This is a genomic window from Massilia mucilaginosa (assembly GCF_011682145.1).
In the GTDB taxonomy this organism is placed as follows: Bacteria; Pseudomonadota; Gammaproteobacteria; order Burkholderiales; family Burkholderiaceae_D; genus Telluria_A; species Telluria_A mucilaginosa.
Genome location: NZ_WHJH01000015.1, coordinates 1 through 55,523, shown reverse-complemented (window position 1 = coordinate 55,523; position 55,523 = coordinate 1). Strand labels below are relative to the sequence as shown.

54 protein-coding genes and 2 tRNA genes (1 of these 56 running past the window's edge) are annotated in these 55,523 nt (G+C 63.8%); 22 read left to right on the top strand and 34 right to left on the bottom strand.

Annotated features, from left to right (window positions below; translation table 11 throughout):
• Positions 1-1,771, top strand: partial view of a DNA helicase RecQ gene (gene recQ / locus F2P45_RS14645; protein WP_370663257.1) — the 3' portion only. It extends 56 nt beyond the left edge of the window; 1,771 of the gene's 1,827 nt are visible here — the last part of the coding sequence; the start codon falls outside the window, past its left edge; it ends in the stop codon at positions 1,769-1,771.
• Between the two features lie 162 nt (positions 1,772-1,933).
• Here recQ and F2P45_RS14640 read toward each other — a convergent pair whose 3' ends face one another.
• Positions 1,934-2,833, bottom strand: coding sequence for a helix-turn-helix domain-containing protein (locus F2P45_RS14640; protein ID WP_166876218.1), 900 nt, complete (start codon positions 2,831-2,833; stop codon positions 1,934-1,936).
• A gap of 101 nt (positions 2,834-2,934) precedes the next feature.
• Between F2P45_RS14640 and F2P45_RS14635 the strand changes: the two genes are divergently transcribed.
• Entirely contained in the window at positions 2,935-3,864 is a 930-nt protein-coding gene (locus tag F2P45_RS14635; RefSeq protein ID WP_166876215.1) for a DMT family transporter, read from the top strand.
• Here F2P45_RS14635 and F2P45_RS14630 read toward each other — a convergent pair.
• The 4 genes from F2P45_RS14630 to F2P45_RS14615 all read right to left on the bottom strand — a co-directional run bounded on the left by F2P45_RS14630 (position 3,788) and on the right by F2P45_RS14615 (position 6,699).
• The gene (locus F2P45_RS14630) at positions 3,788-4,963 is read right to left on the bottom strand and encodes a DUF418 domain-containing protein (RefSeq protein ID WP_166876212.1); all 1,176 of its coding nucleotides are present in this window, start codon (positions 4,961-4,963) and stop codon (positions 3,788-3,790) included. The genes F2P45_RS14635 and F2P45_RS14630 overlap by 77 nt on opposite strands.
• Positions 4,964-5,092: 129 nt before the next feature.
• Positions 5,093-5,773: a tRNA (guanosine(46)-N7)-methyltransferase TrmB gene (gene trmB / locus F2P45_RS14625; RefSeq protein WP_166876393.1), complete on the bottom strand. Its 681-nt coding sequence runs from the start codon at positions 5,771-5,773 to the stop codon at positions 5,093-5,095.
• A gap of 104 nt (positions 5,774-5,877) precedes the next feature.
• Positions 5,878-6,300 carry a phage holin family protein gene (locus tag F2P45_RS14620; RefSeq protein ID WP_166876209.1) on the bottom strand — a complete coding sequence of 141 codons (423 nt, stop codon included), beginning with the start codon at positions 6,298-6,300 and terminating at the stop codon, positions 5,878-5,880.
• A gap of 192 nt (positions 6,301-6,492) precedes the next feature.
• Positions 6,493-6,699 carry a helix-turn-helix domain-containing protein gene (locus F2P45_RS14615; RefSeq protein WP_166876207.1) on the bottom strand — a complete coding sequence of 69 codons (207 nt, stop codon included), beginning with the start codon at positions 6,697-6,699 and terminating at the stop codon, positions 6,493-6,495.
• An 89-nt stretch (positions 6,700-6,788) separates the two neighbouring features.
• Between F2P45_RS14615 and F2P45_RS14610 the strand changes: the two genes are divergently transcribed.
• From F2P45_RS14610 to F2P45_RS14590, 5 genes are all read left to right on the top strand, one after another.
• Positions 6,789-7,496 (top strand): LexA family transcriptional regulator, encoded by a 708-nt coding sequence (locus tag F2P45_RS14610; RefSeq protein WP_166876205.1) that lies wholly within the window; start codon positions 6,789-6,791, stop codon positions 7,494-7,496.
• Positions 7,497-7,553: 57 nt separating this feature from the next.
• Positions 7,554-8,285: a hypothetical protein gene (locus F2P45_RS14605; protein ID WP_166876202.1), complete on the top strand. Its 732-nt coding sequence runs from the start codon at positions 7,554-7,556 to the stop codon at positions 8,283-8,285.
• Positions 8,282-8,821: a PIN domain-containing protein gene (locus tag F2P45_RS14600; RefSeq protein WP_166876199.1), complete on the top strand. Its 540-nt coding sequence runs from the start codon at positions 8,282-8,284 to the stop codon at positions 8,819-8,821. Before F2P45_RS14605 ends, F2P45_RS14600 begins: the two co-directional genes overlap by 4 nt.
• Positions 8,818-9,099 carry a hypothetical protein gene (locus F2P45_RS14595; RefSeq protein WP_166876196.1) on the top strand — a complete coding sequence of 94 codons (282 nt, stop codon included), beginning with the start codon at positions 8,818-8,820 and terminating at the stop codon, positions 9,097-9,099. The genes F2P45_RS14600 and F2P45_RS14595 overlap by 4 nt, the downstream gene beginning before the upstream one ends.
• 171 nt (positions 9,100-9,270) lie before the next feature.
• Positions 9,271-9,915, top strand: a complete 645-nt coding sequence (locus F2P45_RS14590; protein ID WP_166876193.1) for a hypothetical protein — start codon at positions 9,271-9,273, stop codon at positions 9,913-9,915.
• 45 nt (positions 9,916-9,960) lie between these two features.
• Here F2P45_RS14590 and F2P45_RS14585 read toward each other — a convergent pair.
• Positions 9,961-10,034 (bottom strand) — tRNA-Gly (locus F2P45_RS14585).
• Between the two features lie 89 nt (positions 10,035-10,123).
• Positions 10,124-10,199, bottom strand: a tRNA-Arg gene (locus F2P45_RS14580).
• A gap of 286 nt (positions 10,200-10,485) precedes the next feature.
• On the opposite strand from F2P45_RS14580, the gene F2P45_RS14575 reads away from it, so the two are divergent.
• Positions 10,486-11,613, top strand: coding sequence for a hypothetical protein (locus F2P45_RS14575; protein ID WP_166876191.1), 1,128 nt, complete (start codon positions 10,486-10,488; stop codon positions 11,611-11,613).
• A gap of 25 nt (positions 11,614-11,638) precedes the next feature.
• Here F2P45_RS14575 and F2P45_RS14570 read toward each other — a convergent pair whose 3' ends face one another.
• The 13 genes from F2P45_RS14570 to leuS form a co-directional block, all read right to left on the bottom strand.
• Positions 11,639-13,120, bottom strand: a complete 1,482-nt coding sequence (locus F2P45_RS14570; RefSeq protein WP_166876188.1) for a UdgX family uracil-DNA binding protein — start codon at positions 13,118-13,120, stop codon at positions 11,639-11,641.
• On the bottom strand, positions 13,096-14,328 hold the full coding sequence (locus F2P45_RS14565; protein WP_166876185.1) for a putative DNA modification/repair radical SAM protein: 1,233 nt from the start codon (positions 14,326-14,328) through the stop codon (positions 13,096-13,098). Before F2P45_RS14565 ends, F2P45_RS14570 begins: the two co-directional genes overlap by 25 nt.
• Before the next feature lie 90 nt (positions 14,329-14,418).
• Positions 14,419-16,653 (bottom strand): putative bifunctional diguanylate cyclase/phosphodiesterase, encoded by a 2,235-nt coding sequence (locus F2P45_RS14560; protein WP_166876182.1) that lies wholly within the window; start codon positions 16,651-16,653, stop codon positions 14,419-14,421.
• Positions 16,654-16,983: 330 nt separating this feature from the next.
• On the bottom strand, positions 16,984-18,264 hold the full coding sequence (locus F2P45_RS14555) for a multidrug effflux MFS transporter (RefSeq protein WP_166876179.1): 1,281 nt from the start codon (positions 18,262-18,264) through the stop codon (positions 16,984-16,986).
• Positions 18,265-18,266: 2 nt separating this feature from the next.
• Complete coding sequence (locus F2P45_RS14550) at positions 18,267-19,469, bottom strand: THUMP domain-containing class I SAM-dependent RNA methyltransferase (RefSeq protein ID WP_441295247.1); 1,203 nt, start codon at positions 19,467-19,469, stop codon at positions 18,267-18,269.
• A gap of 73 nt (positions 19,470-19,542) precedes the next feature.
• A complete protein-coding gene (locus tag F2P45_RS14545; RefSeq protein WP_166876176.1) occupies positions 19,543-20,142 on the bottom strand; it encodes a 2-hydroxychromene-2-carboxylate isomerase in 600 nt (199 codons plus the stop codon).
• Between the two features lie 10 nt (positions 20,143-20,152).
• A complete protein-coding gene (locus F2P45_RS14540) occupies positions 20,153-20,563 on the bottom strand; it encodes a CopD family protein (protein WP_166876173.1) in 411 nt (136 codons plus the stop codon).
• Positions 20,550-21,182 (bottom strand): hypothetical protein, encoded by a 633-nt coding sequence (locus tag F2P45_RS14535; RefSeq protein ID WP_166876170.1) that lies wholly within the window; start codon positions 21,180-21,182, stop codon positions 20,550-20,552. Before F2P45_RS14535 ends, F2P45_RS14540 begins: the two co-directional genes overlap by 14 nt.
• Positions 21,183-21,185: 3 nt before the next feature.
• A complete protein-coding gene (locus tag F2P45_RS14530) occupies positions 21,186-22,592 on the bottom strand; it encodes an AAA family ATPase (RefSeq protein WP_166876168.1) in 1,407 nt (468 codons plus the stop codon).
• Between the two features lie 16 nt (positions 22,593-22,608).
• On the bottom strand, positions 22,609-23,874 hold the full coding sequence (locus tag F2P45_RS14525) for a glutamate-5-semialdehyde dehydrogenase (protein ID WP_166876165.1): 1,266 nt from the start codon (positions 23,872-23,874) through the stop codon (positions 22,609-22,611).
• Between the two features lie 64 nt (positions 23,875-23,938).
• Positions 23,939-24,955, bottom strand: a complete 1,017-nt coding sequence (gene holA / locus F2P45_RS14520; protein ID WP_166876163.1) for a DNA polymerase III subunit delta — start codon at positions 24,953-24,955, stop codon at positions 23,939-23,941.
• 7 nt (positions 24,956-24,962) lie between these two features.
• Complete coding sequence (locus tag F2P45_RS14515; RefSeq protein WP_166876160.1) at positions 24,963-25,481, bottom strand: LPS-assembly lipoprotein LptE; 519 nt, start codon at positions 25,479-25,481, stop codon at positions 24,963-24,965.
• A gap of 3 nt (positions 25,482-25,484) precedes the next feature.
• On the bottom strand, positions 25,485-28,139 hold the full coding sequence (gene leuS, locus F2P45_RS14510) for a leucine--tRNA ligase (protein ID WP_166876158.1): 2,655 nt from the start codon (positions 28,137-28,139) through the stop codon (positions 25,485-25,487).
• A gap of 244 nt (positions 28,140-28,383) precedes the next feature.
• Between leuS and F2P45_RS14505 the strand changes: the two genes are divergently transcribed.
• The 3 genes from F2P45_RS14505 to F2P45_RS14495 all read left to right on the top strand — a co-directional run bounded on the left by F2P45_RS14505 (position 28,384) and on the right by F2P45_RS14495 (position 30,269).
• The gene (locus F2P45_RS14505) at positions 28,384-29,004 is read left to right on the top strand and encodes a CCDC90 family protein (RefSeq protein WP_166876155.1); all 621 of its coding nucleotides are present in this window, start codon (positions 28,384-28,386) and stop codon (positions 29,002-29,004) included.
• Between the two features lie 64 nt (positions 29,005-29,068).
• Positions 29,069-29,833 (top strand): DUF6597 domain-containing transcriptional factor, encoded by a 765-nt coding sequence (locus F2P45_RS14500; protein ID WP_166876153.1) that lies wholly within the window; start codon positions 29,069-29,071, stop codon positions 29,831-29,833.
• Positions 29,834-29,906: 73 nt separating this feature from the next.
• Positions 29,907-30,269 carry a VOC family protein gene (locus F2P45_RS14495; protein WP_166876150.1) on the top strand — a complete coding sequence of 121 codons (363 nt, stop codon included), beginning with the start codon at positions 29,907-29,909 and terminating at the stop codon, positions 30,267-30,269.
• 66 nt (positions 30,270-30,335) lie between these two features.
• On the opposite strand, the gene F2P45_RS14490 is transcribed toward F2P45_RS14495, so the two are convergent.
• Genes F2P45_RS14490 through F2P45_RS14470 form a run of 5 tightly spaced genes read right to left on the bottom strand, consistent with a single transcriptional unit; the run spans position 30,336 to position 33,156 of the window.
• On the bottom strand, positions 30,336-30,662 hold the full coding sequence (locus F2P45_RS14490; protein ID WP_166876147.1) for a barstar family protein: 327 nt from the start codon (positions 30,660-30,662) through the stop codon (positions 30,336-30,338).
• A gap of 1 nt (position 30,663) precedes the next feature.
• Positions 30,664-31,086, bottom strand: a complete 423-nt coding sequence (locus F2P45_RS14485; RefSeq protein WP_166876145.1) for an ExbD/TolR family protein — start codon at positions 31,084-31,086, stop codon at positions 30,664-30,666.
• Positions 31,087-31,096: 10 nt separating this feature from the next.
• Positions 31,097-31,753, bottom strand: a complete 657-nt coding sequence (locus tag F2P45_RS14480) for a MotA/TolQ/ExbB proton channel family protein (RefSeq protein ID WP_166876142.1) — start codon at positions 31,751-31,753, stop codon at positions 31,097-31,099.
• Positions 31,754-31,761: 8 nt separating this feature from the next.
• Positions 31,762-32,559: a 4-hydroxy-tetrahydrodipicolinate reductase gene (dapB, locus tag F2P45_RS14475; protein WP_166876140.1), complete on the bottom strand. Its 798-nt coding sequence runs from the start codon at positions 32,557-32,559 to the stop codon at positions 31,762-31,764.
• A gap of 36 nt (positions 32,560-32,595) precedes the next feature.
• Positions 32,596-33,156, bottom strand: a complete 561-nt coding sequence (locus F2P45_RS14470; RefSeq protein WP_166876138.1) for an outer membrane protein assembly factor BamE — start codon at positions 33,154-33,156, stop codon at positions 32,596-32,598.
• A gap of 90 nt (positions 33,157-33,246) precedes the next feature.
• Here F2P45_RS14470 and fur point away from each other — a divergent pair, with 90 nt between their 5' ends.
• Positions 33,247-33,675 carry a ferric iron uptake transcriptional regulator gene (gene fur, locus F2P45_RS14465; RefSeq protein ID WP_126073843.1) on the top strand — a complete coding sequence of 143 codons (429 nt, stop codon included), beginning with the start codon at positions 33,247-33,249 and terminating at the stop codon, positions 33,673-33,675.
• 19 nt (positions 33,676-33,694) lie between these two features.
• Here the strand turns inward: fur and hrcA are convergent, their stop codons facing one another.
• Both hrcA and F2P45_RS14455 read right to left on the bottom strand, forming a co-directional pair.
• A complete protein-coding gene (gene hrcA / locus F2P45_RS14460; protein WP_166876135.1) occupies positions 33,695-34,711 on the bottom strand; it encodes a heat-inducible transcriptional repressor HrcA in 1,017 nt (338 codons plus the stop codon).
• A gap of 128 nt (positions 34,712-34,839) precedes the next feature.
• Complete coding sequence (locus F2P45_RS14455) at positions 34,840-35,556, bottom strand: HAD family hydrolase (RefSeq protein ID WP_166876133.1); 717 nt, start codon at positions 35,554-35,556, stop codon at positions 34,840-34,842.
• Between the two features lie 208 nt (positions 35,557-35,764).
• Here F2P45_RS14455 and F2P45_RS14450 point away from each other — a divergent pair, with 208 nt between their 5' ends.
• On the top strand, positions 35,765-36,373 hold the full coding sequence (locus F2P45_RS14450) for a hypothetical protein (protein ID WP_166876131.1): 609 nt from the start codon (positions 35,765-35,767) through the stop codon (positions 36,371-36,373).
• 49 nt (positions 36,374-36,422) lie between these two features.
• Entirely contained in the window at positions 36,423-37,037 is a 615-nt protein-coding gene (locus F2P45_RS14445; RefSeq protein ID WP_166876129.1) for a hypothetical protein, read from the top strand.
• A 181-nt stretch (positions 37,038-37,218) separates the two neighbouring features.
• Here F2P45_RS14445 and F2P45_RS14440 read toward each other — a convergent pair whose 3' ends face one another.
• A complete protein-coding gene (locus F2P45_RS14440; RefSeq protein ID WP_166876126.1) occupies positions 37,219-38,334 on the bottom strand; it encodes a serine hydrolase domain-containing protein in 1,116 nt (371 codons plus the stop codon).
• 220 nt (positions 38,335-38,554) lie between these two features.
• On the opposite strand from F2P45_RS14440, the gene F2P45_RS14435 reads away from it, so the two are divergent.
• Complete coding sequence (locus F2P45_RS14435) at positions 38,555-40,807, top strand: PhoX family protein (protein ID WP_166876124.1); 2,253 nt, start codon at positions 38,555-38,557, stop codon at positions 40,805-40,807.
• A gap of 136 nt (positions 40,808-40,943) precedes the next feature.
• On the opposite strand, the gene F2P45_RS14430 is transcribed toward F2P45_RS14435, so the two are convergent.
• The 5 genes from F2P45_RS14430 to F2P45_RS14410 all read right to left on the bottom strand — a co-directional run bounded on the left by F2P45_RS14430 (position 40,944) and on the right by F2P45_RS14410 (position 46,886).
• On the bottom strand, positions 40,944-41,300 hold the full coding sequence (locus F2P45_RS14430; protein WP_166876121.1) for a DUF5710 domain-containing protein: 357 nt from the start codon (positions 41,298-41,300) through the stop codon (positions 40,944-40,946).
• Positions 41,301-41,322: 22 nt separating this feature from the next.
• Positions 41,323-42,108, bottom strand: coding sequence for a 16S rRNA (adenine(1518)-N(6)/adenine(1519)-N(6))-dimethyltransferase RsmA (rsmA, locus tag F2P45_RS14425; RefSeq protein ID WP_166876120.1), 786 nt, complete (start codon positions 42,106-42,108; stop codon positions 41,323-41,325).
• A gap of 47 nt (positions 42,109-42,155) precedes the next feature.
• Entirely contained in the window at positions 42,156-43,214 is a 1,059-nt protein-coding gene (gene pdxA, locus F2P45_RS14420; RefSeq protein ID WP_166876117.1) for a 4-hydroxythreonine-4-phosphate dehydrogenase PdxA, read from the bottom strand.
• 2 nt (positions 43,215-43,216) lie between these two features.
• Positions 43,217-44,575 carry a peptidylprolyl isomerase gene (locus F2P45_RS14415; RefSeq protein WP_370663254.1) on the bottom strand — a complete coding sequence of 453 codons (1,359 nt, stop codon included), beginning with the start codon at positions 44,573-44,575 and terminating at the stop codon, positions 43,217-43,219.
• A 76-nt stretch (positions 44,576-44,651) separates the two neighbouring features.
• Positions 44,652-46,886: an LPS-assembly protein LptD gene (locus F2P45_RS14410; protein WP_166876113.1), complete on the bottom strand. Its 2,235-nt coding sequence runs from the start codon at positions 46,884-46,886 to the stop codon at positions 44,652-44,654.
• A gap of 97 nt (positions 46,887-46,983) precedes the next feature.
• Between F2P45_RS14410 and F2P45_RS14405 the strand changes: the two genes are divergently transcribed.
• From F2P45_RS14405 to F2P45_RS14390, 4 genes are read left to right on the top strand one after another with little or no spacing between them, the layout of a single operon-like run.
• Positions 46,984-48,039 (top strand): aminoglycoside phosphotransferase family protein, encoded by a 1,056-nt coding sequence (locus tag F2P45_RS14405; protein WP_166876110.1) that lies wholly within the window; start codon positions 46,984-46,986, stop codon positions 48,037-48,039.
• A 14-nt stretch (positions 48,040-48,053) separates the two neighbouring features.
• Entirely contained in the window at positions 48,054-48,776 is a 723-nt protein-coding gene (gene murU, locus F2P45_RS14400; RefSeq protein ID WP_166876107.1) for an N-acetylmuramate alpha-1-phosphate uridylyltransferase MurU, read from the top strand.
• Positions 48,773-50,125, top strand: a complete 1,353-nt coding sequence (pepP, locus tag F2P45_RS14395) for a Xaa-Pro aminopeptidase (protein WP_166876104.1) — start codon at positions 48,773-48,775, stop codon at positions 50,123-50,125. The genes murU and pepP overlap by 4 nt, the downstream gene beginning before the upstream one ends.
• The gene (locus F2P45_RS14390) at positions 50,125-51,279 is read left to right on the top strand and encodes an FAD-dependent monooxygenase (RefSeq protein ID WP_166876101.1); all 1,155 of its coding nucleotides are present in this window, start codon (positions 50,125-50,127) and stop codon (positions 51,277-51,279) included. Before pepP ends, F2P45_RS14390 begins: the two co-directional genes overlap by 1 nt.
• A gap of 102 nt (positions 51,280-51,381) precedes the next feature.
• Here F2P45_RS14390 and F2P45_RS36990 read toward each other — a convergent pair whose 3' ends face one another.
• Complete coding sequence (locus F2P45_RS36990; RefSeq protein ID WP_166876098.1) at positions 51,382-53,055, bottom strand: methyl-accepting chemotaxis protein; 1,674 nt, start codon at positions 53,053-53,055, stop codon at positions 51,382-51,384.
• Positions 53,056-53,344: 289 nt separating this feature from the next.
• Here F2P45_RS36990 and F2P45_RS14380 point away from each other — a divergent pair, with 289 nt between their 5' ends.
• The 3 genes from F2P45_RS14380 to tnpA all read left to right on the top strand — a co-directional run bounded on the left by F2P45_RS14380 (position 53,345) and on the right by tnpA (position 55,483).
• Positions 53,345-54,262: a sensor domain-containing diguanylate cyclase gene (locus F2P45_RS14380; protein ID WP_166876095.1), complete on the top strand. Its 918-nt coding sequence runs from the start codon at positions 53,345-53,347 to the stop codon at positions 54,260-54,262.
• Between the two features lie 205 nt (positions 54,263-54,467).
• Positions 54,468-55,022, top strand: coding sequence for a hypothetical protein (locus tag F2P45_RS14375; protein ID WP_166876092.1), 555 nt, complete (start codon positions 54,468-54,470; stop codon positions 55,020-55,022).
• A gap of 167 nt (positions 55,023-55,189) precedes the next feature.
• Positions 55,190-55,483 (top strand): IS66 family insertion sequence element accessory protein TnpA, encoded by a 294-nt coding sequence (tnpA, locus tag F2P45_RS14370; RefSeq protein WP_166876089.1) that lies wholly within the window; start codon positions 55,190-55,192, stop codon positions 55,481-55,483.
• The last annotated feature ends 40 nt before the right edge of the window (positions 55,484-55,523 follow it).

Below are 55,523 nucleotides of genomic sequence, written 5' to 3'. Positions count from 1 at the left end.
CTACCCGGCATTTCGCGGGCAGCAGAAGGAGATTGTCGAACACGTCGCCAGCGGCGGCGACGCGCTGGTGCTCATGCCCACCGGCGGCGGCAAGTCGCTGTGCTACCAGATTCCGGCGCTGCTGCGCGACGGCGTCGGCGTGGTGGTCTCGCCCCTGATCGCCCTGATGCAGGACCAGGTCGACGCCCTGGCCGAAGTCGGCGTGCGCGCCGCCTTTCTCAATTCGACGCAGACCTACGAAGAATCGATGCGCATCGAACGCCTGGTGCGCACCGGCGAGATCGACCTGGTCTACGTGGCGCCCGAGCGCCTGATGACGCAGCGCTGCCTGGACCTGTTCCAGGCCTCGAAGATCGCGCTGTTCGCGATCGACGAAGCGCATTGCGTGTCGCAGTGGGGGCATGACTTCCGGCCCGAATACATCAAGCTGTCGATCCTGCACGAGCAGTTCCCGGACGTGCCGCGCATTGCGCTCACCGCCACCGCCGACCAGCAGACCCGCGCCGAAATCGCGCTGCGCCTGCAACTGGGCGATGCGCGCCAGTTCGTGTCGTCGTTCGACCGCCCGAACATCCGCTACCAGATCGTCGAAAAGGCCAACGGACGCAAGCAGCTGCTCGACTTCATCACCACCGAGCATGGCAGCGACGCCGGCATCGTGTACTGCCTGTCGCGCAAAAAAGTCGAAGAAACCGCCGACTTCCTGAACGAAAACGGCATCCGCGCCCTGCCCTACCATGCCGGCATGGACTACCCCAAGCGCAGCGCCAACCAGGCCCGCTTCCTGCGCGAAGAGAGCATCGTGATGGTCGCCACCATCGCCTTCGGCATGGGGATCGACAAGCCGGACGTGCGCTTCGTCTGCCACCTCGATCTGCCGAAAAGCATCGAGGGCTACTACCAGGAGACCGGACGCGCGGGCCGCGACGGCATACCGGCCAGCGCCTGGATGGCCTACGGCCTGCAGGATGTGGTGCTGCAGCGGCGCATGATCGACGAGTCGGAAGCCGACGAAACCTTCAAGCGCGTGCTGTCGATGAAGCTCGACGCCATGCTGGGGTTGTGCGAGACCCTGAGCTGCCGGCGCGTGCGCCTGCTCGAATACTTCGGCGAGCAGTCGACCCCGTGCGGCAATTGCGATACCTGCCTGATTCCGCCGGTCTCGTTCGACGGCACGGTACCGGTGCAAAAACTGCTGTCGGCCATTTACCGGGTCGACCAGCGCTTCGCGGCCGGCCATGTGATCGACGTGCTGCGCGGGGTCGAAACGGACCGCATCAAGCAGTGGCACCACGATTCGCTGTCGGTGTACGGCATCGGCAGCGAACGCACCGAAGCGGAGTGGCGCGCCATCCTGCGCCAGGCGATTGCGCTCGGGCTGATCACGGTCGACCATGAAGTATATAGCTCTCTCAAGCTGACCGACGCCGCGCGCCCGGTGCTCAAGGGCGGGCAAAAAGTCCAGCTGCGCCAGTATCAAAAACCGGTCAAGCAGAAGCGCGCGCCGGGCGCGGCGTCCAAGCCGCATGTCGAGATGGAGCTGTCCAAGTCCGAACAGGCGATTTTCGAGAAGCTGCGCTGGTGGCGCATGGAGACCGCGCGCGCCCACAACGTGCCGGCCTACGTCATCTTTGTCGACGCCACCCTGCGCGAAATCGCCAAGGCCAAGCCAGGCTCGCTGCAGGAACTGCGCGGCGTGACCGGCGTGGGCGAGAAGAAGCTGGTCTCCTACGGCGACGAGATCGTCGCCATCATCATGGAAATGAGCTAAGTAAGTGTGCAGAAATTATTGTGATTTATAGCGAACAGAAGCGGATGCCTTGCAAGGCGCACGCCGCGACGCAGTGCGAGCACTGCTAGCGGTGGGCAACGCAGCAAGGCGCCGCTTATGGAAGCTAGAAATGACAAGAATTTATGCGCACTTACTTAAGGCTTATCCGGCCAGCGCCTGGCGGAAGCGTCCCGGCGGGGCGCCGACCGCCTTGCTGAAGCGGTGGCTGAAGTGACTCAGGTCGGCGTAGCCGCAGGCGGCGGCAATCTGCTGCAAGGGCAGCTTGCCGGCCTTGAGCAAGGCGCGCGCGCGTTCGATGCGGCGCTGCGCCACCCAGCTCGACGGCGGCATGCCGAACGAGACGCGGAACATGCGCGCCAGGTGGAACTCCGACATGCAGGCCAGGTGCGCCAGTTGGCCCAGGGTGATCGATTGGGCCAGGTGCTGCTCGATGTAGTCGGCCAGGCGGCGCCGCACCAGCGGCGCCAGGCCGCCGCGCAGGCGCAGGTCGCGCCGCACGATGGCTTGCGAACGAAGCAGTTCGCTCAGGGTGTCGTGGCTGATCTCGTTGGCGCGCAACAGGCCGTCGGGTTCTTCCCACGATTGGGTGAGCAGCGTTTCGCACAGCTGCACGATGCGCGGGCTTTCAAAGTAGGTGCGGTCGGCCAGGGTCAGCTCGCGCGGTTCGCGGTCCAGTTCCACCACGGCGCGCCGGGTGAAGTGCTCGGGCATGAAGTAGACATGCAGCAGGCGCAGATGATCGCGCACCACCCATTGCGACTCGTGCCAGTCGGGCATGGAACACAGGCGCTGCGGCGCGCCGTAGCGCCCCGGCACGCCGGCGCGCTCGGTGCGGTAGCCCCCACCCAGGTAGCACGACAGGGTGTGGTGACCCGGCTGGACGTAGCTGGTGATGGCTTCGCGGGTGTCGCGCCGCCAGATCGCGGCGGCCATGCCGTCGCCCAGCCAGGCGAAGCGTTCGAGCGTGGCATCGGTGCCTGACATGGTGTTGAAAACCGCGTGCGCGATAAGCGGTGATCGGGGCAGTGGGCGTGAGTGCATGCTGAAAAGTCTAGCATGGCATGCGCGCCGCCGTTGGCTGCCACGCCAAAATGCGCAAGATCAGACAAGTTGCGCCGGCCCTGCGCGGGCAAGATGGCGGCATGAATATCTTCCTCTACTTTCTCACGGTCCTGATCTGGGGCACCACCTGGATCGCCATCACCTGGCAACTCGGCGTGGTGCCGGCGCCGGTGTCGATCGCCTACCGCTTCTGGATCGCCAGCGCGGTGCTGATGCTGTTCCTGATCGCCACCGGTAAACCTGTCTGGCCGCCGCGCAGCGCCTGGCGCTATCTGCTGGCGCAGGGCCTGGCGCTGTTCTGCTGTAATTTCCTCTGCTTCTACTACGCCAGCCAGTCGGTGCCGAGCGGGCTGGTGGCGGTGGTGTTTTCGACGGCGCCGATCTGGAACGCCATCAATGGGCGCATCTTCATGGGGCGCCCGATCCGGCGCCAGGTGCTCGGCGGCGCGCTGCTGGGCCTGGGCGGCATCGCCCTGCTGTTCCTGCCGCAAATGCGCGGACACTGGAACGACAGCGGCATGCTGTTCGGCCTGGGCCTGGCGCTGCTGGGCACCTTGTGCTTCTCGACCGGGAACCTGCTGTCGTCGCGCATGCAGTCGCTTGGCCTGACGCCGTGGCTGACCAATACCTGGGCCATGCTGATCGGCGCCACCATTCTCGGTTGCGGCGCGTGGCTGCTCAAGATGCCGTTCGTGGTCGAACCGGGAATGCGCTACGCGGCCTCGCTCCTGTACCTGGCCATTCCCGGCTCGGTGGTCGGTTTTACCGCCTACCTGCTGCTGGTCGGGCGCATCGGCCCTGACCGCGCGGCCTATTCGACAGTGCTGTTTCCGGTGGTGGCGCTGAGCGTATCGACCGTGCTGGAAGGCTACCAGTGGAGCGCGCTGGCCGTCGGCGGCGTGCTGCTGGTCCTGGGCGGGAACCTGATGGCCTTCATGCAGCCTGTCGCGCGCCCATCCAGGTCGCCCGGTGCCACAAGCGTTCCAGCGGCCCCTGCGCGTGGCGCCTGAGCCACCAGGCGCAGAAGGCGCACTGCAGCGCCGCCAGCAGCGCGCCGATCACGAGGCACACGGTGGCGCCGGTGACCTTGTACAGGCCCAGGCCGAAGCCGTAGTAGATGAAGGAACCGGCGATCGACTGCGTGAAGTAGGCGGTCAGGCTCATTCGTCCCAAGGGGGCCAGCAGGCGCAGCGCGCGGGTGAGCGCACCGCCCTGGTACAGCATGACCAGGCACGCCACCAGCACCAGCATGAAGGCAAAGTTGGACCACGAGGCGGCCATGGTGGCCAGCGGGCGCCGCACGGCACTGCTGGCGACCGAGTCGGGCAGCAAGGTGCGGATGGTGTACAGCGGCAGGAACAGCAAGGTGGCGGCAAGCAGGGTGCGGCGCCAGAAGCGCATGGCGTGCGCGCTGGCCTCGAACAGGCCGCGCCGCCCGGCCAGCATGCCGAGCATGAACAGCGACAGGATCTGGAAGACGCGGCCGTTTTCCCAGCTCCAGTGGATTACCGCCAGCTTGCCGTTGGTGAGGTTGCCGGCCCAGGCGCGCAGTACCGAGTCGCCCGTCAGGTAGTCGTTGATGCGGCCGAAATACTGCCACGAGAGCGGATCGCCGATAGCCGCATGCGGATGGCGCAGCGCGTCGGCCAGCACCAGCCATTCGTAAGGCTGCAGCATGAGGATGACGGCCAGCGCGAACAGGGCCCAATCACGCAGGCGCGCCAGCGGCAGCAGGCACAGGCCGATGACGGCATAGATGGTGAGGATATCGCCGTGGAAGAACATCGAGTTGAGCATGCCGAAGCCGAACAGCAGCAGCAGGCGCCAGCCGTAGCGGACCCGGAAATCCTCGCCGCGCTCCCTGCGCGCCTGCGACTGCAGATGAAAGGTCAGGCCGAACAGCAGCGCGAAGATGGCGTACGATTTGCCGCCGAAGAGGAAGAAGGCGACCTCCCAGACGGCTTTGTCGAGGGCCGCCAGCCAGGGCGGCGAGCCGGAGACGACGTAGTACAGGTCGAAGTGCTCGATGTTATGGAGCAGCATGATCGATACGATGGCGAAGCCACGCAATGCGTCGACCACGTCCAGCCGGGGTGCTTGTGAACCCATCGTATTGACTCCTCGTGAAGAAGCGTACCAAGCATGCGTATTCTATTTGGAAACGCTACCACTCTGGAGAAAAATTATCGGCGCTGCCGCCTGCATGGCCGCAGCGCCGATTGTCTGTTCACGAGCGGCTTACTTTTTTGTGAAGACCAGGTCCCAGACGCCGTGACCGAGCTTGATGCCGCGGTTTTCGAACTTGGTCAGGGGACGGTAGGCCGGCTGCGGCGCGTAGCCGTCGGCCGTGTTTTGCAGCAGCGGCTCGGCGCCCAGCACTTCAAGCATCTGGACCGCGTAGTCTTCCCAGTCGGTGGCGCAGTGCAGGTAGCCGCCCGGCGCGAGGCGCTCGGCCAGCAGCTTGACGAACGGCGGCTGCAGCAGGCGGCGCTTGTTGTGGCGCGCCTTGTGCCACGGGTCGGGGAAGAACACGTGCACGCCGGCCAGCGAGCCGGCCGGGATCATCTGGTTGAGCACTTCGACCGCGTCGTGCTGGACCAGGCGCAGATTGGTCAGGCCCTGTTCGCCGATCTGCTTGAGCAGGCTGCCCACGCCGGGCGTGTGCACTTCGACGCCGATGAAGTCCTTCTCCGGCATGCCCTTGGCGATGTGCGAGGTGGTATCGCCCATGCCGAAGCCGATTTCGAGGATCACCGGCGCCTTGCGGCCGAAGGCTTGCTCGAAGTCGAGCGGCGCTTTTGCGTATTCGACCAGGAACTTCGGTCCCAGTTCTTCGAGCGCGCGCGCCTGTGCGATCGACAGGCGGCCGGCGCGCGTGACGAAGCTGCGGATGCGATGTTCGGTCGGGTCGTACAACATCGGGCGGTTCGGGGTATCTGCGGACATGGGGATGGAGGTAGAAGAAAAAGGCCGGACGACATTATATCGTACCGGCCTTCCCGACAGGCGGCGGGCGCGAGGGCTTACAGGGGTTTGTCGGATTTGCCGTTCAGGTGCTCCATGCGCGAGATGCCGGCCGACAGGTAGCGCTCGAGCACGCGCGAGCCGCCGTACGCGGCAATCGTGATGCAGCCCGGTTGCAGCAGGAGCGGAATTTCCTGCCACGCGCACAGCGAGTACGTGACCAGGCCGGCCACCAGGGACACCAGGATATCCTTGGCGATTTCGAGCGGCAGCGACTTGATCACCACGTTCGGACTGGCGATCTTTTGCAAGGTGCCGGCGGCGCCGCCGACCAGCGACAGGGTGACGGCGACGGCCACGCCGTCGAGCGGGATGCTCGACAGGTCGCTGGCGAAGCTGGTGGCGGCCGATGCGCTGGCGTCCCACGGGGCGAGCAGCCAGGTGGGGGCAAGCCCTTGTTTCAGATTGAGTAAAGTGCGCATGGGACCTCCTTGAAGCGCTGGTGGGAATGAAGGAGCGTCAGTGCCATCCGGGCTGCGGCGTTCCAGTACATGGGTGATCGGTGCGCGCGCCGCGCGCCGGGCAAGGTGCGGACGTGACTGTCCCGCTGCGGCGGGAAAGCCGCCGGCCATCTTGGTGGTGCTCATAGGTGCCTCGGGTCAGCTCAGGTCAACTCACGGTTCCGCTTGCGGGGCAAACGGGCATTTCAGCGCGTGCAGGGCGCAGATGGCGTGGAAGGTGGCGATTTTGCAATCCGCCTGGCCATTCAGGATGCGGCTGACGGTCGGCTGGGTGGTGCCCAGCGCCCTCGCGATTCGCATCTCAGTCCACCCGGTTGCATCCTTTATTTCCCGTAACAGGGTGGAGATTTCTTTGTCCATGTACACAGTCTATACGTGCTCGGATAGATTTTCAACAAGAGCACGCTACGGTTCTGAAAATATCTATTCGTACGTGTATAATTGGCGGCATGACTATCTCTGACCGCCTTACACACGCGATGGAAGAAGCCGGTTTCCAGTCGCAGAGCGCCTTGTCGCGCGCCTCCGGCGTACCGCAGCCGACCATTAACCGCATCCTCAACCGCAGCGGCACGCGCGGACCCGAGGCGGCCACCCTGGCGGCGCTGGCGGCTGCCTGCAAGGTGGCCTTCGAGTGGCTGCACGAAGGCACGGGGCCAATGGCGCGCCGCGCGGCCGGCGCGGACGGCTTGCCGGCAGAGATGGCGCCGGTGATCGTGGCCGAAGATGGCGATCCGCGCTTCGTGCAGATCGAGATGGTGACCTTGCGGCTGTCGGCCGGCATCAGCGGTTTCCAGACCGATCCGGGGCACGATATCGGCGCCACTTTGCCGCTCGACGCGGCCTGGGTGGGGCGGCACAATTTCATCCCGGAGCGGCTGGTGGCCACGCGCGTCAAGGGCCAGAGCATGGAGCCGACCTTGTACGAGGGCGATATCATCGTGATCAACACGGCCGACAACCGGCCGGCCGATGGCGTGGTGTTCGCGGTCAATTACGAGGGCGAAGCGGTGGTCAAGCGGCTCTCGCGCGATGCGGGGGAATGGTGGCTCGAGTCCGACAATTCCGACAAGCGCAAGTACCATCGCAAGGTATGCCGGGGCGGCGATTGCATCATCGTCGGGCGCGTGGTGCGCAAGGAGAGTGACCGGATCTGATGATTCGCGAGCGTTGCGTGAAGAGTATGGCTATACTCGATGTAGGCGAGGAACTCCGTGGAAACTAAAGAAAAGATCACTTTCAGCATTGACAGCCGGACACCGGACACACTTCCGATGGCGCGGCTGGCGGAGTATTTATCCGCGCTGTCGGCCTTGTATGGAAGTGAAGACCACGTTCACTTTGATATGGTCGAAACAGGCAGCGCACTCCTGCAAGCGTGGGTGGATGAACCAGCCATGACAACGGTAATGAAGCAACTGTCGTCCGTCGACTCAGGCACGGCCACGGCCGCCATCGACAAGGCTTATTACAAGCTCGATTCCCTGCTGCGCGACGACAACGCGGTTGGGGCGGTGCATGTGCAGGGCGGCATCGTTCTTTCCTTTCCGGGGCGGAATCGAAAAATCGCGGAAGTCGTTTCGATCACCAAGGCGACGACTGTTGATGGCACGGTGATCAAGATTGGTGGTCGCGACGCGTCCATTCCGGTCACGCTGCAAGACCTCGAAGGTCAACTACTGCGATGCCAGATCCATGGCATCAGCAAAGCAAAAAATCTGTCGCGGCATTATCTGGAAGCACCAATCCGCGTTCATGGCAATGGTCGATGGACGCGCGCACAAGATGGAAAATGGAACTTGGAGCTGCTCGATATCGATAGCTGGGAAATACTCGATCCCAGCTCCCCTCAAGACGTGCTTGCTGTTCTTGCGTCCCCGGACAACGGTTGGGCTAAAATGGCTCATCCCCAAGCCGAATGGCGCAAACTGCGAGGACTCGATTGATCCTGTTCGATGCCAATGTCCTTGTTGAACTATCCCGACTGGAAACTTCGGAAACGAAGGAAGGGATTCAGGGTCTTGTCTCTGAACTGAGGCTGAGCAAAACAGTGATTGGCATCCCTGCCCCGGCGTGGGCCGAGTACCTGTGCGGCAGCGATGCCTCGGCCAGCATCTTGTCCACTGCATTTCGTTCGCGCAGCTATGTGCGGATTCTCCCCTTTGACGATATCGGTGCCTATGAGGCAGCGCTGATCCATCAGGAAATCGTCAGTGCGACAGGGAACAAGAAAGGCAGGTCTACCCATCCGTGGCAACAGGTAAAGATCGATCGGCAGATACTGGCGATCGCGCGTCAGTACCGCGTCAGCGCGATTTATACGAACGACGACAATATGATTGCCGACGCTGACGTCCTGAAGATCCCCTGCCTGCGCCCGCAAGACGTGCAACTCAAAGCAGTGCAATGGACGCTCGACCTGGAGGCCGCCGCCGACACTGCACAAGTACGCAACGAACCGGACCAGTCGGGTGGTCGATGAAGTCAGCCTGCATCAACGTGGGCGGATCGATGCTGGCGATCGTGCTGGTCGATTCGGCCGATACGCTGCCCGAGCGCGGACCGGCGCTGCTGGTGCGGCTGCAGCCGCATTTCCCGGCCTTGCCGATCATGCTGGTGTCGATCGAAGACAATGGTTTTCGCGCCTTCGCCACGTTCCAGACCAGCGAACTGCTGGCGCTGGTGCAGCTTGAACACGTGGCATTTGTCGAGATCGATATCGACGCGGCATCGTCGGATGCCGGTGAGTTGCCGTTTTAGCGCGCCGGGAATGGGGGGCCGGCAGGTGCGCGTACCGCCTCCAGCCGCGCGCCACCGTCACCGTCACCGTCACCGTCACCGTCACGATTGTTACTTTTTGGCATGATATCATGCTTAAATTGAGCAATATCTTTACATAAGCCCCTTACCAGCACTGCGCTCGTCCCACCCATGATGTTCAATCTCGAAGCAGCCGTCGTGCTCGGAATAATCGCCGCCTTGTTTTACGGTTTCTGCGCGCTTTTCCCGGCATTTTCTTACGTTGGCACGCCCTTCGTCCTGGCCGCCCTCACGCTCGGCATTGGCGGCGCGGCCGAGTTCTTTTTAGGAATGCAGCCAAGAGTCGGACTGGTCATGCCGGTCTGGGGCCTGGGCGTGGGTTTGTTTGCGCTCAATATCATGATTTCCTGGGGCCCGCTCCCCTTTTACGCGCTGCTGATCACCATCGCGCTGCTGTTTTACTGGCGCCGCGTGTCGGTTGAGAAAATGGCGTGGCGCGCAGCCCAGCGCGCGCTGCGCGACTACGAAGCCGACGACAAGCTCCCCTTGCAGGAGCGCGGCCAACTGATACGCAGCGCGCTCTTCTGCACCACCTGGACCAGGACCCGGCCGGAACATATCCTGCACAATCAAAACGCGATGATCTATTTACTCAGGGATCTGGGAGCGTGGCTCACGCCAGGCGAACGTTCGAGCATCGACGCGATGCTGGCCGCATTGGCGTCGCGCTATCGGCAGCGATACGTCAGGCAGGTGAAGGACTTCCTGGAACAAAAAGCCGAAAGCCATGGCATCGGGCAATTTCGCGCGAGCTGAGCAGGCAGGCTGATATGGGGACAGGTGCGCCAGGTGGTCATTTCCTGGAGCGGGTGAAGGGAATCGAACCCTCGTCGTAAGCTTGGGAAGCTTCTGCTCTACCATTGAGCTACACCCGCGTGCAACGCATTCTACGCTTGAATGACTGCTACCGACAAGTTTACCCCGCCGCAAAATGAAGAGGGCGGGAAACGCTGATTTTTCTTGCTGGTGCGGCTGGCGGGGATCGAACCCACAACCCTTGGCTTCGGAGGCCAATACTCTATCCATTGAGCTACAGCCGCATTCCTGGTCCGCTTCGGACGCTTGAACTACCTGAACGGTCGCAGGCATTATAAGCTCCCCGCCGCCCCGCGCCCAAGGGTTTTCGATCCATTCGCCATCTTGCCGCCCGATTCCCGGCCCGTGCGGCCGTCCGGCCCGGCGCCGGGCGGGTTTCGACGCCGGCAGCGCGTCACGCCAAAGAGCCGGTGAAGGCCTGCGACTTTGTCCGGCCACAAACTAGCGCCGATCACATGCATAGACAATGGGCCGCCGGGCTGCCGTCCGGCCCTTGCGAAGGAGCGCGACATGAACAGACGCTTTGCAACATTTCTCGACATGTCGCTGTGGATCAGCGCCCTGATGGCGCTCGTGTATCACGTGCGTTTCCTCATGTTCGTCGACTACGACGCGCTGCAGGCGCATTCCGGCATCGACCAGGTATTCTATTTCCTCACCGGACTCGGGCACGAATCCTTTGCCGTGTTTTTCGTAATCAACGGCATCTTTGTCGGCCTGTTCTTGCGCCACATGCCGGCGGCCCAGGGCGAGCGCGCCCTGCTCGCGCGCTGGTGGCGCTCGCACCTGGCGCTGTTGCCGGTGCTGGCACTGGGCGGCCTGCTCGACCTGGCCGGCGTGCATTTCCTCAACGGCTCGGGCCTGTACTCGGACTTTCCCGCCTTTAGCAGCGTCACCCTGAGCTGGACCACCTTTTACGCCAACCTGTTCATGCTGCAACCCGCCCTGGCGCCGACCTTCGGCAGCAACGGCATGCTGTATCTGTACGCCTACCTGTGGTGGTCATGCTGCCTGCTGGTCCTGCTGCGGCGCGCATGGCGCAGCCACGCGCCACGGCGGGTGGCTGCGGGCGCCGCGCTGCTGCTGGGCCTGGCGGTGTGGATGCCGCCGGCGTTCTGGCCCTGGCTGACGGTCTGGCTGCTGGGCGTGGCGGTCGGCCTGGGCGGACCGTGGCCGCGGCCCCTGCTCCATCCGCTGGCGGCCTGGGCCTTGCTGGCGGCGGCGATCCTGTTTTCGCGCCTGGCCGGCGCCCGCACCGACCTGCTGCCGGCGCCCTGGGGAGAGCTGCTGCTGCTGTGGAAGTACGTGATCGTCGGCATGGGATTTGCCGCCGTCGCCAGCGTGCTCTACCGTAGCCCGATGTCGGCAGCGGCGGCGCCTGGCGCGGCGCCTTCCTTCTTCGCCAGGCTCAATCGCCATCTGGCCGACAGCGCCAGCGTGGCCTTCCTGTTTCATTTTCCCTTGATGATGCTGCTCACCGCGATCGGCGCCGACCTGTTCGGCCACCGCCTGATGCAGCAGCCGGGGCCACTATGTTACGCGCTGGTGGGCACCATCGTCATGCTGTGTTATGCGGCAAGCCATGTGCTGGTACGCTGCATCGGCACCCGCGCCGGCGGCTTGCGGCCGACCGTATGAGGCCCATGAGCAAGCGCGCGCGGCGTCAGGCCAGCGCCACCGGCCCCGCCAGTGCGCGCGCCTGGCGCAAGCCGTCGACCAGCACGCCGAAGGCTTGCGCCTTCATGTCCTCGCCCGGCACGCGCAGGATGTAGGACGGGTGGTAGACCACCACCACCCAGCGCCCCTCGTGCATGAAGGGTTTGCCCAGCACCTCCTTGAGCGTGGCGTTCGGATTGCCCGTGACCGCCTTGAGCGCGGTGCTGCCGAGGGCGACGACGACCTCGGGCCGGACCTGCTCCAGCTCGCTACTGAGCCAGTAAGCGCAGGCGTCGACCTCGCGCTGGGCCGGGGTCTTGTGCATGCGGCGCTTGCCGCGCGGTTCCCACTTGAAATGTTTGACCGCATTGGTGAGGTAGATCGTGCGCCGGTCCAGCTCGGCCTTGGCCATGGCGCGGTCGAGCAGTTGGCCGGCCGGGCCCACAAACGGCAGCCCGGCCAGGTCTTCCTGGTCGCCCGGCTGCTCGCCCACCAGCATGATGCGCGCTTCCAGCGGGCCGGCCCCGCCCACGGCCTGGGTCGCGTGCTGCCACAGTTCGCAGCGGCGGCACTGGTCGAGCGTGCTGGGCGCGTCGCGCTGCGGCTGGGCCTTGTCGGCGCTGATGGGAATGACGGTGCCGCCGCGCTGCCCCACGCTGTGGGTTTGCCCCACCCTGCGCGCGCCGGCCGCCGCCTGCGACACCATCTCGGGCACGACCGCGCCTTCGGGCAGGTTCTTCCAGAAACGCGTGGGGATGTGTCCGTGCATCAGGTCGGCGTTAAGCCGGGCCGGATTGAAGATGCTGCGGTAGTAGGTAAGCCACAGGGCTTCGCCGGCGTCGTCGATGTCTTCGGGGCCGCGCATCAGCGGGCCGGTGCTGTGCAGGGTGGCGCCGTCCCACAGCACGCTGGCCTCGGGCATGGCGATCATCCAGCTGACCTTACCCATGCGGCTGGTGAAGTGGCGCGCCACCTGCGGCAGCACGTCGTGGGCCGGCTCGAACCAGGCCACGAAACGGGGCGGACCGGCGTCTTCGCGGCGCTCGCGGAAACGGATGTAGGCGTGCATGTCATGCTCCTCGCGGTGCACCGCCTTGACCATGGCGTGCAGGCGGGCGCCGTCTTCGTCGGCGGCCGAGAGCACGTCTTTTTCGCCCTGCTGCCAGCGCCACAGCACCAGGTACAGGAAGGCCCAGCGGTTCGGCACGCGGCAGCATGCCGCGCTTTGCAGCATGTCCATCAGCTGGCGCGGAATGCGCATGGTGGACTTGCTGTCTGCTTGGACCGCGCTTGCGGCCGGCGCTTGCGCGCCCTGCGAAAACAAATCGCCGTCGTCCTTGTGCGAAATCCATTGCACCGCATGGGGCGGTACTTTGTGCGCCAGCAGGTCGCGCGCGGCGTGGCGCCACTGTTCAAAAGAGTGGACCAGTACCGGACGCCCGGCCGCGGCCGACGCGGCCGCGCTTACGCCGCCTGCAATTGCGCCCATAGCTCCAGCTGCCGTGGTGAGTGCTCGGCCATCGAGCGGCGCAGGACCTCGGACGCGGTGGTGTCCGAGGCCGGGCGGTAGTCGGCCGTGACGATGAACGGGGCAATCTTTTTCATGCTGCAGCGCAGGCGCGTCAGGTCGGCGTAGCGGATGCGGCGCAGGCGGCGCAGATCCACCAGCCGCTTGGCGTTGCGCAGGCCGATGCCGGGCACGCGCGCGATCATCGCTTCTTCGGCCATGTTCAGGTCCATCGGGAAATGCTCGCGGTGCGCCAGCGCCCAGGCCAGCTTGGGATCGATGTCGAGCGCCAGGTTGCCGGCCGCCGGCAGCAGTTCGGCCGCATTGAAGCCGTAGCCGCGCATGAGAAAGTCGGCCTGGTACAGCCGGTGCTCGCGCTGCATGGGCGGCGGCGCCAGCGGCACGCTGTCGGGGCTTTGCGGGATCGGGCTGAAGGCCGAATAGTAGACGCGCTTGAGCTTGTAGCTGCCGTACAGGGTTTCGGCGGTGTTCAAGATGGTCTGGTCGTCGCTCGTATCGGCACCGACGATCATTTGCGTGCTCTGCCCGGCCGGCGCGAACTTGGGCGCGCGCGGTTCCTGGGCTTTTTCGTCGAGCTTGCGGCGGATCGCGCCCATGGCCAGCTTGATGGTGTGCACGCTCTTTTCGGGCGCCAGGCGCGTGATGCTGCCCTCGGTCGGCAGTTCGATGTTGACGCTGAGCCGGTCGGCGTACTTGCCGGCGGCGGCGATCAGGGCGGCGTCGGCGTCCGGGATGGTCTTGAGGTGGATATATCCACGGAAATTGTGGACTTCGCGCAACTGCCGCGCGATGGCGACCAGCTGTTCCATGGTGTAGTCGGCCGACTGGATGATGCCGGAACTGAGGAACAGGCCGTCGATGTAGTTGCGCAGGTAGAAGTCGACCGTCAGCTTGACCACTTCATCGACCGAAAAGCGCGCGCGCGGCACGTTGGAAGTGCGCCGGTTGACGCAATACTGGCAATCGTAGACGCAGAAATTGGTCAGCAGGATCTTGAGCAGGGACACGCAGCGCCCGTCCGGCGTGTAGCTGTGGCAAATGCCCATGCCGTTGGTGGCGCCGATGCCATCCTTGCCCTCGGACGAGCGCCTGGGCGCGCCGCTGCTGGCGCAGGAGGCGTCGTATTTGGCCGCGTCCGCGAGGATTTCGAGCTTGTCGGTCAGTTCCATGGGCCTGGTCTTTAACTGTATGTATATACAGTATGGTACACCATTCCCATGGCGGGGGCACGCGCCATGCGTGCGCTGTGCGCAACAGCGTCAGGCGCGTTTGGCCTGCGGCACGCTGGCGCGGCAGGCCGCCAGCTGCACTTCCTGTTCCTGCAGCACTTCGAGGAAGCTGCCCAGCGAAATCGGATGGTGGAACAGGTAGCCCTGCATGGTCAGGCAGCCGTTCGACTTGAGGTAGCGCGCCTGGACCTCGGTTTCCACGCCTTCGGCGATCAGGTGCAGGCCCAGGCCCCGCGCGATCGAAATGATCGCCAGGATGACCGGATAATGCCCCTGCTCGTCGTGGATTTCCTTCACAAACGACTGGTCGATCTTGATCGTGTGGATCGGGAAGCGGTGCAGGTAGGACAGCGAGGAGTAGCCGGTGCCGAAATCGTCGATCGCCACCGACACCCCCAGCTGGCACAGTTTGTTCAACTGCTCGATCGCGTACTGCGGATTGCGGATGCAGATGTTTTCGGTGATTTCGACTTCGATCTGGGCCGGCGAAATCCCGTAGCGCAGCAGCGCGCCGCGCATCTTCTCGAAAAAGTCGCCGCGGTCGAGGTATTGCGGCGACAGGTTCAATGACAGGCGAATCGCTTCGCCGCCGCTCTCGTTCCAGACCAGCATGTCGCGGCACAGGGCGCCCAGCATCCAGTCCGAAATCGGCAGCATCAGGCCATTGTCTTCGGCGAACGGCAGGAACTCGTTGGCGGTCAGCAGGCCGCGCTGCGGATGGTTCCAGCGCATCAGCCCTTCGGCGCCGATGATGCGGCCGGTGATCACGTCGATCTGCGGCTGGTAGTACATTTCCAGCTCGTTCTGCTCGAGCGCCTTGCGCAGGCTCTGTTCGAGCGCGATCTTCTGGTGCGACACGTCGAGCATCGAGTTGTGATAAAAGCTCTGGCCGTTCTTGCCCAGCGCCTTGACCTGGTACATGGCGATGTCGGCATGGCGCAGCAGCTCGTCGATCGACTCGCCGTCGCCCGGATAAATCGCAATGCCGATGCTGGCCGAAATATGCACCTGGTGCCCATCGAGGTCGAACGGCAGGTGCAGGCAGGCGAGGAATTTCTCGGCGATGGCCTTGGCTTCGGCGCGGCCGGCCAGTTCCGGCAGCACGATGGTAAATTCGTCGCCGCCCTGGCGCGCCAGGGTGTCGCCATCGCGCAGGCATTGCTTGAGGCGCAGCGCGACCTGCTGCAGCAGTTCGTCGCCCTTGACGTGGCCGAGCGTGTCGTTCACCAGCTTGAAGCGATCGAGGTCGATGAACATCACCGCCAGCTCGGTCATTTTGCGCTTGGCCTGGATGATGGCCAGGCCCAGGCGGTCCTTGAACAGCATGCGGTTCGGCAGGTCGGTCAGGATGTCGTGGTAAGCCTGGTACGAAATGACTTCTTCGGCGCGCTTGCGGTCGGTGATATCGCGGGCCACGCCGTAGGTGCCGTAGAACTCGAGCTTCTTGACGTCGTTGTCCGGCACATGCATGCCCATCGAATTGAGCGAGATGGTCATCAGGGTGGTGTTGAACTCGCGGTCCTGGCCGGCGCGCGGATGGCATTTCAGGCGCAGTTCGACATTGCGCGAAGCCCGTTCGTCGACGCGGCGCTCGTTGAAGGCGTAGCGCGCGCGCTCCAGGTCTTCGTCGTGCACCAGCACCGTGTAATGCTGGCCGATCAGGTCTTCGCGCGCAAAGCCGAGCAACTGGAAGGCGCGGTCGTTGACGAAGGTGAAGCGGCCCTCGTGATTGAGGGTGTAGATGATGTCGGGCGAACTGTCGACCAGGTAGCGGTACAGCTTTTCGGAGTTTTCCAGCTGCGAGGCGATGCGCTCGTTGTCCAGGGCCAGGCTGCGCTGCTGCAGCGCGTTGCCGACCGTCTTGAGCATCTCTTCGCGGCTGTAGGGCTTCCTCAGGTAATCGTAGGCGCCGCGCTTGAGGGCGCCGATGGCGGCCTCGATGCCGACGTCGCCGCTCATCACGATCACGTCGGCGTCGATCTCGCGCGCGTTGATGAAGTCCATGATTTCATGGCCGCTCATGTCGGGCAGGCGCAGGTCGAGCAGGACCAGGTCGAAGCGCCGCGCCGTCAGTTGCGCCAGCGCCTCGGCGCCGCTGCTGGCGGTGACCAGGTCGAAGCCGCGGTCGCGCAGCAGTTCGTGCAGGGCCGACAGCAGGCGCGGCTCGTCGTCGATCAGCAGGATGCGCGGCAGTGCATGCGCATCGGCCTCGCTGAAAGAGGCGTCATCGGTCTGCGACAGCGCGCTGGCGGGATTGTCGTTCATTGGAACCCTAAACGGAATCCATCGTCCGCATCCGCAACGCGCACTTGCCCGGCCGCTGCGGGAATCGGTGCTGCCAGGGCGCGCCTGGGCCGCTTGCGAAGATCGTTGTCCGAATGCTGCATGGTGTCGAAAACTGCCGCCAAATGGTCGATGGTTGGAGGTGGCGCGCAACGCGATGCGGCCACGACGAAAAGATCACACACCTGTCGCGCGCGAAGTATGGGCAGCGTGTCAGGTTTTAAAAACGGCTATCTTAGCATATATGCACGAATGTTGACCCGAGGAACGTTACTCAAAGCAAAACTTTTTATTGTCAAGGGTGGGCGCGGGTCACGCTCCCAGGGCCGCCGGACGCCTGCGGTGATACAGGCGCGAGGACACCCACAGGCCCAGCGCGCACAGGGCGAAGCCGACCTGGCCCATGGCCAGCCACAGCATCGAATGCGACAGGAACGGCGCGATCACGCCCGCCACCAGTGCGCCCAGCAGGGTCACGGCGAAGGACTGGCACGACGCGACCGTGCCGCGGATGTGCGGGAACAGGTCGAGCGCGAGCAGGGTGGCGCCGGGGGCGATCAGCGCCATGCCGAAGGTATAGAAAAACATCGGCGCCACGCTCCACGGCAGCGCCGCTGTAAAGACGCTGTGATACAACAGATTGGCGCAAGCGGCCGTGAGCAGGAAGCCGAAGCCGATGCCGATCTGGCGCGCGAAGCTCATTTTGCCGGCGATGCGGTTGGCCGTGAGCGCGCCCAGGAAGATCCCGGCCACCGAGGGGATGAACAGCCATCCGAATTGGTCGGGTCCGAGGCGCAGGTGCAGCGGCAGCGCCACCGGCGCGGCCGCGATGTACAAAAACAGGCCGGCGAAGTTGAGGGCGACGATGCCGGCCTTCATGTGGAACAGGGGCGAGCTGAAAATGGCGCTGTAGTTCTGCCACAGGTAGCGCGGATTGAAGGGCTGGCGTTTTTCCAGCGGCAGCGTTTCGGGCAGGCGCCGGTAGCAGTAGACGAACAGGATCACGCTGTAGGCCAGCAGCACCAGGAAGATGGTGCGCCAGTCGGCATACTTGACGATCCAGCCGCCCAGGATGGGTGCGATGGCCGGCGCGATCGTGAAGATCATCGTCACCAGCGAGAGCAGGCGCGCCGCCGGCGCATCGTCGTACAGGTCGCGGATGATGGCGCGTCCCACCACCACCCCGGCCCCGGCCGAGACGCCCTGCATGATCCGGAAGATCCACAGGTAATGCACCGAATGCGAGGCGGCGCAGCCGAAGGTGCCGATGGCGAACACCACCAGCGCGCACAGCACCACGTTGCGCCGTCCGAAGGCGTCGGCCAGCGCGCCATGCCACAGCACCATGCCGGCAAAGGCGAGCATGTAGGCGGTCAGGGTTTGCTGGACTTCGATCGGGGTGGCGCCCAGCGACGCCTGGATGTTGGGGAAGGCCGGCAGGTAGGCGTCGATCGAAAACGGTCCCAGCATCGACAGCCCGGCCAGCAGGGTCGCCAGGCCCACCATCCCGGGCACCGCGCGCCGCTTCACGGGCGCCAGGGGGACCGGTGTGACGGGGTCCGGCGGCAGGTCGGGCGGCGGGCTGGGGAACATGCTTACTCCGGTTTTGGCTTGGCTTCTTCGCGGCGGTTGTAGCCGGCCACCATGTCGAACCTGAACAGGCGGCATTCGAGCGCGCCGTTGAAGAATGGCGTCTTGCGCGCTTCTTTCAGGCGCAGCAGTTTCGGCAAGGTCAGGTCGGCGGTGAACAGGAACACGGTCCAGCCGGCGAAACGCTGCTTGAGCGTGGTGCCCAGCGCCGAGTAGAACGCGACCGACATGTCGTCCGCCGGGATGGTGCTGTCGCCGCGCACGCCGATCCGCTCGCCGTACGGCGGGTTGGTCAGCAGGATGCCCGGCTGCTCGGTCGGCGCTTTCACTTCCTGGGCCTCGATCTGCTTGAGCGGCACGTCGAACAGGATGCCGGCGATTTTCAGGTTATGGCGCGTCATGGCCACCATGTCGCCCGAGATGTCGCTGCCGAAAATGGTCGGTTCGCTCGGCAGCGGCAGCGGCTTGATCGCGTTCTTCATGTCCTGCCACGGGGCGGCCACGAAGTTGTGGAACTTCTCGAACGCGAAACGGCGGCGCGCGCCGGGCGGAATGCCCTGCACCATCTGGGCCGCTTCGATCAGGATGGTGCCCGAGCCGCACATCGGGTCGAACAGCACCGTGCCCGGTTTCCAGCCGGAGACGCGCAGCATGCCGGCGGCGAGGTTTTCGCGCAGCGGCGCATCGCCCGTTTCTTCACGCCAGCCGCGCTTGAACAGGGCTTCGCCGGAGGTGTCCAGGTAGACCGTGAAGTTGCGGTTGTCGAGAAAGCCCACGATGCGCATGTCCGGCTCGCGCGTGTTGACCGAGGGGCGCTTGTCGAACTGGTCGCGGAAGCGGTCGCAGATGGCGTCCTTGATTTTGAGCGTGGTGAATTCCAGGCTGCGCAGGGGCGACTTGACGGCGGTGACGTCGACCCGGATGGTGTGGTCGACGCTGAACCAGTCTTCCCATGGCTGGGCCAGGACCAGGTCGTAGATGTCGTTTTCGTTGGCGTAGCTGGCGTGCGCCATGCGCATCAGCACGCGCGAGGCGATGCGCGAGTGCAGGTTGATGCGGTAAGCGTCAGTCTGGTCGCCGGAGCAGTGCACGCCGCCGGGAACCTGGTTGTGCACCTTCATGGTGGTGCTGGTCAGGGCGATTTCGCCCAGTTCTTCGGCGAGCGCCGCTTCCATGCCGCGTGGGCATGGGCAGAAAAATGATGGCATGTGGTGAACCCTTTGTCCGTTGTAGAAAATCGTTTGTCGTTACTGTTTCATCGTTACTGCAAAATGCCCGTCGTCAGCTTAAGGCGCGCTCCACGAAGTCGAGCCGGTCCTGTCCCCAGAACCCCTCCCCGTCCACCACGTACCACGGCACACCGAACACGCTGGCGGCCATGGCTTCATCGGTGTTGCGCTCGTACTGCTCCTGCACGCCGGCCGTGGCCGCCGACTTGACCAGCATTTTTCCATCGAGGCCGCAGGCGCTGGCGATCTGCGCCAGGGTGTCCTCGTCCGAGATATTCCGGTCCTCGGCCCACAGCGCGCGCATGATCGCGCCGGTCAGCCCCAGCGCCGCCTCGGCGCCCAGGCTGGTGCGCGCGGCGATGATCAGGCGCGCCGCCGCTTCCGGCGGCACCGGAAAAAACGTCGGATGCGCAATCAGCGGCAAGCCCAGATGCTGCGACCAGCGCGCCAGTTCCTGCAGGCGGTAGGCCTGGCGCTGCGGCGCGCGCTTGGCCAGCGGCAGCCCGCCCGAGACGCTGAACACCTTGCCCAGGTCAAAAGGCTTGATGTCGATCAGCGCCCCGCGCGCCTGCGCCATGGCGACGAAGCGCTCGTGTCCGAGATACGCCCACGGCGACTGCGGCGCGAAAAAATACTGAACCACTTTACTCATGAAGCCCCCGTCAGAAGGGTTTGACCACGACCAGGATCACGATGGCGGTCAGGAGCAGCACCGGCACCTCGTTGAAATAGCGGAACCAGACGTGGCTTCGTTTGTTCGCGCCGCGTTCGAATTTTTTCAGCAGCGAGCCGCACGCGTGGTGGTAACCGATCACCAGCAGCACCAGCGCCAGCTTGACATGCATCCAGCCGCCCCGGAAGCCGTACCCGAGCCACAGCCAGACGCCCAGCAGCACCGCCGGCACGGCCAGCATGGTGGTAAAGCGCAGCAGCTTGCGCGCCATCAGCAGCAGGCGCGCAGTGGCCGCCGTGTCGCTCTCCTGCGCCAGGTTGACGAAAATGCGCGGCAGGTAAAACAGCCCGGCAAACCACGAGGCGATGAAGATGATGTGAAACGCTTTAATCCATAACATGAAGCAAAATACCTTTCATTGTTTCGGCGACGTCATTTTCGAACGCGTCGAATGCGGAGAGCCCGCGCAAGCCCGCGAACGACTCGGTGCGCTGAGTAATCAACGATCTCGCTTTTTCAGGCTGAAATTTGCCGAGTTTACGTCCCGATAGGCCGCTGGCCGCAGTTAGCGCCGTTAGGAGAACGTCCTTTGGATCAGGAATCGCCTCCCACTTTTTCCGGGCCGGGAGCGCAATCGCATGGCGTCCTGATGCATTTCCTGCTGCGAATCGAATAGCCGTCTCGTCACTCAGCAACCACGCTTCGGTCATTCGTACCGGAACTACCGGCACAAAAGGTACTTCGACGTCTCGCATTGCCGCGTCGATTTCGCCCAGTCTTAACTCACGCGGCATGGCCTCGGCATCTCGATGAACAAACAAAACATCGCACGGAAAGTTAGCAAGAGCGGCATTTACGCGAGCGTTTAGACCGTGTCCAATTTTTCCAAAATCCCGCGCAAATGAGGGGACTACGCGCACGCCAGGATAATGAAAATTGATGACCCAATTAATAATCGGCAGCAGTACTTCATCAGAAGTTCCGTCCGCCAGCAAAGTATAGCGTATGAGTGTTTTCACCTTTTATTTCACCGCAATTTCAAGCTGGTGCTTGTATACCTGCAAAACACTTTCTTTCCCAGGCACAGCCTCACTAAAATCTTCCGGTCCGAGATAGTCAAGCAGCGCTCCGAACGTCACCGGCGACTCATCTTGGGAAACGTTTATTGAGGTCTTTGTACGCCACGTTCCAAGAATTGGACAAAATAATGAAAGCGATGCACCATCCCGTTTATAGGCTTGCGAAACAATAATATTGTCGGTCTGAAGTTTCTGAATAACTAACGGCGAATGAGTATTGATAATAATTTGCCGAAGCGGATTGTCTGGACCGACCGCATAATCAGTGTCTACCGCCATTTCAGCCAACAACTGGACAATCGCTGGAATGCGTGCGGGATGGATGCCATTTTCTGGCTCCTCAAGACAAATTACACCTCCCGCATCGGCATCGGCGCCAATAATAGCGAGGGCAAGAAATCGCAAGGTGCCGCCTGACAGAGCCCGCGCTTCATGGCGGATACCGCTGACGCTTTCTAGATAAAGGGTCTTTAATTGTCGACGCTCATCCACGTCAACAGTAAGACTCTTCACATCGGGCAGAAGATTAGCTAATTGACTCGCCACTTCGTCAAATTTTTTAAGACGATCCAGCGTCGCCGGCAAATGTTCACCTGTAGATGAGACCTGACTTAAAGCCAAGAAATCATCCGGTTTGCGCAGAGAACTTGACTCAAGTTGCAAGTTAATCCAAGACTGCATTTCACGCCTGGCCGCTAGCGCTGTCGGCCGATCGATCGTGTTTATGTTACTCAGAAGTGTACGTTCTGCTTTGTCTATAGGGATGCTGATGGGCTGCCCCCCCCCCGTGCCGTCCTGGCGAATTTTCGCGACAGTCGGATCGTTCTTATCCATATAGATAAAATCGATCCGGCTCGTGCCAACATAAACAGAATCCAGGAATTCCTGAGATACCGGAAAACCGAGCCGGCGCTTCGCTTCGCCTTTTTGCACGAAATCAAGTGACTCATGTGCGAGTTCAATGCCTTCGGGTTTCGATCCAGAAGCGGCCACATAACGCAGCCCTAACTTGTACTGCAGGAAGGTGACTTTCGGCTTAGCATTTCGACCGAAATCATCTGTTACCGTATCGTTTACTAAGAAATCGACTTCAAATTCCATCAATTGGGCTTGCCCAATAGCGGTTCTGGTAAACAACGACGACAGGTTGACGCGTTGACGCCCGCTATTTCTGATCCTTGTAGCAGCATCGATAATGGACGTATCTGCCAAATCTTTCAGAAACAAAATGGCATCGAATAGATTGGACTTCCCCACTCCATTAACACCTGCAATACACGTGAACGGGCCGAAGCGAACTTCAATATCCTCTAAACTTTTAAATCCCTTAACTTTCAGCCGAGTTAGCATATGTGCCTCCGATACCTCATTGCCTGACTTCGCCGTGGCCGAACACCACGTATTTGAGCGATGTCAGTCCTTCCAGCCCGACCGGTCCGCGCGCGTGCAGCTTGTCGTTGGAGATGCCGATTTCGGCGCCCAGGCCGTACTCGAAACCATCGGCGAAGCGGGTCGAGGCGTTGACCATCACCGAGGCCGAATCGACTTCGCGCAGGAAGCGCAGGGCGTCGCTGTAGTCTTCGGTGACGATCGCTTCGGTGTGCTTCGACGAATAGGTGTTGATATGGTCGATCGCCGCGTCCATGCCGTCCACCAGCTTGATCGACAAGACCGGCGCCAGGTATTCGGTGGACCAGTCTTCTTCCACGGCCGCCACCAGGTGCGGGTAGCCCGCCAGCAGCGCGAACGCGTCCGGGTCGGCGCGCAGCTCGACTTCCTTGGCCGCGTACAGGGCGGCCAGGCGCGGCAGCACGGCCGGCGCGATGGCGCGCGCGATGAGCAGGGTTTCCATGGTGTTGCAGGTGCCGTAGCGGTGGCACTTGGCGTTGAACGCAATCGCCACCGCTTTTTCCAGATCGGCCCTGGCGTCGATGTAGACGTGGCAGATGCCGTCGAGGTGCTTGATCATCGGGACCGTGGCCTCGGCGATCAGGCGCGCGATCAGGCTTTTGCCGCCGCGCGGCACGATCACGTCCACATACTCGGGCATGGTGATCAGTGCGCCGACGGCGGCGCGGTCGGTGGTGTCGACGATCTGCACGCCGTCGGCCGGCAAGCCGGCGCCGGCCAGGCCCTCGGCGACGATTTTCGCCAGCGCGCGGTTGCAGTTGATCGCTTCCGAGCCGCCGCGCAGGATGGTCGCGTTGCCGCTCTTGATGCACAGGCCGGCCGCGTCGACCGTGACGTTCGGGCGCGCTTCGTAGATGATGCCGATCACGCCCAGCGGCACGCGCATCTGGCCCACCTGGATGCCGCTCGGGCGGAATTTCATGTTCGAGATTTCGCCGATCGGGTCGGCCAGCGAGACGACCTGGCGCAAGCCTTCGACCATGGTGTCGATGGCTTTGTCCGACAGTTGCAGGCGATCCAGCATGGCCGGCGCCAGGCCGCCGGCGGCGGCGGCATCGTGGTCGAGCTGGTTGGCGGCGCGCAGCAGCGCACTATCGCGCACGATGGCGTCGGCGATCAGCAGCAAGGCGCGGTTGCGCGTGGCGCTGTCGGACCTGGCCATGGCGCGCGAAGCGGCGCGGGCGCGCTGGCCGACCTGTTGCATGTATTCGGTAATGTTCATTATCTCGTCTACGTAGGTGAAGCGCGTCGATCGCGCCGGCACCATGGTAGCGTGCCGCAGCGATCTATCCGCGCGTTACTTTCAAGGCCAGCTGCAGCATCGCATCCCAGGCATCGCCCGCAAAGCCTTTGGCGCGCAGGCCCTTGATCATCTTGTCGACCTGCGCGGCGTCGCGCATCGCGCCTTCCAGGGTCGGCAGCGAGATGCGGCGCAGCGCAGGTTCCATCATGCGTTCACGCGGACCCCAGATGCGGTGTTCCTTGAGCAGCACGCCGAGCGGCCGTCCCTGCGCCATCCCGGATTTCAATTTTAACAGCGTACGGATTTCTTCGGCGACCGCCCATAAAACCAGCGGCAGCGCTTCGCCTTCGCCCTTGAGCCCTTCGAGCATGCGCACCAGGCGCGCGCAATCGCCCGCCAGCATGGCCTCGGACAGCTTGAACACATCGTAGCGCGCCACGTTGAGCACCGCGTCGTGAATCTGTTCGAAGGTCAGCTTGCCCGGATCGTGCAGCAGCGCCAGTTTTTGAATCTCCTGGTGCGCCGCCAGCAGGTTGCCTTCGACCCGGTCGGCGATGAAGTCGAGCGACTGGCGGTCGGCGGAGAGGCCGTGCGCGGCCAGCCGGGTGCCGATCCAGCCGGGCAGCTGGGGGCGTTCGATTGCCGGTATCTCGATATAGACCGCAGCCTGCTGCAGCGCGCCGACCCAGGCTGCTTTGGCGGTCTGCCAATCGAGCTTGGGCAGGGTGATGAGCGTGAGATTGTCGGGACTGAGGTCCTTGGCGTAGCTTTGCAGCGCCGCCCCGCCATCCTTGCCCGGTTTGCCGGTCGGGATGCGCAATTCGATCAGCTTCTTGTCGCCGAACAGCGACAAGGCCTGGTTCGCGGCCAGCAGCTCGCCCCATTTGAAGGTGCGCTCCACCGTCAGCACATCGCGTTCGGAGTAACCGTTGGCGCGCGCGGCGCGGCGGATCTTGTCGGCCGCTTCCAGCGCCAGCAGATGCTCGTCGCTGGAAATCACGTACAGCGGCGCAATGGTCTTGGCCAGGTGCCCTTCGAGCGCGTCAACCCTTAGCTGCATCGCGTGCTCATGCCGGCTTGACCGCCACCAGGCGGCGCAGGATCTGCTGCACCAGGTCGGTCTGCATGTCGCGGTACAGCAGCACTTCTTCCGATTCCTTGCCCAGCACCTGGCTCTCGTCGAAAGTGATGGAGCGCTTGAGCGAGATTTCGGTCGCCGGCAGCAGTTCCACACCCTTGGCGTCGCGCAGGCGGAACACCAAGGTGTAGGTCAGCAGGTATTCGCGCACGCGGCCCTGGGCGTTGAGCGAGAGGATCTGCTTGCCGCGCGTTTCGGACAGCACGTCGAACAGGGTCTCGGCCTTGGCCGCGTCGGTCACCACCTGCACGTTGTCGCCGCCGCGCAGGTTGCGCCGCAACTCGGTGCCGAGGGCCGAGGTTTCGGGGAACGACAGGTAGATGCTATTGAACGGCATCTTGAACTGGCCGTTCGCGCCGCGCAGCTGGAAGCCGCACGCGGACAGGGACGCGAGCAGGACCAAAGCAAGGATGGCGCGCGGCACGGCGGCGGAACGGAAGATGGCCATCGCTTACACCACGATGCTGATCAATTTGCCAGGCACCACGATCACCTTTTTCGGCGGCGTCTCGATGTACTTCTGCACCGCTTCGCAGGCCAGCGCCATCGCTTCGATGGAGGCCTTGTCGGCATCCTTGGCGACCTTTATCGAGCCGCGCAGCTTGCCGTTCACCTGGATCATCATCTCGATCTCGGCCTGTTCCAGCGCGGCCGGGTCGACCTGCGGCCACTGCGCGTTGAGGATGTCGCCGTGCGCGTTGGCGTAGCCCAGTTCTTGCCACAGCACGTGGGTGATGTGCGGCGCCACCGGGTTGAGCACGCGCAGGAAGATCGACAGGCCTTCGGCGATGACGGCGTCGGTGGCCGCGCCGTCTTCCAGCTTGGCCGATTCCATCGTGTTGAGCATCTTCATGCAGGCCGACACCACCGTGTTGTACTGGATGCGTTTCAGGTCGTAGTCGGCCTGCTGCAGGATCTTGTGCAGTTCGCGGCGCAAGGTCTTGTGCGCTTCGCCGCCGCCGCTTTTATCGGTCGCGGCCAGGGCTTGAGCGATGCGCGGCGACTGCGCATACGCATACGCCCACACGCGGCGCAGGAAGCGGCTGGCGCCTTCGACGCCGCTGTCGGACCATTCGAGCGTCTGCTCGGGTGGCGAGGCGAACATGGTGAACAGGCGCGCGGTGTCGGCGCCGTACTGGCCGATCTGGGCTTGCGGGTCGATGCCGTTGTTCTTCGACTTCGACATTTTTTCGGTACCGCCGATGACCACCGGCTGGCCGTCGCTCTTGAGCGTGGCGCCTTGCGGACGGCCCTTGTCGTCCAGGGTCAGGTCGACGTCGGCCGGGTTGAACCAGGACTTGCGGCCAGCTTCATCGTCACGGTAATAGGTTTCGTTGAGCACCATGCCCTGCGTGAGCAGGTTGACGAACGGCTCGTCGAACTTGACCAGGCCGAGTTCGCGCATGATCTTGGTCCAGAAGCGCGCGTACAGCAGGTGCATGACGGCGTGTTCGATGCCGCCGATGTACTGGTCCATCGGCATCCAGTAATCGTTGCGCGCGTCGACCATGGCGTCGCTGCTGCCTGGCGAGGTATAGCGCATGTAGTACCACGACGAGTCGACGAAGGTGTCCATCGTGTCGGTCTCGCGGCGCGCCGGCTTGCCGCACTGCGGGCAGTCGCACTTCAGAAACGCTTCGTGCTTGCCCAGCGGGTTGCCGCTGCCGTCCGGGACGCAGTCTTCCGGCAGCACCACCGGCAGGTCTTTTTCAGGGACCGGCACCACGCCGCAATCGGCGCAGTGGATCATCGGGATCGGGGTGCCCCAGTAGCGCTGGCGCGAAATGCCCCAGTCGCGCAGGCGGAAGGTGATTTTCTTGTCGCCCAGGCCGGCCGTGGCCAGGTCGCCCGCCACGGCGTTCACCGCCGAGGTGTAATCGAGGCCGTCGTATTTGCCGGAGTTGATGGAAACGCCGCTCTCTTTGTCGCCGTACCATTCCTGCCAGGCCTCGAGCGAGTATTGCTTGCCTTCGACCGCGACCACCTGCTTGATCGGCAGATTGTATTTTTTGGCGAACGCGAAATCGCGCTCGTCGTGCGCGGGCACGCCCATGACGGCGCCGTCGCCGTAGGTGATCAGGACGTAGTTGCCGACCCAGACTTCGACCTGCTCGTTGGTGACCGGGTGGGTGACGAACAGGCCGGTCGGCATGCCCTTCTTCTCCATGGTCGCCATGTCGGCTTCGATCACGCTACCGAGTTTGCACTCGGCGATAAAGGCGGCCAGTTCCGGGTTGGTCTGCGCGGCGTGCTGCGCCAGCGCGTGTTCCGGCGCCACGGCGCAGAAGGTCACGCCCATGATGGTGTCGGCGCGGGTGGTGAAAACGTACATCTTGCCGTCGTCGATCAGCGTTTTTCCAGTAGCGTCGGCGGCGTTGGCGATGGTGTGCGGGAAGGCGAAGCGCACGCCGACCGACTTGCCGATCCAGTTGGCCTGCATGACGCGCACCCGTTCCGGCCAGCCTGGCAGCTTGTTGTCGACGTAGTCGAGCAGTTCATCGGCGTAGTCGGTGATGCGGGCGTAGTACATCGGGATTTCGCGCTTTTCGATCGGCGCGCCGGAACGCCAGCCACGCCCGTCGACCACCTGCTCGTTGGCCAGCACGGTCTGGTCGACCGGGTCCCAGTTCACGGTGCCGGTCTTTTTGTAGATGATGCCTTTTTCGAGCATCTTGAGGAACATCCACTGGTTCCACTTGTAGTACTCGGGTTTGCAGGCGGTCATTTCACGCGACCAGTCGATCGCCAGGCCCATCGACTCCATCTGCTCGCGCATGTGGGCGATGTTGGAATAGGTCCATTGCGCCGGCGGCACGTTGTTTTGCATGGCCGCGTTCTCGGCCGGCATGCCGAAGGCGTCCCAGCCCATCGGCATGAGGACGTTGTAGCCGCTCATGCGCAGGTAGCGGTACATCACATCATTGATCGTATAGTTGCGCACGTGGCCCATGTGCAGCTTGCCCGACGGGTAAGGCAGCATGGAACAGGCGTAGTACTTGCCTTTCGGGAAACGCGGGTCGTTCTCGACGGCCTTGTAGGCGTCGATGGCCTTCCAGTGGGCTTGGGCGGCTTGTTCTACGTCGGCGGGACTATATTTATCTTGCATGATGTGTGCGGCCAAGCGGGCGCGGCCAAAAGTAATATGAACCGATCATTATACTGGCACATCCCGTATCCGGGCACGGCCGGGGCCGGGGAGCGAAAATTCGCTGAACTATGGGGCGGGCTTGCGGTCCAAAGAAGGTGGCAGGCACAGTCGGCGCCCTCGCTTGCACGGAGGGCGGCGACACTCCATGAGATGTACTTGCATGCTCCGCCAAACCGACTATCACGTACCGGAGAATGACGTCATGACAATCGAATTCGATCCGATAGGCTATGCCCAGCAACTGGAAGCCGCAGGGGTTTCCAGGCACCAGGCGGAGGTGCATGCCAAGGCACTGAACGAGGTGGCCAGCGAGGGGGTGTCGACATCCGACGGCCTGCACATGAAGAACGACTGGCAATGCGCCATTCGCCAGTCGGAAGACCGTTTGACCGCGCACATCGATCTGGCAAAGACTGAACTCAGCGCCGAGTTACAAACGTTCAGGGCGGAATCAAACGAAAAATACGGGGTACTCGATGCCAAAATCGACGGTGTCCGAACCGAGCTGAGCGCAAAAATCGATGGTGTCCGAACCGGGCTGAGCGCAAAAATCGACGGTATCCGAACTGAGCTGAGCGCACAAATCAGTCTGCTTGACGCCAAAATCGAAGTTGTCCGAATGAATCTGAATACCAAATGCGAATGTATCCAAACTGAGCTGAACGCAAAAATCGACAGTGTCCGAACAGATCTGACCGCGAAGATCGAGATTCTGGCTGCGGAGCTGCGTTCGATAAAGCATGAATTGGCCATCCACCGCTGGCTATTCGGCCTCCTTATCGTCATGAACGGCACGATTATTGCCAGGCTTTACTTTCCATAACGCCAGCTTCAGGGACAGTGCGCGCGAGGTAAAATGGCCCTTTTGCCATCTGCCCGGCATTATCATGGTCCTTTACCAGGAACACCCGCCCCAGCCCGCATTGGCGCCCTATCTGGCTTGCCTGTGGACTTGCCAGGTGTTCCCGGGGGCGTCAGCCGTCACGCACCGTGTGCTGCCCGACAACTGCATGGATATCCTGTGGCAGGACGTGGGCGCGCTGAGCCGGGTGTCGGGCATGATGAGCACAGTCATCCACGTGCCCGTGCACCAGCCCGTGCGTACCATCGCGGCGCGCTTCAAAGCGGGCGCCGCCGCGCACTTTTTCGCCATGCCGCTGCACGAACTGGCCGACCAGCATCCATCGCTCGACGCGCTGTGGGACGGCGCCGCCGCGCGCCAGTTCACCGATGAACTGTGGTCGCGCACCTTATCGGACAGCGAAGCCGTCGCCACCGTCGAACGCCTGCTGCTGCAACGCCTGCGCGGCACGGCCGCCGGCATCAAACCGGGCCTGGCCGACGCGGCCGTGAGCGCCATCGAGCGCTCGCACGGCTCCCTGCGCATCGAGACGCTGGCCGCGCAGTTGGGCGTGTCGCGCCAGCACCTGTCCAGCCAGTTCCGCGCCAGGGTCGGCCTGGGCGCCAAGCAATTTGCGCGCGTGTGCCGCTTTCGCCAGGCCAGCGCACGCATCCGCGCAGCCGCCCATCCCCACCAGCTCGACTGGACACGGCTAGCGCTCGAGCTCGGCTATTACGACCAGCCGCACCTGATCCACGAATTCCGCCAGTTGTCGGGCAGCACGCCGGAATCGTTCGCAGCACCCGCCTGACTGCCTTACATTTTTACAATACAAGCGGCGCGCGCCATGGCAGGATGCTGCTTTGCACTCACAGGAGACGAATATGATCAACGGAATGCGCACTGTCTGCTACCCGGTCCAGGATATGGATGCGGCCAAGAAATGGTTTACCGAGGTGTTCCGCACCGCGCCCTACTTCGATCAGCCGTTCTACATCGGCTTCGAGATCGGCGGTTTCGAGCTGGGCCTGCATCCTGGCGAACCCGGCATGCCCGGCTGCGTCGCCTACTGGGGCGTGGACGATATCGAGGCCGAAGTCGAGCGCATCACCGGCCTGGGCGCGAGCATCCACTCGGCCATCCAGGATGTGGGCGAGGGAATCAAGGTGGTCGAGTTGAAGGACCCGTTCGGCAACACACTGGGGTTGATCTACAACCCCCAGTTCGACCTCAAGAAGGTGCGCTGAGCACCAGCCTGAACCTGCGCGTGGGCACAAGCTGCCCGCGCGCCATGCTCAACGTCACTACGCCGGTCAGCGCAGCACCAGCGCCAGCGCCGGCTTTTCGCCGTAATCCTCGTAGCGCTCGTTGATGCCGGCGATGCAGAAAGTCATCTCCTCGAGCAGGTCGGGTACGCGCTCGCGCATCGCTGCCGCATCCTTGACGACAATCTCCAGCACCTCGTTCGGTTTCAGCCGGAAGCGGGTCATGCCGTCTTCGTCGCGCAGGTAGCTCAGGCAATCGACCCAGGCATCCATGGTGTTGGCGTAATACTCGGGAAACCCGAACGCCGCGCGGCTTTCGGAATGAAAGGTATCCCAGCCGAGGATCGAGGCACCATTGAGTTCAGCGCTGGCCATATTATTTCTCCTTGTTGGGGTCGGTCACGAAGCCCAGCTTGGCCAGTCCACGGGACTGCGCCGCCGCCATGACCTGGGCCACGGCTTCGTAACGGGTATTTTTGTCTGCGCGCAGCTGCAATTCCGGCTGCGGCGCCTGGCGCGCGGCGTCGGTCAAACGCGCGTCGAGTCCGGCGGCATCGACCCGCTCGTTGCCCCAGTACAGCACGCCTTGCGCGTCGATGGCGATGGTGACCGTGTGCGGCTGCTGCCGCACCGCGCCGGCCTGCGCGCGCGGCAAGTCGAGCTTGACCGCATGTGTAAACATCGGCGCGGTGATGATGAAAATGACGAGCAGCACCAGCATCACGTCGACCATCGGGGTCACGTTAATATCGCTCATCATCGATTGCTGCCGCGCCGGGTTGAAGCTGCCGAATGCCATGCCGTTCCCCCTATTTGCCGAAGTAGGAATGCAAATCGTGGGCAAAGCCGTCGAGCTCGGCCAACGTCAACCGGTTCAGGCGGTTCAATCCGTTATACGCCAGTACGGCGGGAATCGCCACCACCAGCCCGAAGCCGGTCATGATCAGGGCTTCGCCGACCGGTCCGGCGATCTTGTCGATCTGCACAATGCCGGCCGTGGACACATTCGAGAGCGCATGATAAATCCCCCACACCGTGCCCAGCAGGCCCACGAAGGGGGCGGTGGCGCCGATCGAGGCCAGCACGGTCAGTCCGCTTTCGATGCGGTGGGTGGCGCGCGTGATTTCCTGGCGCAGCACGCGGATGATTTGTTCGTCCCTGCTCATTTCGCCGGCCAGGGTGGCGGCGCCGCCGGCATGGGCCAGGCCTTGCGCCGGCAGCGGCAGGTAAATGCGTTCGCGGTCGGCCAGGGCCAGCAGCGCGATGCCATCGTGCAGGTTGGGTGCGCCCCAGAAAGCGTCCAGCGCCGGCGCCGCGCGCCGCACGCGCCAGGTACTGAAGGCTTTGGACAAGATGAAAAACCAGCTCACCAGCGACATCAGCATCAGCACGTACGCCACCGCGTGGCTGATCGCGTCGCCCTGTTCCCAGTAGCGCGCGACGCTGAAGTGATTGGCCGGTGGCATGACGCCGCCTAGTCCTTGAGTGCCAGCACGTCCTGCATGTCGTACAAACCAGTGGCCTTGCCGGCCAGAAAGCGGCAGGCGCGCAGCGCGCCGTTGGCGTAGCTGGCCCGGCTGCTGGACTTGTGGCTGATTTCGATGCGCTCGCCGGTGCCGGCAAACAGCACCGTATGGTCGCCAATGATGTCGCCGCCGCGGATGGTGGCAAAGCCGATGGTCGACGGATCGCGCTCGCCGGTGACGCCTTCGCGGCCGTAGACGGCGCATTCTTTCAGGTCGCGTCCGAGCGCGTCGGCGATCACTTCGCCCATCTTGAGCGCGGTGCCGGACGGCGCATCGACCTTGTGGCGGTGGTGCGCTTCGATGATTTCGATGTCGTAACCCTCGGACATGCTTTTGGCGGCCAGTTCGAGCAGCTTGAGGGTGACGTTCACACCCACGCTCATGTTGGGTGCGAACATGATCGCGGTTTTTTCGGCGGCGGCGGCAATCGCGGCCTTGCCGGCATCGTCGAAACCGGTGGTGCCGATGATCAGCTTGATGCCGTGCGCGGCGCAATAGTCAAGATGCTTGAGCGTGCCTTCGGGGCGGGTGAAGTCGATCAGGTAATCGGCGCCAAGCAGGCCGGCGCCCAGGTCCGCCTCGATCGTCACGCCGGGTGCCGGACCGACCAGCTGGCCGATCGCGGGCGAGCCGGCCAGGCCGAGCGCGCCGGCCAGCACGGCGTCCGGGGCCGCGCAGACCGCGTCGACCAGCATCCGTCCCATGCGCCCGTCGGCGCCCGCTATTGCAATTTTCATCTGGTTCATCGTGTTACCCGCGCGCTTGTGCTGTATTTGAAAAACTTATTTGTTGATCTTGATCGAAGCCGAACCGGCATCTTCTTTCTTCGGCGCTTCCTTGGCGGCCACCTTGGACGGGCCGGCGATGCGCGCGATGTATTCCTTCTCGGTCGGCAGGTTGCCGCCGTCGAATTTCTCGACCTTGTTATCCTTGAAGTAGACCGTGACCCGGCTACTGGTCAGCTCGCCATTGCCGCGCGCCAGGTAGAACGGGAAATCCCAGCGGTCGGCGTGGAAGATGTCGGTCAGCAGTGGCGTACCGAGCAAAAACTTGACCTGCTCGCGGGTCTGGCCGACCTTGAGCTGGGTCAGCATTTCCTGGGAGATGAAGTTACCTTGCTGAATGTCTGGACGATAGGGCGAGAAGATCCACAGGACCTTTTGCAGCTTGCTGGCCTGCACGGTCTGGGCGCCGGCGTCGGGCGAGGCGCTGACCGGGACCACGGGATCCTTGGCGCCGCCGAACATGGTGCAGCCGGACAGGCTCAGGACGGCCCCGGCCAGGGTCGCCACCAGAGGGGCGCGCAGGCTAAAACGGTGCAAAACGGCAGTATCGACAGGCATAGATGACCTCAAATCGTTGTACGGAAGCCTAGGCACCTCCGTCTAAAACGCTATATGATAAAGCACTACGCCAATATACGAGTAACAAACATGAGTAACAATCCTAGCGACCTCAAAGCCAGCGGCCTGAAAGCCACCCTGCCCCGCCTGAAAATCCTCGAGATTTTCCAGAACAGCGAGGTGCGCCACCTGACCGCGGAAGACGTTTACAAGATTCTGTTGACCGATAATATGGATGTCGGCCTGGCCACCGTGTATCGCGTACTGACCCAGTTCGAACAGGCGGGCCTGCTCAACCGCAACCATTTCGAAACCGGCAAGGCGATTTTCGAGCTCAACGCCGGTTCGCATCACGACCACCTGGTGTGTCTCGACTGCGGCCGCGTGGAAGAGTTCTACGACGACGAGATCGAATCGCGCCAGCACAAGGTGGCGGTCGAGCGCGGCTTCAAGATTGCCGAGCACGCGCTGGCGATCTACGGCAACTGCGTCAAGCCAGCCTGCCCCCACAAAACCTGATACAGACCGCGCACCCCGCTCAGGGGTGGCTCAGGGCGTTCGAGAGCAGCTTGGCGGTGATATCGACGATCGGAATGACGCGCTCGTACGCCATGCGGGTCGGCCCGATCACGCCCAGGGTACCGACGATCTTGCCGTTGACCTCGTAGGGCGCGGTCACCACGCTCATTTCATCCATCGGCACCAGGTTCGACTCGCCGCCGATAAAGATCTGCACGCCGGTCGCCTTGCTCGACACATCGAGCAGCTGCATCAGCCCGGTCTTTTGCTCGAACATGTCGAACATCTGGCGCAGCGAACTCATGTTGGACGACAGGTCCGACACGCTCAGCAGGTTGCGCTCGCCGGAAATGACCATGTCGTCCGACTGGTCGGCCATCGCCTCGCTGCCGGCCTCGACCGCCGCCTGCATCAGGCTGCCCATATCGTCGCGCAACTGGCGCAACTCGCCCGTCAGGCGCGTGCGCACGTCGTCGAACGACAGGCCGCCGTAATTCTGGTTGATGTAATTGGCCGAGCGCACCAGTTGCGCCGGCGTGTAGTCGGCCTCGGTCAGCAGCAGGCGGTTCTGCACGTCGCCGCGCGGGTCGACGATGACCAGCAGGATGCGCTTTTCGGACAGGCGCAAGAATTCGATCTGCTGGAACACCGATTCGCGCCGCGGACTGAGCACCACGCCGGCGAACTGCGACAGCGACGACAGCATCTGCGCCGCGTTGGCGATCATTTTTTGCGGCTGCTGGGCCGGCAGGCGCAGGCGCGCGTCGACGGCGTGTTCATCGAGGTGTTGCACAGTCAATAAGGTATCGACAAAGATGCGGTAGCCGCGCGGGGTCGGAATGCGGCCGGCCGAGGTGTGTGGACTGGCCACATAGCCGAGTTCTTCCAGGTCGGCCATGATGTTGCGGATGGTCGCGGGCGAGAGGTCGAGTCCGGAGATTTTCGACAGCGCGCGCGACCCCACCGGCTGGCCGTCGGCGATATACCGTTCGACCAGGGCTTTGAGCAGCGTTTGCGCGCGGGTATCGAGTTGCATGATTCTAGGTGAGGGGCGGTAAGGACAAAAACAAGGGCAAGCACGAGTGCTGATCCGCTTATTATGCACGTTCGCAGGCGCGGCGGGGCTTTATGTGGCCGGCGCGCCGCGCCCGCCGCATTCCGGCCTCAGTCGTGCTCGCGCTTGAGCCAGTCGAGCAGCTCGTCGAAACTGCGGCAGATGGCGTCCGGCACCACGCCGTGTTCGAGATGGCGCTCGCTGCCGGTGCGGTTGAGCCAGACCGCGCGCAGGCCGGCGCGCTGGGCGCCCTGCACGTCGAGCAGCACGTCGTCGCCCACGTACACCGCGTCGGCCGGGTCGACCCCGAGTTCCTCGCAGGCGGCCAGGAAAATGGCGGCGTCGGGCTTGGCGCGGCCGAACTGGCTGGCCGCCACCGAGACCTTGAAATGGTGCGACAGCCCGATCGCCTGGAGGTCGGCATTGCCATTGGTAACCGAGCCGAGCATGCTGCGGCCTTTCAGGCGCAGCAGGCCGGGCAGCACGTCGTCGTACGGAATGACGGCATTGCGCGCGGCATAGAAATGCACCATGGCCTGCTCGACCTTGGCGGCGTCTTCGCCGGCCGCCTCGAACGCCGACAGCAGGCCGGCGCGGCGCAAGGCACCCAGGTCGAGTTCGAATTCGGGCTGCTGCGCCAGCATGGCCAGGCGCGCCTGGCGCAGGGCGTCGATGGTGAAGCGCTCGGCCACCCGCGGCGCGTTGCTGTGCAGCCAGGCATGCAGGGTCTGCTCGGCTTGCAGGATGACCGGGGCGATCGGCCATAGCGTATCGTCCAGGTCGAACAGAATGGCTTTGGGCCAGGTGCGGCGTGGCGTGGTCGTCATGTTCTTCTCGGTAGTGGGTCCGGTTCCAGCATAGCGAGGCACCGGCTGAAAATCAACCGGACTGGCGCGCCGCCAAGGCGGGGCCAGTACACACCGATACAAGGCAATGAGCCGCGGCGTTGACAAATGCTCTAAAATGACGTCCAAACCAGGCTGTCCGTCGGCGGCCCAGCCTCCCCACCTTACCCGCATTCGTTTTGGAGAAAGTATGAAAAATCTGTACCTGCGTTCCGCCGTGGCACTTGCGTGCGCGCTCAGCCTGGCCGCTTGCGGCGGCGATGACGATGGCACCATGCAACTGAGCGGCGCCGTCGAAGGCGTGACCATCGCCGGCCTGGTGCTGCAGAACAAGGGCGGGCCGGACCTGAAAGTCGAGCCGTTCGCGAGCAACTTCGTATTCCCGGACCTGATCGCCTCCAATACCGACTACGACGTCACCATCAAGTCGGCGCCGTCGAACGCCACCTGCAAGATGATCAACGGCAAGGGCAAGTCGAGCGCATACGGCATCGGCCAGATCGGCGTGAGCTGCACCCTGATCCCGCACGATGTCAAAGGCAAGATCGTCGGCCTGAGCAGCGGTCCGCTGGTGATCATCAACGGCACCTATCGCCTGACCATTCCCGCCAACCAGAGCGCATTCAATCTCACCCAGCTGGACGCTGACGGCAAGACCAAGCGTGGCGAGGTCGGCGAAACCCAGGCGTATGGCCTGAGCGTGCTGCAGCAGCCGCCCGGCCTGACCTGCCGCATCGACAACGCGGTCGGCACGATGGCCAAGGCCGACGTCGACAACATCCTCATCACCTGCAACTGATCCCGGCGCGCCGCCCCGCGTGCGCGGTCCCTATTTTCTGGAGAATTTTATGAAGTTATCCGTCCTGCGCCACTCGCTGCTGCTGGCCCTCGCCCTGGGCCTGGCCGCGTGCGGCGGCAAAGCGACCTTCCCTGTCGAAGGCAAAGTCGTCAACCTGAAATACTCTGGCCTGGTGCTGAGCAATATCGGCATGAGCGACCTGCCGGTGGACGCCAAGGCCACCAGCTTCCGCTTTCCCAACACCATCGAATACGGCATCCAGTACGACGTCCAGGTCAGGACCACGGCACTGCACCAGGACTGCACGCCGGACAATAACAAAGACACCGCCGGGCGCCAGGCGTCCATCAGCGTCACCATTACCTGCAGGGACTTCACCCATCTGATCGGCGGCACGGTCACGACCGTTGGCGCCGATGGCCAGGCCAAGCCGTATGCCGGCGACAACCTGGTGCTGATCAACGGCAGCAGCGACAAGATCACCGTGGCCAAGGATGCCAAGTCGTATAAATTCGGCACCGCGATCGCCTTCGGCACCAGCTACGGCGTGTCGGTCCTGCAACAGCCGGACGGCGGCAAGCTGGCCTGCTCGGTCGAGCGCGGGGTTGGCGAAATGGGCGATGCCGAAGTGACCAACGTCAATGTACTGTGCCGCGAAAAGTAATCCGGCCGGGGAGTGGTGAAGGTGATATTTGCAAAAGGCATAACTGATATTACAAAGATAAATTGGCCTGATATGCTGTAGCGCAGCATAATTGCACCTGTCTCCTCCAACTCTCCTCAAAAAGAATTGGATTTCAAGCCCGCTTCACAGCGGGCTTTTTTTTATCCTGATTTTCGGTCGGCTACCGGCGCTCATGGCGCAGCGCCGGCACATAAAACCCCGCCACCGTGTCGATCAGCTGGTCCGGCCGCCCTCCGGCCAGGTTGGTGAGAATGATGACCGCCAGGTCGTCCTCGGGATACACATAAAAGGCCGAGCGCCCGCCGCCGTTGCCCGCTACCGCGCGCTGCACCCCGGCGCCGCGGCGGATTGCCGGCCAGCCCATGGCCCACGGCGCCGGACCGCCGTCGGCAAAGCGCGATGGCGTCCACATCGCCGCCAGGCTGGCCGGCGTGAGCAGGCGCCCTTGCTGGAGGGCCACGATCCACTTGCCCAGTTCGGTCGCGGTGGTATTCATGCCGGCGCCGGTGCGCATGGCCGGCGGGAATTCCTCCACCACATTGCGCAGCACGCTGCCCCGGAAGCGGTAGGAATTGGCCTTGTCCATGATGATGTCCCCGGTGTCGCCGAAGCTGCTGCCAGGCATGCCGACGACATCGAACTGCTTGCGCCTGATGAAATCGAGAAAAGGCTCGCCGCTCAGGCGGTCGATGATTTTCCCCAGCAGCAGGTAGTTGGTCTGGTTATAGCTGAAGCGCTGTCCCGGCGCGAACGCCACGGGCGCTGCCAGCGCGCTTTTCCAGGCGGCGTCCACCCCGCCCGGCGGCAGGTCGCCTTCTTCATTGAGGATGTCGGGAATGCCCGAGGTGTGATTGAGCAGCTGGGCGAGCGTGACCGCTTGCCAGGCCGCCGGCAAGCCATCCAGATAGCGCGACACAGGCGCGTCCAGCGCCAGCTTGCCCTGGTCCACCAGCTGCATGATGGCCACGCCGGTGATCGCCTTGGTTGCGGAATTGATCGAAAACACGGTGTGCTCGCCCACCGGCACCTTGTGCTGGAGATTGGCCAGGCCGAGCGCTTTCGAGAGCACCACCTTGTGGTGCCGGATCACCACGATCTGCAGGCCGGGAATGCGGCGCTCCCGCATTTCGGCGCGAATATAGTCGAGGACCGCCTGGTTGGCCGCGCTGTCGCTCGCCAATGCCCCCTTGGCCACGGGCGCCGCCAGGGCCGATTCGCCTGCCAGGCCGACGGCCATCGTGGCCAGCAATAACAACAGGGTGCGTGAAAGTTTCATCGGATCGTATTCCTTATGGTGGAGGCAAATGGGTCGGGCCAGGCCTCTCCATCATGGCATGAAAATGGGCAATGTTGGCTATTTGTAAATGATATTTCCAAATGGACCGGACAGGTGATTGATGGCTTGTCATCTTCCTGTCATCTTGCCGTCACGGCACGGTCATCTGGGCTGGCTAGAATCCGGCTTGCTAAATCCAACCCCCAGCCATAGGACCTTCATGAACAAGCCAAACGATCTGGTTAGCGCCATCGATCCAGATGACATCGACTGCAATGATTCGCCGAACGAACACTTCAACACGGTGCTCAACGCCCGCCTGAGCCGCCGCAGCCTGCTGCGCGGCGGCATGGCATCGGCCGCCACGGCGATCTTCGGCGCAGTCGGTCTGTCGGCCTGCAGCAGCGACGACCCGGCTCCGGTCGCTCCAACCCCGACGCCGACCCCGCCGCCGGTCACGGCTGAAAAACTGCTGGCCTTCACGGCCGTTCCGAAAAGCCTGGCCGACATGGTCAGCGTCCCGGCCGGCTACACCGCCTCGGTCATCTATGCGCTGGGCGACCCGCTCAACGGCACCACCCCCGCCTACAAAAACGACGGCACGGACGACCACTTCGACACCCGCGCCGGCGACCACCACGACGGCATGGAGTTCTACGGCCTGTCGGCGACCGGCAGCGCCACCACCAGCAGCTCCGAGCGCGGCCTGCTGGCCGTGAACCACGAAGCGACCACCGACGCGAAACTGTCGTCCTTCTTCCTGCACGCCAATGGCGGCGTGACAACGCTGCCGCGCCCTGCGTTCGAAGTGGACAAGGAAGTGGCGATCCACGGCGTGAGCGTGGTCGAAGTCAAGAAAACCGGCGCCGCCTGGGCGTATGTCAAGGAGTCGTCCTTCAACCGCCGCATTACCCCGCTGACCGACATCGAACTGTCGGGTCCCGCGCGCGGCAATGCCCTGCTCAAGACCAAATACTCGCCGACCGCGACCAAGACGCGCGGCACCCTGAACAACTGCGGCACCGGCAAATCGCCATGGGGCTCGTTCCTGACCGGTGAAGAAAACTGGTCCGGCTACTTCGTGCGCGGCGCCACCGACGATGCCGCCCGCGCCGGCGACAAGAGCATCGCTTCGCTCAAGCGCTATGGCCGCAACCAGGGCGCCACCTCGCGCCACGGCTGGGAAAGCGCCGGCAGCGACGACAAATACGCACGCTGGGACATCAGCAAGAAAGGCGCGTCGACGGACGGCAGCGACGACTACCGCAACGAAATGAACGGCATGGGCTACATCGTCGAAATGGACCCGTACGACAAGTCCAAGTCGGCCAAGAAGCGCACGGCCCTGGGCCGCTACGCCCACGAAAGCGCCGCCTTCGGCAACCCGGTGGTCGGCCAGCAGCTGGCCGTGTACATGGGCGACGATTCGCGCAACGAGTACATCTACAAATTCGTCTCGAGCGCCGTCTGGGCCGCCGCCGACGCCACCGCCTCCGACCGCATGGCCACGGGCGACAAATACCTCGACAGCGGCAAGCTGTATGTCGCCAAGATCAACGCCGACGGCAGCGGCCAGTGGATCGAGCTGGCCATGTCGAACGCCGCGATCGCCGCGTACGGCGCGTACAAGTTCGCCGACCAGGCCGACATTGCGATCAACGCCCGCCTGGCCGCCGATGCGGTTGGCGCGACCAAGATGGACCGTCCCGAATGGTGCTCGGTCAATCCGGCCAACGGCGAGATCTACTACACGCTGACCAACAACTCGAACCGCGCGGTCGACCCGACCTCGTCGCAACTGGCGCCGGACAGCTCGAACCCGCGCGCCTACACCGACATGAAAGGCAGCTCGGCCCAAGCCGGTAACCCGAACGGCCATATCCTGCGCATGAAAGAAGGCGCCGGCGCCGCCGCTGCGACCAGCTTTACGTGGGATGTGTACCTGTTCGGCGCCGAAGCGGGCGCCAACGGCGGCTTCGTGAACCTGTCGAACCTGACCGCGGACCAGGATTTCTCGAGCCCGGACGGCCTGGCATTCAGCCCGTACACCGGCATTTGCTGGATCCAGACCGATGACGGCGCCTACACCGACGTCAGCAACTGCATGATGCTGGCCGCGGTGCCAGGCACGGTCGGCGACGGCGCCAAGGTCACCCTGAACCATCCGAAAACGGCTGGCGGCACCCTGGCGGTCGATACGTATGTGGGCAAGAAGCCGACTGCGGAGACGCTCAAGCGCTTCCTGGTCGGCCCTGCGGGTTCGGAAATCACGGGTATCTGCGAAACCCCGGATGGCAAGTCGATGTTCATCAACATCCAGCACCCGGGCGAGAACACCGCGCAGGCGAATCTGGCCGATCCGTCGAAGTACACCAGCCAGTGGCCGAGCAACGCCGGCTACGGCCCGGGCAAGCGCCCACGTTCGGCGACCATCGTCATTACCAAGAATGATGGCGGCCGGATCGGGACGTAAAGAGTAAGTGAAGGTGGGCCGGCCTGACAGACGGGCCGGCTCATTTTTCTATTACCGGTAAAGTAAAACCTCTGCCGGTAAACTAAAAACCGTCATTCCCGCGCAGGGCTCGGCGCCCCCGCGGGAATGACGGTTTTCAGGTCTTCAATCCACCCACAATGCGCAGCACTTCGGCACGCGCATCTTCCCATCCCGACGCGGCCAGCGTCGGCCCGCACTCCACGCACGCCTCAAACGGATTGCACCCGTGTTCCAGCGCCACGTAGCGCGCTCCCACGACCTGCTTGCCCACATACGAATCGACCCTGCCCGCCGGCGCGCCGGACGCCTTGGCGGCCGCTGGCGACGGCGCCACGCCCTTGAGCACCCAGCGCTGGAACGGCGCCACGTCCACTCCGTCGGGCACGTACCACAGCTTGCTATCCTTGTTCCAGCGCGCGCCCAGGGCCTTGGCCTCGTCTTTTTCGGCGTAAGGGACTTTCAGCATGATCATGGGAAGGCTCCTGTCGGTGCAATCAGGCCGGTTGCTTGAGCAAATTCGACAGCGCCACATACTGCGCCAGGCCGACCGTCTCCGGACGCATCGACGGGTCGATCCCCGCCTCGACCAGCTGCGCTTCGGTACACATCCCCGCCATGCAGTTGCGGATCACCTTGCGGCGCTGCGAAAACGCCTTCATCACCACCGCTTCCAGGGTCGGGCCGTCGCACGCCAGTTTGCGCCCGGCCGGCACCGGCACCATGCGCACGATGGCCGATTCCACCTGCGGCGGCGGATCGAACGCGGTCGGCGGCACGATGAACATGAGCGACATGTCGTAACGCCACTGCAGCATCACCGACAGCCGTCCGTAGGTCTTGCTGCCCGGCGCGGCCACCATGCGCTCGACGACTTCTTTCTGCAGCATGAAATGCTGGTCTTCGATCAGGTGCGCGAAGTCGGCCAGGTGGAACAGCAGCGGGCTCGAAATGTTGTACGGCAGGTTGCCGACCACGCGCAGCTTCTGCCCTTCCGGTACCGGAATCTGGCCGTAATCGAACTTGAGCGCGTCGCCCGAGTGAATGGTCAGCTTCTCGCGCGGGAAGTTGTTTTCCAGGCGCGCGACCAGGTCGCGGTCCAGTTCCACCACGTGCATGTGGTCCAGGCGCTTGAGCAGCAGCGCCGTCATGGCGGCCAGGCCCGGCCCGATTTCGACCATCGCCTGGCCCTTCTCGGGTCCGATGGCGTCGATGATGTTATCGAGGACGAGTTTGTCGGTCAAAAAATTCTGGCCGAAGCGCTTGCGGGCGACGTGTTTCATATTCTTCTTTTCGATTCTGTTCTAAAGGTGCGCTCTACAGCTGTGATCTACAGCTGCGAGGCGCGCTGTGCGTCCACCATCTGCAATGCGGTGCGGATGGCCTGTTCCATGCTGCCGCAGTCGGCTTGTCCCAGCCCGGCGCCAGCCAGGTCGAGCGCGGTGCCATGGTCGACCGAGGTGCGGATCAGCGGCAGGCCGAGGGTGATGTTGACGCCGCGCCCGAAGGTGGCGTACTTGAGCACCGGCAGGCCCTGGTCGTGGTACATGGCCAGCACGCAGTCGGCGTCAAGCAGGTATTTTGGCTGGAACAGCGTATCGGCCGGATACGGCCCGCGCGCGTCGATGCCGCGCGCGCGCGCCGCTTCCAGCGCCGGCGTGATGGTGTCGATTTCCTCGCGTCCCAGGTAACCGTTCTCGCCCGCGTGCGGATTGAGGCCGGTGACCAGGATGCGCGGGGCGGCCATGCCGAATTTGGTTTTCAGGTCGTGGTCGATGATGTCGATCACCCGCCCCAGGCCCGCGCGCGTGATCGCCGCCGAAACATCCTTGAGCGGCAAATGGGTGGTGGCCAGCGCCACCCGCAGCGCGTAGTTGTCCGGCGTGTCCGGCGCGGTTTCGCCGGCCAGCATCATCACCACCTGCGCGGTGCCGGTCTGCTCGGCCAGGTATTCGGTATGGCCCGAAAAGGCCACGCCGGCGTCGTTGATGGTGCTCTTTTGAAGTGGCGCGGTGACCATGGCGTCGAACCAGCCGGCGCGCGCGCCTTCGACCGCCAGGTCGAGCGTGGCCAGCACCGCGCGGCCGTTGGCCGGGTCCAGGACGCCCGGCACCACATGGGCGCCGAGCGGCACGTCGATGACGCAGATGCGCGCTGGGCCGAACTGCGGCAGGCCGCCGTTGCGCAGCGCCTGCACCGACAGTGCGGCCAACTTGATATCGGGGTCGATCAGGCTGGCGGTGAGCGCCAGGAAGGCGGCGTCGCCGAGCAGCACGCAGTTGACCTGCGCGCGCATGGCCCAGGCAGCGCGGATCGAGATTTCCGGCCCGATCCCGGCCGGTTCGCCCGTGGTGATGGCGATCGCCGGCCGTGTGCTTGCCTGCCGCATGTTTACTTGTTCTCGTCGCGGAATTCGACGTAGGCGCGGTCGCGCACCTGGCGGGCCCAGTCTTCGGTCGCTTCTTCGAGCTTGCGGTCGCGGATCACCTGGCGCGCGGCCATGCGTACGCGTTCCTTGTTCTGGTCGTCGCTCTTGCGTTCCATGACTTCGATCAGGTGGAAGCCGTACGGCGTTTCGACCACGTCGCTCAGTTCGCCCGGTTTCAGGGTCGCCATGACGGTTTCGAATTCGGGCACGGTGTCGCCCGGGTACAGCCAGCCGAGGTCGCCGCCCTTGCTGGCCGAGCCGTCGTTGGAGAACAGGCGCGCCAGTTCTTCGAACTTGGCAGCCTTGTTGTCGAGGCGTTCCTTCAATTCGGTCAGCTTGCGCTTGGCGTCGGCCGCCGTCATGGTCGGGCTGACCTTGAGCAGGATGTGGCGCGCGCGCGTCTGCTGCACCGCCGCCGGGGCGCTGGTGTCGGCCAGGTTGCGCTTGTCGACCATTTTCAGGATGTGGAAACCGGTGGTGCTTTTCAGGACCGGCGTGACCTGGCCCGGCTTGAGTTTGCCGAGCGCGTCGGAAAACAGCGGCGGCAGGCGATCGAGCGCGCGCCAGCCGATTTCGCCGCCCTTGAGCGCATCGCTCGAATCGGAGTAGGTGGCGGCGATCTTGGCGAAGTCGCCGCCGGTGCGCAGCTGGCGCATGACGTCGTCGGCGCGCGCGCGGCGCGCGGCGATCTGCTCGGGCGAGGCGTTTTCGGGAATGCGCACCATGATCTGCGACAGGTTCATCTCGACCTTGTCGGCGGCGGCGGCTTTTTCGGCGGCCAGGTAGGTGTCGACTTCGGCGTCGGAAATCTGGATCTTGTTGTCGACTTCATGCTCGCGCAGGCGCTGCATCATGATTTCGCTGCGGATCTCTTCGCGGAAGGCGGCGAAGGTGGTGCCGCTCTTTTCCATCTGGTTGCGCATCTCCTGCACCGACAGCTTCTGCTGCTCGGCGATGCGGCCGATGGCGCGGTCGAGCATGGTGTCGTCGACGCGCACGCCCATCTCTTTGGCCAGCTGCATCTGGGCGCGTTCGACGATCATGCGCTCGATGACCTGGCGCTGCAAGTCGGCCGCTTCGGGCACGGGCGCGTTCTGCGACTTCATGGCGCCTTCGACGGCGCGCACGCGGGCGCTGATTTCGTTGCGGGTGATGACTTCATCGTTGACCACCACGGCGATCGAATCGATGACATTGGCCGAGGCCGAGGCCGGCGGCAGGAAGCCGCTGGACGGCTTGGCGGCGGCCGGCTTGGCCGGCGTGGCTTGCGCAGCCGCCTGGCCGGCGGTCAGGGCGCACAGCAGGGCGGCGGCGATCTTCATTTGGTGCATACTAAAATTACGCATAATCTGGGAAGCACTTCTATATTCAGGTAGATGAAAAAATCCGACGTCCCGCTTAGCGGCCCGAGCCCTGGTTCAGTCTCGTGTAGCCTGGAACGCTCTTGTAAAACGATTCGAGCGGGCTGCCGAAACCGAGCTTGGACAAGCCGTTCAGTTCCAGCTGGACGAACATCGAGTTGGAGGTATCGCGCGTGGTGGTCACGAAACGTTGGCCTCCCACCCGGAACACCCAGCAGTCGGCCTGGTATTCGAGACCGACCAGGCCCTCGACGACTTTATGTTCCAGTACCGAATACGTGACCCGGCCCACCCCGTACCAGCGTTTCGACAGCGGCCACTGGGAAGATACCATCGCATTCTTGACGACGTCGCGCAAATAGCGGTATTCGGCGTTGATGACCTTCTTCGCGCCCGGCTGCCATTGCATGCCATAGTTCTGCGTGACCACGCTGCTGGCGCTGGCATTGTATTGCACGGCGCTGTCGAAGCTCCATTTATCGGAAATGCGGCCCGAGGCGGCCAGCAGCACGTCGGAACGGCTTTCGGTGCGCGGCGTGTTGACCAGCTGGACACGCTGCTCGTTCAGGTAGAAGCGCTGCCCCAGCACCAGGCGCAGGCGCTCGGCGCCGTTGGTCTCCAAAAAGCGCGAGACCAGGGCCGCCGTCACCTGGTTGGCGTCCGACACGCGGTCGTTGCCGATGAAGCGGTTTTCGTTGAAGATCTGGGCCAGGTTGAAGGTCGCTTCGAAGGTATCGAAGTTGGGGAACTGGCTCTGGTCCTTGTACGGCGTGTAGACGTAGAACAGGCGCGGTTCCAGGGTCTGGGTCATCTTGCGCCCGGTCAGCCTGGCGTCGCGCTCGAACACCAGCCCGCTGTCGAGCGAGAAGGTGGGCAGGGAGCGGGTCAGCGTGCGCGGGCCGTCGGCCTTGGTTTTTTCGAGCTCGTAGGCGCTGGCGTGCAGCATCAGCTTGGGCGTGACGAAGTACCCGGGACGCACGATCGGATAACTGACTTGCGACACCACCACCGCCCGGTTGCCGGTCGGCAGGTCGGGATGCGCGAAGCGCGTCATTTCCGAGTCGACCGCCCAGTCGAAGCCCTTGACGTCGTAGCGGCCGGCGTGGAACAGCAGTTCCGGCAAGCGGTCGTAGGGGCGCGGCACGGTGCGGCTCGGATCGGTCGCCGAGACCGGGTCCTGCAGCACCTGGTAGCTCTGCACGCGGGCCGAGGCGTTCCAGTACTTCGTGCGGTAGTCGGTGCGGATTTCGCGCACCAGCTGGCGTTCCGCGCTGGTCGAGATCGACTGCGAAAAGTCGCTCGGATAATTATCGTCCGAGGCCGCCTTCAGGTTCCAGCCGTACGACCAGCCGGGCGCGACGCCCTGGGTGTGCTGCGAATCGAGGCGCCAGCGGTCGGTCTTGGTGATCTTGTCGTTGATCAGGAATTCGGCGTGGGTCTTGCCCTCGTAGCCGCCGTAGGCGTTCTCGCCGAGGTAGCGCCCGGTCGCGCCCAGCTGCAGGCCGCGGTCGAGCATCCAGCGCGGATACACGGTCAGGTCGCGGTTCGGCGCGATGTTGACATAGTAAGGTTGCAGGATCTCGGCCCGGCCCTTGGAACTGTAACCGATGGTCGGCGGCAGCCAGCCCGAGCGGCGCGCGCCCGACAGCGAGAACGACAGCGCCGGCGCGCCGATGATCGGCACGCCCTTGAAATAGATCACCGTCTTGCCGGCCACGCCCACATCGCGCCCGGCGTCCAGGCGCAGGGTGTTCGATTTCAGGTACCAGTCGGGCAGCAAGCCCTCGCAGGTGGTGTAGGTGCCGTCGGTGACGATGGCCTCGTCTTCGCTGATGAAGTCGACGCGCCGGGCCGAGCCCTGCGCGTTGTTGAGTTCCATGCGGTACTCGGGATGGAGCACCCAGCCCTTGCCCGACGACAGGTTCAGCTGCAACTCCTCGCCCCTGTAAGTATCGCCGAAGCGTTCCATCCAGACATTGCCGTTGGCGGTGACTTCATTCTCGACGTTCTTGAAACAGGCGCGGTCGGCTTTCATCCGGGTCTGTCCCCGGCTCAGTTCAACTTTGCGCTCAAGAATGAGTTCGCGTTCGGGGCGGCCGGAAATTTCTTCTGCGCGCACGGTGACGGGCAGGTTGGGATCTTCGGTACGTTCGCGCTTCTGGACGTTCTGGACGGTTTGGGCGTGCAGCGGCACCGCGGTGGCGGTGACGAGCGCCGTCAGGGCATAGGCCCAACGCTGCGAGGAGAGAGCTGCCGGTTTTTTCAAGCTCATGAAATGACGTGTGCAAACACCATGGCAGGCGATTTTTTGAGTTTAATCCCTTATTATATGGGAATCTCTACAATCAATCGGATTCTCAGGCTGCAACATGTCCTCATCGCTCCCCACCACCCCCGCAACATCGTCGGACACCCGCCTGACGCAGCTCACCACCTGGCTCGCCACGCTCGGCCTGGTCCAGGTCGAATCGCGCCGTCCGGCGTCGGCCGACGCCAGCTTCCGCCGCTACTTCCGGCTCGACGTGGTCCCTGAACTGCGCGCCAAGCTGGGCGACACCCTGATCGCCATGGATGCCCCGCCCGAGCGCGAAAACGTGCCGGCCTATATCCATGTGCAAGGTTTGCTGCTGGACGCCGGCGTGTCCGTGCCCGCCATCGTGGCGCAGGACGTGGCCAATGGCTTCCTGCTGCTGTCGGACCTGGGCAGCACCACCTATCTGCAGCGCCTCGACATCGACAACGCACCCTTCATGTACTCGGACGCGCTCGACGCGCTGGTCAAGTTCCAGCTCGCCAGCGCGCCGGGCGTGCTGCCCGAATACGACCGCGCCTTCATCGAGCGCGAACTGGCGCTGTTCCCGGAATGGTTCGTCGGCAAGCACCTGGGCGTGACCATGACCGACGCCCAGAGCGCCACCCTGGCCAAGGTGTTCGACGCGATCATCGCCAACAACCTGGCCCAGCAGCAAGTCTTCATGCACCGCGATTTCCATTCGCGCAACCTGATGTTCATGGACCAGGGCAACCCGGGCGTGCTCGACTTCCAGGATGCCGTGTTCGGCCCGGTCACCTACGACCTGGCCTCGCTGCTGCGCGACGCCTACGTGCAGTGGGACGAAGAAATCGTGCTCGACTGGGTGGTGCGCTACTGGCAGCGCGCCAAGGCGGTCGGGCTGCCGGTCAATCCGGACATCGACGCCTTCTACCAGGACTTCGAATTCATGGCCCTGCAGCGCCACCTGAAAATCCTCGGCATCTTCTGCCGCCTCAATTACCGCGACGGCAAGAGCGCCTACCTGGGCGACCTGCCGACCGTGATCGACTACGTGCGCAAGACCTGCAACCGCTACATCGTGCTCAAGCCGCTGGCGCGCCTGCTCGACGCCTTCGAAGACAAGGTGCCGCAAGTGGGCTACACCTTCTGATGCGCAGGCCAATCATGAAAGCCATGATCCTGGCCGCCGGGCGCGGCGAACGCATGCGCCCATTGACGGACGAGTGCCCCAAGCCGCTGCTCAAGGTGCGCGGACGAGCGTTGATCGTCTGGCACATCCTGAACCTGGTACGCGCCGGGATCACCGAGATCGTCATCAACCACGCGTACATGGGCGAGGCGATCGAGCGCGAACTGGGCGACGGCGCCAAGTACGGCGCGCGCATCGTCTACTCGCCCGAAACGGTGGCGCTGGAAACGGCCGGCGGCATCGCCAACGCGCTGCACCTGCTGGGCGATGAACCGTTCCTGGTGCTCTCGGCCGACATCTACTGCCCGTATTTCGACTTCGCCCAGGTCACCGACGTGCTGGTCGACGAAGACATGTGGGGCAATCCCTACCCGCTTGACAAGCGCGACGCCTGCTGGATCTACCTCACGCCGAACCCGTTCCACAATCCCGAGGGCGACTTCGGGCTGACCATGTACCAGGTGGCCAACGACGGCGAGCCGAAGTGGAATTTTTCGAACATCGGCGTGTACCGGCCGGAGATGTTCAAGGCCATCGCTCCCGGCACGCATGCGCGCCTGGGCACCCTGATCCGCCAGTACGCGGAGCTGGGCCAGGTCGGCGGCGAAATCTACGAGGGCGACTGGGTCAACGTCGGCACCGTGGCGCAGCTGGAACAACTGAACGCGCCGCTGGGCACGCGCAAGGCGCAATCATGAGCACGGCGCCTTGCGGCACAAGCACGCCGTTCGCCGCGCGGCGCGCGCGCCTGTGCGCCGCCATGCAGCCGGGCGCCGTGGCGATCCTGCCGACCGCGCCCGAAGTGCAGCGCAACAGCGACAGCGACTACCCGTACCGCCACGACAGCTATTTTTACTACCTGACCGGCTTCACGGAGCCGGACAGCGTGCTGGTGCTGGTGGCCGGCCATGGCGCGACGGCGGCGCAGGCGATCCTGTTCTGCCGCCAGAAGAACGTCGAGCGCGAAATCTGGGATGGCTTCCGCCACGGTCCCGACGGTGCGCGCATCGCCTTCGGATTCGATTGCGCCTTCCCGATCGACGACCTCGATGGCGAAATGGCCAGGCTGCTGGCCAACGCCCCGGCGGCGTACTACGCGCTCGGGCACAGCGCCGCGCTCGACATGCAGATGAAGAACTGGCTGCTGGCGGTGCGGCGCCAGGCGCGCGGCGGCGTGACCGCGCCGGCGGTGGCGCACGACCTGCTGGCGCTCCTCGACGAGATGCGCCTGTTCAAGGACGACAGCGAGCAAGCCGTGATGCTGCGCGCGGCGACCATCTCGGGGCTGGCGCATGCGCGCGCGATGCGCGCGTCGAAGCCGGGCATGTTCGAATACGAAATCGAGGCCGAGCTGCTGCACGAGTTCCGCCGCAGCGGCGCCCAGTATCCGGCCTATACGCCGATCGTGGCCTGCGGCGCGAACGCCTGCGTATTGCACTACAACGCCAACAGCGCGCAAACGCGCGACGGCGACCTGGTGCTGATCGACGCCGGCTGTGAACTGGACAGCTACGCCGCCGACATCACCCGCACCTACCCCGTCAACGGCCGCTTCAGCGATCCGCAGCGCACGCTCTACGAGCTGGTACTGGCCTCGCAGAACGCCGCGCTGGCGGTGCTGCGGCCGGGCCGGAAATACAGCGACATCCACGACGCCGCCACGCGCGTGCTGGCGCAGGGCATGCTCGACCTGGGTTTGCTGGACAAGGGCAAATTCGGCAGCGTCGACGACGTCATCGCCGAACGCGCGCACCAGCAGTTCTATATGCACGGCACCGGCCACTGGCTGGGGCTCGACGTGCACGACGCCGGCGTCTACCGCGACGTCAAGGCCGAGGACAAGCCATCGCGTCCGCTGCAGCCGGGCATGGTGCTGACGGTCGAACCGGGCATCTACGTGCGGCCCGCCGAGGGCGTGCCGGAACAGTTCTGGCACATCGGCATCCGCATCGAAGACGACGTGCTGGTGACGCAAGACGGCCACACCATCCTGAGCGCCTGCGCGCCCAAGCTGGCCGACGATATCGAACAACTGATGCGAGCCTGATGGACACTACACACACACCGTTTGACGTCGCCATCTGCGGCGCCGGGCCGGTCGGCATGGCGCTGGCCGCCCTGCTGGCGCGGCGCGGCATGGACAGCACGCGCATCGGCCTGGTCGACGCCAAGGCGCTCGGAGCGGCGCTCTCCGACCCGCGCTCGATCGCGCTGTCGTACGGCAGCCGCATGCTGCTCGAAGAAATCGGCGCGTGGCCTCTCGTGCCCTCCGCGACCGCGATCCACCAGGTGCATGTGTCGCGGCGCGGGCATTTCGGGCGCAGCATGATCGACCGCGGCGAACACGGCGTCGAGGCGCTCGGATACGTGGCGCGCTATGGCGACCTGGTGTCGGCGCTGTCGGTGGCGTGCGAACGCGCCGGGGTGGCGACCTTGCGGCCGGTGCGGGTGAGCGGGCACAGCGAGCGGACGGACAGTGTCGACCTCACGCTCGACGACGGCCGCGCACTGCAAGCGGCCGTGGTGGTGCAGGCCGAAGGCGGCGTGTTCGGCGAGCAGGATGCCCGCTCGCGCACGCACGACTACCGGCAGACGGCGCTCATCGCCCGCGTGAGCACCAGCGCGCCGATTGCGCACCGCGCGTACGAGCGGTTTACCGAAGAAGGGCCGCTGGCCATGCTGCCGCAGGACGGCGCCGACGGCCATCAGTATGCGCTGGTGTGGTGCGTGCGGCCGGAGCGCGCGCAAGCGCTGCTGGCGCTGGACGACGCGCAGTTCCTGGCGCAGCTGGGCGAGGCGTTCGGGCAGCGTCTGGGGCGGATGATTGCCACCAGCGCGCGCGTTGCGTATCCGCTCGGCCTGAATGCCGATCCGGGTGCGACGCAGCGCACGGTGGCGATCGGGAATGCGGCGCAGACCTTGCATCCGGTGGCCGGGCAGGGTTTGAACCTGGGCCTGCGCGACGCGGCGGTGCTGGCGCGCTTGCTGGCGCGCGATGCAGGGCCGGCGGCCTTGAGCGCGTTTGCCAGGGAGCGGCAGACGGACCGCAAGCTGGTGGTGGAGCTGACCGACACCATGGCGCGCGCGTTCGCGCATCAGGGGCCGGGCCAGGCGTTGCTGGGGTTATCGCTGGGATTGCTCGATACCTTCAACCCGGCCAAGAATTTGCTGGGGGAGTGGATGATGTTTGGACGGCGGTAGACGACGTTTTTACACTACTACAGCCACCATCACCGTCGTTCCCGCCCACCGTCGTCTCCGGCAATGCCGGAGACGACGAGGTTAATGGTGCGGGAACGACGGTCAGAACTCTTCCCAATCCTCGGTCGGCGCCGTGCCGGCCAACTGCTTCTTCACCGGCGCGCGCACCACCGCTTTCGGGGCCTGCCTGGCCGCCAGCTGCCTCGGCGCCACCGCCACCGCCACCGCCGCTCCCGCACTCAACTTGAACACGCTGACCACCTCGGCCAGCTGGCGCGCCTGGTCCTGCATCGCTTCCGAGGCCGCCGCCGCTTCTTCCACCAGCGCCGCATTCTGCTGCGTCACCTGGTCCATCTGGGTGACCGCCTGGTTGATCTGATCGATGCCCAGGGTCTGCTCCTGGCTGGCCGCCGCGATGTCGCCCATGATATCGGTGACCCGCTGGATGCTCTGGACGATATCGTCCATCGTGCTGCCCGCCTCGTTCACGAGCTTACTGCCCGCTTCGACCTGCTCGACCGAGCTGCCGATCAGGCCCTTGATCTCCTTGGCCGCCTGGGCCGAGCGTTGCGCCAGGTTGCGCACTTCGCTCGCCACCACCGCGAACCCGCGTCCCTGCTCGCCCGCGCGCGCCGCCTCCACCGCCGCGTTCAGCGCCAGGATATTGGTCTGGAACGCGATCCCGTCGATCACGCCGATGATGTCGACGATCTTGTTGCTGGCCTCATTGATGCGCCCCATCGTATCGACCACGTTGCCGATCACGTTGCCGCCCTTGGTGGCCACGTCGGAGGCGGTCGCGGCCAGGGTGCTGGCCTGGCGCGCGTTGTCGGCGCTCGCCCTGACGGTGGAAGTGAGTTCCTCCATCGACGACGCGGTTTCTTCCAGCGAGCTGGCCTGCTCCTCGGTGCGGCTCGACAGGTCCTGGTTGCCAGCCGCGATTTGGGACGAGGCAACCGAAATCGTCTCGGTCCCGCTACGCACCCGGCGCACCACTTCCACCAGGCTGTCGTTCATCTTTTGCAGCGCCGCCAGCAGCTGGCCGATTTCATCGTTCGATTCGATCTTGATGGTATCGGTCAGGTTACCGCCGGCGATGTTGTTGGCGAAGCGCAGCGCCTCGGCGATCGAGCGCGAAATGCCGCGAATCAGCGCGGCACCCATCAGCAAGCCCACTGCGATGCTCAACACAATCAGGCCGATGGCCAGCGCGCGCGCCGTCTCGAAGCGCGCCGTGGCCTGCTGGTACTCGGACTTGCCGACGGTGAGCTGGTAGTTGACCAGGTTGCGCATATTGTCGCGCACCGGAAGGAAGCTCTGCTGCAGCGCGCCTTGCACCAGCGCGACGGCGGCCGGCACGTCCTTGGCCTTGAACGCCGCCAGGGTCGGCTTGATTCCCTGCGCCACGAAGGTTTCCCTGCTGGCCGCGAATTTGGCGGCGAGGATCTTTTCTTCAGCCGTCAGGTAGGTTTCCATGTACTTGCCCCAGAGCGCGGTGATGGCCTGCACGCGCTGCTCGACATCGGTGCTGGCCTCGGGCAGCCCGGCCGGGTCGGCGCTGACCGCCATCGCCAGCGTGTTCTGGTTTTGCTGGATTTGCGTCAGCACTTCGGCCAGCATGCCCGCCGCCACCAGGCGGTCCTCGTACACCGTTTTGAGCGAAGCGTTGGTCACGCTCAGGTTGCGCAAACCGATTAATCCGATCACCAGCGAAATGGCGCTGATCACCCCGATGACAAAAATGAGCCGTGCCTTGATTGTCACGTCTTTAAACATGGTCGTTGACCTTTCAGTTGTCTTTGCCGGGCAGGCAGGATGCGACACGAAATTACTGTCCTCAAAGAAATATACCCAACTTGGATGGCGAGTTAAATGGCGCACTATTAACATAGGACAAATTCAGCACATCTTGTGTTTGTGATGCGACAGGTAGAACGGCAATGTTGTGTGCTTGTCTTCACTGATGTCGCCGCGCGTCAAGCAGCACGAAATCCCGGCAATTTTTCATGGCCTTCAGAAACATCTATGCTAAGGTCGATGCAGTCCCGTCCCTGCGGCTCCGATCATGCTCGACACCCTGCCCTGCACCCTCTCCCTGCGCCTGCTCGAGAACGCGCTCGATGCGATCGTCGTCATCGATGAAGACGGCGCCATTCGCTACCAGAACGGCGCGATGCAGGCGCTGTCGGGCTACGCGCAGGGCGAGGCGCTGGGGCAGCCGCTGACAGGCCTGCTGCCGGCCAACCTGGCGGGGCAGCACGAGCGCTACGTGCGCGCCTACCTGGACAGCTGCAAGGAGTCGACGGTGCTCGGGCAAGTGCGCGAATTCGCGATCCGGCACCGCACCGGCGAAATGGTTCCGATCGCAATGAAGGCAATCGACCTCGGGATCCATGAAGGCAAGCGCTACTTCGGCGCCTTTTTGGAAGACCTGCGCGCGCGCAGGCGCATGGAAGCCGAACGCGAAGCGCTGCTGGCGCAGCTGGAAAAGCAGGCGCTCAGCGATGCGTTGACGGGCCTGCCGAACCGGCGCGCCTTCGACGCCGAGGCGCTGCTCACCTGCGCGCGGGCGGCCCGCGGCGGCGCGCTGACCTGCGTGGGCATCGCCGATATCGATTTTTTCAAGAAGATCAATGACCAGTACGGCCACGCCGCCGGCGACACGGTGCTGGTGGCGGTAGCGGGCCTGATCGGCATGGCCTCGCGCGCCACCGATTTTGTGGCGCGCACCGGCGGGGAGGAATTCTGCCTGCTGTTTCCGGGGCTCGATAGCGACACCGCCTGCGTGGTGGCGGAGCGCATTCGCGGGGCGGTGGAAAACGGCACCATCGTCACGCCGCAGGGCGAGCAGGTGCGCGTGACGATCAGTATCGGGCTGGCGCACCTGGCCCCGGGAGCGTCGTTCAACGAAGCGCTCACGCGTGCGGACGGCGCGCTGTACGCGGCAAAACACGCCGGCCGCAACCGGGTGCGCACCGGCTGAGCGCAGCGCGCCGTTCCCGGCCCGGCCGGAAGTCCCGAGATGACCCTTTTGGGCTTATATGCAACAAAAATAATGTTATGCAAGAACATAAATTAATGGAAAATTAACACCCCGCCGGGGAGCGCCGACCATGCCGGCCATCGCCAGAGGTCCCCGATCACACGTGCCAGCCACAGCGCGCTGCGCCCTTCCATTTCAGAGAAAAATGAACACTATCGCTTCCTTCGTCACCAAAGCGCTTGCGCCTTTGCTTGTTTCAATTTTCGTATTGCAGGGATGTTCCAAGTCGAATGCCGACCTGCTCAAATTCAACACGCATAATTACGCGATGACGTGCTACGGCGGGGCCAGCCGTTGCTCCTTGATCTACGACGGCACCAGCAGCGATCGATCCACGACCGAGCCCGCTCCGGACAAACTGCCGTCCGACCTTAACAAGGTGCCCGGCGTTACCTCGTTCGCCGGAAGCGCCTTCGGAAAACCCATGATCATGAAGTGGATTGCGCGTGACGGCACGCAGTTGAGCCACACCGTCGATCTCAACAAGGAAATTCCCGACCACCGCATTGCCTACGACCATCCGGAGCGCGTGTACGCCGAGCAGCCTTTCCATGGCGATCCGACCATCGTGGTTGAGTACGACGACCGGACGGTCAATGTGTACCTGGCCGCAACCTTGCAAGTCATCCCCGTCGATCCGGCCAACCGGAGTGTCGAGTATGTGGAGACATTCAAGCGCGTCTACACGCGCACCTTGTAAAGAAAGTGCGGCCTCGCATCGCGATGCGACATGGCGCGCAGATATCCGGGCCGCGAGTTGCAAATCATTATGCGATAGGCGGAGCCTTGTCGTAAGCATCCAGCCCACCCATCTATGAATTCCTGAACGTTGCGGCCACACTCCTTTCTTCAATTTCTAGGAGAAATATGGTGGCAAATGTGGAGCAAATTAACGAGTGGCAGGCGCGCGTGGCACGGTGGCAGGCAAGCGGCCTGTCCCAGCGCGCATTTGCTATTGAGAACGGTGTCTCTCAACGCCAGGTCAGCTACTGGGCGCGGCGGCTGGGCGAAGCGCAGTTGTCACCAGCATTTGTGCCTGTGCGTGTGACGCCTACTGGCGCTTCCAGCGGTATCGTTCTGCGCAGCGAACGCGGCTGGACCGTGACCGTGCCGCTCGACGTGCCGGCCAGCTGGCTGGCCGAGTTGATGCGGGCGCTGTGATGGATGTGTCGGCAGATAGCATTTGGCTTGCCACTGCGGC

Excerpts from the sequence above, each read along its gene's own strand:
- F2P45_RS14640 (WP_166876218.1), bottom strand. The coding sequence starts at position 2,833 with ATGCACTCACGCCCACTGCCCCGATCACCGCTTATCGCGCACGCGGTT.
- F2P45_RS14635 (WP_166876215.1), top strand. The coding sequence starts at position 2,935 with ATGAATATCTTCCTCTACTTTCTCACGGTCCTGATCTGGGGCACCACC.
- F2P45_RS14630 (WP_166876212.1), bottom strand. The coding sequence starts at position 4,963 with ATGGGTTCACAAGCACCCCGGCTGGACGTGGTCGACGCATTGCGTGGC.
- trmB (WP_166876393.1), bottom strand. The coding sequence starts at position 5,773 with ATGTTGTACGACCCGACCGAACATCGCATCCGCAGCTTCGTCACGCGC.
- F2P45_RS14620 (WP_166876209.1), bottom strand. The coding sequence starts at position 6,300 with ATGCGCACTTTACTCAATCTGAAACAAGGGCTTGCCCCCACCTGGCTG.
- F2P45_RS14615 (WP_166876207.1), bottom strand. The coding sequence starts at position 6,699 with ATGGACAAAGAAATCTCCACCCTGTTACGGGAAATAAAGGATGCAACC.
- F2P45_RS14610 (WP_166876205.1), top strand. The coding sequence starts at position 6,789 with ATGACTATCTCTGACCGCCTTACACACGCGATGGAAGAAGCCGGTTTC.
- F2P45_RS14595 (WP_166876196.1), top strand. The coding sequence starts at position 8,818 with ATGAAGTCAGCCTGCATCAACGTGGGCGGATCGATGCTGGCGATCGTG.
- F2P45_RS14590 (WP_166876193.1), top strand. The coding sequence starts at position 9,271 with ATGATGTTCAATCTCGAAGCAGCCGTCGTGCTCGGAATAATCGCCGCC.
- F2P45_RS14575 (WP_166876191.1), top strand. The coding sequence starts at position 10,486 with ATGAACAGACGCTTTGCAACATTTCTCGACATGTCGCTGTGGATCAGC.
- F2P45_RS14570 (WP_166876188.1), bottom strand. The coding sequence starts at position 13,120 with ATGGGCGCAATTGCAGGCGGCGTAAGCGCGGCCGCGTCGGCCGCGGCC.
- F2P45_RS14565 (WP_166876185.1), bottom strand. The coding sequence starts at position 14,328 with ATGGAACTGACCGACAAGCTCGAAATCCTCGCGGACGCGGCCAAATAC.
- F2P45_RS14560 (WP_166876182.1), bottom strand. The coding sequence starts at position 16,653 with ATGAACGACAATCCCGCCAGCGCGCTGTCGCAGACCGATGACGCCTCT.
- F2P45_RS14555 (WP_166876179.1), bottom strand. The coding sequence starts at position 18,264 with ATGTTCCCCAGCCCGCCGCCCGACCTGCCGCCGGACCCCGTCACACCG.
- F2P45_RS14550 (WP_441295247.1), bottom strand. The coding sequence starts at position 19,469 with ATGCCATCATTTTTCTGCCCATGCCCACGCGGCATGGAAGCGGCGCTC.
- F2P45_RS14545 (WP_166876176.1), bottom strand. The coding sequence starts at position 20,142 with ATGAGTAAAGTGGTTCAGTATTTTTTCGCGCCGCAGTCGCCGTGGGCG.
- F2P45_RS14540 (WP_166876173.1), bottom strand. The coding sequence starts at position 20,563 with ATGTTATGGATTAAAGCGTTTCACATCATCTTCATCGCCTCGTGGTTT.
- F2P45_RS14530 (WP_166876168.1), bottom strand. The coding sequence starts at position 22,592 with ATGCTAACTCGGCTGAAAGTTAAGGGATTTAAAAGTTTAGAGGATATT.
- F2P45_RS14525 (WP_166876165.1), bottom strand. The coding sequence starts at position 23,874 with ATGAACATTACCGAATACATGCAACAGGTCGGCCAGCGCGCCCGCGCC.
- holA (WP_166876163.1), bottom strand. The coding sequence starts at position 24,955 with ATGCAGCTAAGGGTTGACGCGCTCGAAGGGCACCTGGCCAAGACCATT.
- F2P45_RS14515 (WP_166876160.1), bottom strand. The coding sequence starts at position 25,481 with ATGGCCATCTTCCGTTCCGCCGCCGTGCCGCGCGCCATCCTTGCTTTG.
- leuS (WP_166876158.1), bottom strand. The coding sequence starts at position 28,139 with ATGCAAGATAAATATAGTCCCGCCGACGTAGAACAAGCCGCCCAAGCC.
- F2P45_RS14505 (WP_166876155.1), top strand. The coding sequence starts at position 28,384 with ATGACAATCGAATTCGATCCGATAGGCTATGCCCAGCAACTGGAAGCC.
- F2P45_RS14500 (WP_166876153.1), top strand. The coding sequence starts at position 29,069 with ATGGTCCTTTACCAGGAACACCCGCCCCAGCCCGCATTGGCGCCCTAT.
- F2P45_RS14495 (WP_166876150.1), top strand. The coding sequence starts at position 29,907 with ATGATCAACGGAATGCGCACTGTCTGCTACCCGGTCCAGGATATGGAT.
- F2P45_RS14490 (WP_166876147.1), bottom strand. The coding sequence starts at position 30,662 with ATGGCCAGCGCTGAACTCAATGGTGCCTCGATCCTCGGCTGGGATACC.
- F2P45_RS14485 (WP_166876145.1), bottom strand. The coding sequence starts at position 31,086 with ATGGCATTCGGCAGCTTCAACCCGGCGCGGCAGCAATCGATGATGAGC.
- F2P45_RS14480 (WP_166876142.1), bottom strand. The coding sequence starts at position 31,753 with ATGCCACCGGCCAATCACTTCAGCGTCGCGCGCTACTGGGAACAGGGC.
- dapB (WP_166876140.1), bottom strand. The coding sequence starts at position 32,559 with ATGAACCAGATGAAAATTGCAATAGCGGGCGCCGACGGGCGCATGGGA.
- F2P45_RS14470 (WP_166876138.1), bottom strand. The coding sequence starts at position 33,156 with ATGCCTGTCGATACTGCCGTTTTGCACCGTTTTAGCCTGCGCGCCCCT.
- fur (WP_126073843.1), top strand. The coding sequence starts at position 33,247 with ATGAGTAACAATCCTAGCGACCTCAAAGCCAGCGGCCTGAAAGCCACC.
- hrcA (WP_166876135.1), bottom strand. The coding sequence starts at position 34,711 with ATGCAACTCGATACCCGCGCGCAAACGCTGCTCAAAGCCCTGGTCGAA.
- F2P45_RS14455 (WP_166876133.1), bottom strand. The coding sequence starts at position 35,556 with ATGACGACCACGCCACGCCGCACCTGGCCCAAAGCCATTCTGTTCGAC.
- F2P45_RS14450 (WP_166876131.1), top strand. The coding sequence starts at position 35,765 with ATGAAAAATCTGTACCTGCGTTCCGCCGTGGCACTTGCGTGCGCGCTC.
- F2P45_RS14445 (WP_166876129.1), top strand. The coding sequence starts at position 36,423 with ATGAAGTTATCCGTCCTGCGCCACTCGCTGCTGCTGGCCCTCGCCCTG.
- F2P45_RS14440 (WP_166876126.1), bottom strand. The coding sequence starts at position 38,334 with ATGAAACTTTCACGCACCCTGTTGTTATTGCTGGCCACGATGGCCGTC.
- F2P45_RS14435 (WP_166876124.1), top strand. The coding sequence starts at position 38,555 with ATGAACAAGCCAAACGATCTGGTTAGCGCCATCGATCCAGATGACATC.
- F2P45_RS14430 (WP_166876121.1), bottom strand. The coding sequence starts at position 41,300 with ATGATCATGCTGAAAGTCCCTTACGCCGAAAAAGACGAGGCCAAGGCC.
- rsmA (WP_166876120.1), bottom strand. The coding sequence starts at position 42,108 with ATGAAACACGTCGCCCGCAAGCGCTTCGGCCAGAATTTTTTGACCGAC.
- pdxA (WP_166876117.1), bottom strand. The coding sequence starts at position 43,214 with ATGCGGCAGGCAAGCACACGGCCGGCGATCGCCATCACCACGGGCGAA.
- F2P45_RS14415 (WP_370663254.1), bottom strand. The coding sequence starts at position 44,575 with ATGAAGATCGCCGCCGCCCTGCTGTGCGCCCTGACCGCCGGCCAGGCG.
- F2P45_RS14410 (WP_166876113.1), bottom strand. The coding sequence starts at position 46,886 with ATGAGCTTGAAAAAACCGGCAGCTCTCTCCTCGCAGCGTTGGGCCTAT.
- F2P45_RS14405 (WP_166876110.1), top strand. The coding sequence starts at position 46,984 with ATGTCCTCATCGCTCCCCACCACCCCCGCAACATCGTCGGACACCCGC.
- murU (WP_166876107.1), top strand. The coding sequence starts at position 48,054 with ATGAAAGCCATGATCCTGGCCGCCGGGCGCGGCGAACGCATGCGCCCA.
- pepP (WP_166876104.1), top strand. The coding sequence starts at position 48,773 with ATGAGCACGGCGCCTTGCGGCACAAGCACGCCGTTCGCCGCGCGGCGC.
- F2P45_RS14390 (WP_166876101.1), top strand. The coding sequence starts at position 50,125 with ATGGACACTACACACACACCGTTTGACGTCGCCATCTGCGGCGCCGGG.
- F2P45_RS36990 (WP_166876098.1), bottom strand. The coding sequence starts at position 53,055 with ATGTTTAAAGACGTGACAATCAAGGCACGGCTCATTTTTGTCATCGGG.
- F2P45_RS14380 (WP_166876095.1), top strand. The coding sequence starts at position 53,345 with ATGCTCGACACCCTGCCCTGCACCCTCTCCCTGCGCCTGCTCGAGAAC.
- F2P45_RS14375 (WP_166876092.1), top strand. The coding sequence starts at position 54,468 with ATGAACACTATCGCTTCCTTCGTCACCAAAGCGCTTGCGCCTTTGCTT.
- tnpA (WP_166876089.1), top strand. The coding sequence starts at position 55,190 with ATGGTGGCAAATGTGGAGCAAATTAACGAGTGGCAGGCGCGCGTGGCA.